General features: G+C 40.0%; 51 protein-coding genes, 1 pseudogene and 1 other annotated feature (1 of these 53 running past the window's edge). Of the genes and pseudogenes, 38 read left to right on the plus strand and 14 right to left on the minus strand.

What is annotated here, in order from left to right; genetic code table 11:
• Nucleotides 1–242 precede the first annotated feature (242 nt).
• Nucleotides 243–1,148 carry an arginase gene (gene rocF / locus A374_RS00250; RefSeq protein ID WP_007200160.1) on the plus strand — a complete coding sequence of 302 codons (906 nt, stop codon included), beginning with the start codon at nucleotides 243–245 and terminating at the stop codon, nucleotides 1,146–1,148.
• Nucleotides 1,149–1,175: 27 nt separating this feature from the next.
• Here rocF and A374_RS19735 read toward each other — a convergent pair whose 3' ends face one another.
• The gene (locus tag A374_RS19735; RefSeq protein WP_007200161.1) at nucleotides 1,176–1,343 is read right to left on the minus strand and encodes an aspartyl-phosphate phosphatase Spo0E family protein; all 168 of its coding nucleotides are present in this window, start codon (nucleotides 1,341–1,343) and stop codon (nucleotides 1,176–1,178) included.
• 199 nt (nucleotides 1,344–1,542) lie between these two features.
• Here A374_RS19735 and sigW point away from each other — a divergent pair, with 199 nt between their 5' ends.
• The 8 genes from sigW (at nucleotide 1,543) to A374_RS00290 (ending at nucleotide 10,055) form a co-directional block, all read left to right on the plus strand.
• Nucleotides 1,543–2,118 carry an RNA polymerase sigma factor SigW gene (sigW, locus tag A374_RS00255; protein ID WP_007200162.1) on the plus strand — a complete coding sequence of 192 codons (576 nt, stop codon included), beginning with the start codon at nucleotides 1,543–1,545 and terminating at the stop codon, nucleotides 2,116–2,118.
• Nucleotides 2,119–2,126: 8 nt separating this feature from the next.
• The gene (locus tag A374_RS00260) at nucleotides 2,127–2,723 is read left to right on the plus strand and encodes an anti-sigma factor family protein (protein WP_007200163.1); all 597 of its coding nucleotides are present in this window, start codon (nucleotides 2,127–2,129) and stop codon (nucleotides 2,721–2,723) included.
• A gap of 102 nt (nucleotides 2,724–2,825) precedes the next feature.
• Nucleotides 2,826–3,647, plus strand: coding sequence for a diadenylate cyclase CdaA (gene cdaA, locus A374_RS00265; RefSeq protein ID WP_007200164.1), 822 nt, complete (start codon nucleotides 2,826–2,828; stop codon nucleotides 3,645–3,647).
• Entirely contained in the window at nucleotides 3,640–5,058 is a 1,419-nt protein-coding gene (locus A374_RS00270; protein WP_007200165.1) for a CdaR family protein, read from the plus strand. Before cdaA ends, A374_RS00270 begins: the two co-directional genes overlap by 8 nt.
• A 3-nt stretch (nucleotides 5,059–5,061) precedes the next feature.
• Nucleotides 5,062–6,399 (plus strand): phosphoglucosamine mutase, encoded by a 1,338-nt coding sequence (gene glmM, locus A374_RS00275; protein ID WP_007200166.1) that lies wholly within the window; start codon nucleotides 5,062–5,064, stop codon nucleotides 6,397–6,399.
• 470 nt (nucleotides 6,400–6,869) lie between these two features.
• The gene (gene glmS / locus A374_RS00280; protein WP_007200167.1) at nucleotides 6,870–8,672 is read left to right on the plus strand and encodes a glutamine--fructose-6-phosphate transaminase (isomerizing); all 1,803 of its coding nucleotides are present in this window, start codon (nucleotides 6,870–6,872) and stop codon (nucleotides 8,670–8,672) included.
• Nucleotides 8,673–9,289: 617 nt separating this feature from the next.
• Entirely contained in the window at nucleotides 9,290–9,733 is a 444-nt protein-coding gene (locus tag A374_RS00285; RefSeq protein WP_007200168.1) for a MerR family transcriptional regulator, read from the plus strand.
• Nucleotides 9,708–10,055, plus strand: a complete 348-nt coding sequence (locus tag A374_RS00290; protein WP_007200169.1) for a DUF4260 domain-containing protein — start codon at nucleotides 9,708–9,710, stop codon at nucleotides 10,053–10,055. Before A374_RS00285 ends, A374_RS00290 begins: the two co-directional genes overlap by 26 nt.
• Nucleotides 10,056–10,165: 110 nt before the next feature.
• Here A374_RS00290 and A374_RS00295 read toward each other — a convergent pair whose 3' ends face one another.
• Both A374_RS00295 and A374_RS00300 read right to left on the minus strand, forming a co-directional pair.
• Nucleotides 10,166–11,383: an MFS transporter gene (locus A374_RS00295; RefSeq protein ID WP_040340209.1), complete on the minus strand. Its 1,218-nt coding sequence runs from the start codon at nucleotides 11,381–11,383 to the stop codon at nucleotides 10,166–10,168.
• Nucleotides 11,380–12,420, minus strand: a complete 1,041-nt coding sequence (locus tag A374_RS00300) for an ArsR/SmtB family transcription factor (RefSeq protein WP_007200171.1) — start codon at nucleotides 12,418–12,420, stop codon at nucleotides 11,380–11,382. The genes A374_RS00295 and A374_RS00300 overlap by 4 nt, the downstream gene beginning before the upstream one ends.
• A 169-nt stretch (nucleotides 12,421–12,589) precedes the next feature.
• Here A374_RS00300 and A374_RS00305 point away from each other — a divergent pair, with 169 nt between their 5' ends.
• From A374_RS00305 to A374_RS00320, 4 genes and pseudogenes are all read left to right on the plus strand, one after another.
• Nucleotides 12,590–13,150 (plus strand): isochorismatase family protein, encoded by a 561-nt coding sequence (locus A374_RS00305; RefSeq protein ID WP_007200172.1) that lies wholly within the window; start codon nucleotides 12,590–12,592, stop codon nucleotides 13,148–13,150.
• Nucleotides 13,151–13,426: 276 nt separating this feature from the next.
• Nucleotides 13,427–14,125 (plus strand): hypothetical protein, encoded by a 699-nt coding sequence (locus A374_RS00310; protein ID WP_007200173.1) that lies wholly within the window; start codon nucleotides 13,427–13,429, stop codon nucleotides 14,123–14,125.
• Between the two features lie 155 nt (nucleotides 14,126–14,280).
• Nucleotides 14,281–14,530: a binding site (T-box leader), on the plus strand.
• A 55-nt stretch (nucleotides 14,531–14,585) separates the two neighbouring features.
• Nucleotides 14,586–17,646: pseudogene (gene ileS, locus A374_RS00315) on the plus strand (isoleucine--tRNA ligase).
• Nucleotides 17,647–17,753: 107 nt separating this feature from the next.
• Complete coding sequence (locus tag A374_RS00320) at nucleotides 17,754–18,632, plus strand: radical SAM/SPASM domain-containing protein (protein WP_007200177.1); 879 nt, start codon at nucleotides 17,754–17,756, stop codon at nucleotides 18,630–18,632.
• Nucleotides 18,633–18,782: 150 nt separating this feature from the next.
• Here A374_RS00320 and A374_RS00325 read toward each other — a convergent pair whose 3' ends face one another.
• Entirely contained in the window at nucleotides 18,783–19,160 is a 378-nt protein-coding gene (locus A374_RS00325; RefSeq protein WP_007200178.1) for an iron chaperone, read from the minus strand.
• Nucleotides 19,161–19,548: 388 nt separating this feature from the next.
• Here A374_RS00325 and A374_RS00330 point away from each other — a divergent pair, with 388 nt between their 5' ends.
• On the plus strand, nucleotides 19,549–21,051 hold the full coding sequence (locus tag A374_RS00330; protein WP_007200179.1) for a malate:quinone oxidoreductase: 1,503 nt from the start codon (nucleotides 19,549–19,551) through the stop codon (nucleotides 21,049–21,051).
• 266 nt (nucleotides 21,052–21,317) lie between these two features.
• Complete coding sequence (locus A374_RS00335; protein WP_007200180.1) at nucleotides 21,318–22,706, plus strand: amino acid permease; 1,389 nt, start codon at nucleotides 21,318–21,320, stop codon at nucleotides 22,704–22,706.
• Between the two features lie 58 nt (nucleotides 22,707–22,764).
• Here A374_RS00335 and A374_RS00340 read toward each other — a convergent pair whose 3' ends face one another.
• Nucleotides 22,765–23,019, minus strand: coding sequence for a hypothetical protein (locus tag A374_RS00340; protein WP_007200181.1), 255 nt, complete (start codon nucleotides 23,017–23,019; stop codon nucleotides 22,765–22,767).
• A gap of 237 nt (nucleotides 23,020–23,256) precedes the next feature.
• Between A374_RS00340 and A374_RS00345 the strand changes: the two genes are divergently transcribed.
• The 3 genes from A374_RS00345 to A374_RS00355 are packed head-to-tail and all read left to right on the plus strand — an operon-like array spanning nucleotide 23,257 to nucleotide 26,565.
• Complete coding sequence (locus A374_RS00345) at nucleotides 23,257–23,496, plus strand: hypothetical protein (protein WP_007200182.1); 240 nt, start codon at nucleotides 23,257–23,259, stop codon at nucleotides 23,494–23,496.
• A 22-nt stretch (nucleotides 23,497–23,518) separates the two neighbouring features.
• On the plus strand, nucleotides 23,519–24,337 hold the full coding sequence (locus A374_RS00350; RefSeq protein ID WP_007200183.1) for a phosphotransferase family protein: 819 nt from the start codon (nucleotides 23,519–23,521) through the stop codon (nucleotides 24,335–24,337).
• A gap of 56 nt (nucleotides 24,338–24,393) precedes the next feature.
• The gene (locus A374_RS00355; protein ID WP_007200184.1) at nucleotides 24,394–26,565 is read left to right on the plus strand and encodes an ATP-dependent helicase; all 2,172 of its coding nucleotides are present in this window, start codon (nucleotides 24,394–24,396) and stop codon (nucleotides 26,563–26,565) included.
• Nucleotides 26,566–26,607: 42 nt separating this feature from the next.
• Here the strand turns inward: A374_RS00355 and dltD are convergent, their stop codons facing one another.
• The 5 genes from dltD to dltX are packed head-to-tail and all read right to left on the minus strand — an operon-like array spanning nucleotide 26,608 to nucleotide 30,939.
• Nucleotides 26,608–27,783 carry a D-alanyl-lipoteichoic acid biosynthesis protein DltD gene (dltD, locus tag A374_RS00360; protein ID WP_007200185.1) on the minus strand — a complete coding sequence of 392 codons (1,176 nt, stop codon included), beginning with the start codon at nucleotides 27,781–27,783 and terminating at the stop codon, nucleotides 26,608–26,610.
• Nucleotides 27,780–28,016 (minus strand): D-alanine--poly(phosphoribitol) ligase subunit DltC, encoded by a 237-nt coding sequence (gene dltC / locus A374_RS00365; protein WP_007200186.1) that lies wholly within the window; start codon nucleotides 28,014–28,016, stop codon nucleotides 27,780–27,782. The genes dltD and dltC overlap by 4 nt, the downstream gene beginning before the upstream one ends.
• Before the next feature lie 29 nt (nucleotides 28,017–28,045).
• Nucleotides 28,046–29,275 carry a D-alanyl-lipoteichoic acid biosynthesis protein DltB gene (gene dltB, locus A374_RS00370; RefSeq protein WP_007200187.1) on the minus strand — a complete coding sequence of 410 codons (1,230 nt, stop codon included), beginning with the start codon at nucleotides 29,273–29,275 and terminating at the stop codon, nucleotides 28,046–28,048.
• Nucleotides 29,272–30,789 carry a D-alanine--poly(phosphoribitol) ligase subunit DltA gene (gene dltA, locus A374_RS00375; protein ID WP_007200188.1) on the minus strand — a complete coding sequence of 506 codons (1,518 nt, stop codon included), beginning with the start codon at nucleotides 30,787–30,789 and terminating at the stop codon, nucleotides 29,272–29,274. The genes dltB and dltA overlap by 4 nt, the downstream gene beginning before the upstream one ends.
• A 21-nt stretch (nucleotides 30,790–30,810) precedes the next feature.
• On the minus strand, nucleotides 30,811–30,939 hold the full coding sequence (dltX, locus tag A374_RS00380) for a teichoic acid D-Ala incorporation-associated protein DltX (protein ID WP_007200189.1): 129 nt from the start codon (nucleotides 30,937–30,939) through the stop codon (nucleotides 30,811–30,813).
• 512 nt (nucleotides 30,940–31,451) lie between these two features.
• Between dltX and A374_RS00385 the strand changes: the two genes are divergently transcribed.
• A complete protein-coding gene (locus tag A374_RS00385; RefSeq protein WP_007200190.1) occupies nucleotides 31,452–32,015 on the plus strand; it encodes a GNAT family N-acetyltransferase in 564 nt (187 codons plus the stop codon).
• Nucleotides 32,016–32,037: 22 nt separating this feature from the next.
• Here A374_RS00385 and cyoE read toward each other — a convergent pair whose 3' ends face one another.
• Together cyoE and A374_RS00395 are read right to left on the minus strand one after the other, a co-directional pair.
• On the minus strand, nucleotides 32,038–32,955 hold the full coding sequence (cyoE, locus tag A374_RS00390) for a heme o synthase (RefSeq protein WP_007200191.1): 918 nt from the start codon (nucleotides 32,953–32,955) through the stop codon (nucleotides 32,038–32,040).
• 250 nt (nucleotides 32,956–33,205) lie between these two features.
• Complete coding sequence (locus A374_RS00395) at nucleotides 33,206–34,870, minus strand: alpha-keto acid decarboxylase family protein (RefSeq protein WP_007200192.1); 1,665 nt, start codon at nucleotides 34,868–34,870, stop codon at nucleotides 33,206–33,208.
• A gap of 186 nt (nucleotides 34,871–35,056) precedes the next feature.
• On the opposite strand from A374_RS00395, the gene A374_RS00400 reads away from it, so the two are divergent.
• The 5 genes from A374_RS00400 (at nucleotide 35,057) to A374_RS00420 (ending at nucleotide 41,666) form a co-directional block, all read left to right on the plus strand.
• Nucleotides 35,057–35,539 (plus strand): MarR family winged helix-turn-helix transcriptional regulator, encoded by a 483-nt coding sequence (locus tag A374_RS00400; RefSeq protein ID WP_007200193.1) that lies wholly within the window; start codon nucleotides 35,057–35,059, stop codon nucleotides 35,537–35,539.
• A gap of 47 nt (nucleotides 35,540–35,586) precedes the next feature.
• Nucleotides 35,587–36,753 (plus strand): hypothetical protein, encoded by a 1,167-nt coding sequence (locus A374_RS00405; protein ID WP_007200194.1) that lies wholly within the window; start codon nucleotides 35,587–35,589, stop codon nucleotides 36,751–36,753.
• A 721-nt stretch (nucleotides 36,754–37,474) separates the two neighbouring features.
• The gene (gene wecB, locus A374_RS00410) at nucleotides 37,475–38,617 is read left to right on the plus strand and encodes a non-hydrolyzing UDP-N-acetylglucosamine 2-epimerase (protein WP_007200195.1); all 1,143 of its coding nucleotides are present in this window, start codon (nucleotides 37,475–37,477) and stop codon (nucleotides 38,615–38,617) included.
• Nucleotides 38,610–39,860, plus strand: coding sequence for a glycosyltransferase family 2 protein (locus tag A374_RS00415; RefSeq protein WP_007200196.1), 1,251 nt, complete (start codon nucleotides 38,610–38,612; stop codon nucleotides 39,858–39,860). The genes wecB and A374_RS00415 overlap by 8 nt, the downstream gene beginning before the upstream one ends.
• Nucleotides 39,861–39,869: 9 nt before the next feature.
• Nucleotides 39,870–41,666: an LTA synthase family protein gene (locus tag A374_RS00420; protein ID WP_007200197.1), complete on the plus strand. Its 1,797-nt coding sequence runs from the start codon at nucleotides 39,870–39,872 to the stop codon at nucleotides 41,664–41,666.
• Between the two features lie 43 nt (nucleotides 41,667–41,709).
• On the opposite strand, the gene A374_RS00425 is transcribed toward A374_RS00420, so the two are convergent.
• Nucleotides 41,710–42,783: an FUSC family protein gene (locus A374_RS00425; RefSeq protein WP_007200198.1), complete on the minus strand. Its 1,074-nt coding sequence runs from the start codon at nucleotides 42,781–42,783 to the stop codon at nucleotides 41,710–41,712.
• 195 nt (nucleotides 42,784–42,978) lie between these two features.
• On the opposite strand from A374_RS00425, the gene A374_RS20400 reads away from it, so the two are divergent.
• The 4 genes from A374_RS20400 (at nucleotide 42,979) to A374_RS00440 (ending at nucleotide 48,726) form a co-directional block, all read left to right on the plus strand.
• Nucleotides 42,979–43,125 carry a hypothetical protein gene (locus A374_RS20400; RefSeq protein ID WP_156793085.1) on the plus strand — a complete coding sequence of 49 codons (147 nt, stop codon included), beginning with the start codon at nucleotides 42,979–42,981 and terminating at the stop codon, nucleotides 43,123–43,125.
• 315 nt (nucleotides 43,126–43,440) lie between these two features.
• Complete coding sequence (gene putP / locus A374_RS00430) at nucleotides 43,441–44,925, plus strand: sodium/proline symporter PutP (RefSeq protein WP_007200199.1); 1,485 nt, start codon at nucleotides 43,441–43,443, stop codon at nucleotides 44,923–44,925.
• A gap of 202 nt (nucleotides 44,926–45,127) precedes the next feature.
• Nucleotides 45,128–45,568: a MarR family winged helix-turn-helix transcriptional regulator gene (locus A374_RS00435; RefSeq protein ID WP_007200200.1), complete on the plus strand. Its 441-nt coding sequence runs from the start codon at nucleotides 45,128–45,130 to the stop codon at nucleotides 45,566–45,568.
• A gap of 14 nt (nucleotides 45,569–45,582) precedes the next feature.
• Nucleotides 45,583–48,726, plus strand: a complete 3,144-nt coding sequence (locus A374_RS00440) for an efflux RND transporter permease subunit (RefSeq protein WP_007200201.1) — start codon at nucleotides 45,583–45,585, stop codon at nucleotides 48,724–48,726.
• A 40-nt stretch (nucleotides 48,727–48,766) separates the two neighbouring features.
• On the opposite strand, the gene A374_RS00445 is transcribed toward A374_RS00440, so the two are convergent.
• Nucleotides 48,767–49,051, minus strand: coding sequence for a YjcZ family sporulation protein (locus A374_RS00445; RefSeq protein ID WP_007200202.1), 285 nt, complete (start codon nucleotides 49,049–49,051; stop codon nucleotides 48,767–48,769).
• A 214-nt stretch (nucleotides 49,052–49,265) separates the two neighbouring features.
• Between A374_RS00445 and A374_RS00450 the strand changes: the two genes are divergently transcribed.
• The 10 genes from A374_RS00450 to A374_RS00495 all read left to right on the plus strand — a co-directional run.
• A complete protein-coding gene (locus A374_RS00450) occupies nucleotides 49,266–49,763 on the plus strand; it encodes a general stress protein (RefSeq protein ID WP_007200203.1) in 498 nt (165 codons plus the stop codon).
• A 129-nt stretch (nucleotides 49,764–49,892) separates the two neighbouring features.
• Nucleotides 49,893–50,747, plus strand: a complete 855-nt coding sequence (locus A374_RS00455; protein WP_007200204.1) for a GNAT family N-acetyltransferase — start codon at nucleotides 49,893–49,895, stop codon at nucleotides 50,745–50,747.
• 10 nt (nucleotides 50,748–50,757) lie between these two features.
• Complete coding sequence (locus tag A374_RS00460; RefSeq protein ID WP_007200205.1) at nucleotides 50,758–51,366, plus strand: TetR/AcrR family transcriptional regulator; 609 nt, start codon at nucleotides 50,758–50,760, stop codon at nucleotides 51,364–51,366.
• A gap of 320 nt (nucleotides 51,367–51,686) precedes the next feature.
• Nucleotides 51,687–52,232, plus strand: coding sequence for an RNA polymerase sigma factor SigX (locus tag A374_RS00465; RefSeq protein ID WP_007200206.1), 546 nt, complete (start codon nucleotides 51,687–51,689; stop codon nucleotides 52,230–52,232).
• Nucleotides 52,219–53,499 carry a GerMN domain-containing protein gene (locus A374_RS00470; RefSeq protein WP_007200207.1) on the plus strand — a complete coding sequence of 427 codons (1,281 nt, stop codon included), beginning with the start codon at nucleotides 52,219–52,221 and terminating at the stop codon, nucleotides 53,497–53,499. Before A374_RS00465 ends, A374_RS00470 begins: the two co-directional genes overlap by 14 nt.
• A gap of 88 nt (nucleotides 53,500–53,587) precedes the next feature.
• Nucleotides 53,588–54,556 (plus strand): UV DNA damage repair endonuclease UvsE, encoded by a 969-nt coding sequence (uvsE, locus tag A374_RS00475; protein ID WP_007200208.1) that lies wholly within the window; start codon nucleotides 53,588–53,590, stop codon nucleotides 54,554–54,556.
• 470 nt (nucleotides 54,557–55,026) lie between these two features.
• On the plus strand, nucleotides 55,027–55,662 hold the full coding sequence (locus A374_RS00480) for a YdcF family protein (RefSeq protein WP_007200209.1): 636 nt from the start codon (nucleotides 55,027–55,029) through the stop codon (nucleotides 55,660–55,662).
• Between the two features lie 160 nt (nucleotides 55,663–55,822).
• Nucleotides 55,823–56,542: an SDR family NAD(P)-dependent oxidoreductase gene (locus tag A374_RS00485; RefSeq protein WP_007200210.1), complete on the plus strand. Its 720-nt coding sequence runs from the start codon at nucleotides 55,823–55,825 to the stop codon at nucleotides 56,540–56,542.
• Nucleotides 56,539–57,549, plus strand: a complete 1,011-nt coding sequence (locus tag A374_RS00490; RefSeq protein ID WP_007200211.1) for an S-adenosylmethionine:tRNA ribosyltransferase-isomerase — start codon at nucleotides 56,539–56,541, stop codon at nucleotides 57,547–57,549. The genes A374_RS00485 and A374_RS00490 overlap by 4 nt, the downstream gene beginning before the upstream one ends.
• A protein-coding gene (locus A374_RS00495; RefSeq protein WP_007200212.1) for a VOC family protein crosses the window boundary here: on the plus strand, nucleotides 57,546–57,671 show its beginning. 213 nt of this gene lie beyond the right edge of the window; only the first 126 of its 339 coding nucleotides appear in the window; the start codon lies at nucleotides 57,546–57,548; its stop codon lies off the right edge, out of view. The genes A374_RS00490 and A374_RS00495 overlap by 4 nt, the downstream gene beginning before the upstream one ends.

Raw genomic sequence — 57,671 nt, forward strand, 5'->3', positions numbered from 1 at the left:
GAGGTCAGCGGTTCGATCCCGCTAGGCTCCACCATGTATACATATATTCTACCTTCTAGTAGCGACTAGGAGGTTTTTTTGACGTTTTTTTTAAAAGGCGCCTAATAATTATCCATGTCAGAGGTGGTAAGCGCTTTCTAAACGGTATATCTATACATCTTTCTGTCTAGTTGAACCACTGTAAAGAAAGCGTATACAATGGATATATAACTGTAATGCATCAGCAGAGGAGGCCATTGAAGATGAAGAAAGAGATTACGATTATTGGCGTACCAATGGATTTAGGACAAACTCGACGTGGAGTAGATATGGGCCCTAGTGCGATTCGATATGCGGGGATTGTTGAACGCTTAGAAGATATTCAACATGAGGTGCAAGATTTCGGTGATATTCACATTGGACGTCCCGATGGATTCCAAGCACAAGATCCTACACATAATCTGAAAAATTTAAAAGAGGTCGCAGAAGCAAGTGAAAAACTTGCCGATGCTGTTTCTAGTGTTATAGCGAAAGAACGCTTCCCACTTGTTTTAGGTGGCGATCATAGTATAGCGATTGGTTCATTAGCCGGCATTGCGAAACACTATAGTAACTTAGGTGTTATTTGGTATGACGCACACGGTGACTTAAATACGGCAGAAACATCACCTAGTGGAAATATTCACGGCATGCCGCTAGCTGCAAGCTTAGGAATTGGCCATGAGTCACTGACTTCGATCGGAGGCTATATGCCAAAGGTGAAGCCTGAGAATATCGTTATCATTGGGGCGCGCTCGTTAGATGAGGGTGAACGAGAGCTCATTAAGGAAAAGGGTATTAAAGTGTATACGATGCACGAAATTGATCGTGTCGGCATGACAGCGGTAATGGAAGAAACCATTGCCTATTTGAAAGATAAAACGGATGGTGTTCACTTGAGTCTTGATTTAGATGGATTGGATCCAATGGATGCTCCTGGAGTAGGTACACCTGTACTAGGTGGCATTAGCTATCGTGAAAGTCATTTAGCGATGGAAATGCTTGCAGAATCACAAATGATCACATCAGCTGAATTCGTTGAAGTGAATCCAATCTTAGATGAGAGAAATAAAACAGCAACGGTTGCTGTAGCTCTCATGGGTTCTCTGTTTGGTGAAAAACTTCTATAACAAGAATAAACAGCTATTCCTCTGCATTTAGGAATAGCTGTTTTTTAATGCACTTCGCTGAAATTCATTTAGTAAATTATCGATATATTGGCTAATTTCCACAATCTCCTCAGCAATCAGTGGCATGTACTTAGACATTTCATTCATTTTCTTTCGGGATCGCTCAATTTCATTTAATAATAATTGCCGTTCCATTTCGGTACACTCTCCTCACTTGATTTCTAAGGATTTTTATAAAGTATTCCCGATTATAACCAATTGAAACAGGTAATGTATAAAAAAAGGTACTTTTTTTAAAATCGTGATAAAATATAAACTGCTTCATTTTTTATTTGAAACTTATTTTGAAGAGAATCGTAGAAAATAACAACCACTGGTGGTGGACGTAAAATACATGGAGTCATTACTAAAAAAACTTGTAAAAGCAGCTAAAAAAGGCGATCAACATGCCTTTGAAGGGCTGGTCGAACTGTATAAAGACCGTATTTATCGTCTAGCCTTTCGCATGATTGGAGACCGTCATGAGGCAGAAGACCTTGCACAAGAAGCATTTGTGAAGGCCTATATGAATTTAGACAAATACGATGACACGTATGCTTTCTCTACGTGGCTTTATCGAATTGCAACGAACCTTTGCATTGATCGGTTACGAAAGAAGAAGCCTGATTATTCAATGGATGCGCCGCTTTCAACGAGTGATGGAGGTACATTGTATCAACAAATACCTCATTCCGAAGAAGCGTTAGAGACGGTGGTAGAAAAACGAGAAGAGCGAGCCACTCTTCAAGAAGAGATTAGCAAACTGCCTGAAAAGTACAGAACAGCGATCATATTGAAATATATTGAGGATTTATCACTAGAAGAAATGAGCGCGATTATGGAGTTACCGGTACCAACTGTGAAAACAAGAATTCATCGCGGTCGAGAGCTATTAAAGAAGGTTTACAAAAAGGTTATGAAGTCGAGGTGATAAGAGGCATGTCTTGTGAACATGAACAATTGTTACAAAAAGCATTAGATGGGGAACTATCAATAAGAGAGCAAGAAGCCTTTACAGCACATTTACAACAGTGTAAGGCGTGTAAGGCTGAATATGAGCTCGTTGAACACATGATTGTTGATGTGAAAAAGTTAGCAGACATCTCTGCACCGCTTGGCTTTACAGCAAATGTGATGCGTCAACTTCCAGCTGGGCATAAGAAGAAATCTCCGATCCGTTGGATGAAGCAGCACCCAATCGTAGCGGCGGCTGCTATTTTCCTTGTGCTTATGGTTAGTTCATTATTTTCTAGTTGGTCAACAGGAGAAATGGCTATTGCGGGTAATACGAAACATTTACAAATTAACAAACAACAACATGAAGTAATTGTTCCTAAGGGTGAAACATTCAAAGGAGATCTTGTTGTAGAAAATGGGGATGTAAAAGTAGAAGGAACCGTCGAGGGAAATGTGACGATTATAAAAGGCAAAAGATACTTGGCTTCTGCAGGAAGTATTACGGGAGATAGTCAAGAAATCCATGATATTATGCATTGGACGTGGTATAAGCTAAAGTCCTTAGTATCTGCGGACTAAGTGTAGCCCCCTTCTAGTAAGAAGGAATGAATTGGGTATGCTATAATAAATAGGTTCATAATTGACAGAGAAAGAAGTACCATGAAGTGGAGTGATGTTATGTTGCCTGTAGGAAGCTTTAACTTAGGTAACTATATCAGCCAAATTGTCGATATATTGCTCGTTACGTATGTTTTCTATAAAATCATTATGCTTATTCGCGGGACGAAGGCGGTTCAACTTTTAAAAGGCATTGTCGTCATCGTTGCCGCCTGGCTTGCGAGTCGATTTTTTGAATTGCGCACGATGAGCTGGCTGATGGATAAAGCCATTACATATGGTTTGTTAGCAATTATTATTATTTTCCAGCCCGAGTTGCGGCGCGCGCTTGAACAGCTTGGACGCGGCAAGCTCTTCTCTAGAGGAGCAGGCGCCTCAGATGAAGAGATGCAAAGTTCAATCGAGGCGATTGTCAAATCCACAGCCTATATGGCAAAACGTCGCATTGGAGCAATTATTTCTTTTGAACGGGAGACGGGACTCACAGAATATGTGGAAACAGGTATTCCTATTCGTGCTAAAATGACGTCGGAGCTACTTACGAATATCTTTGTACCGAATACGCCATTGCACGATGGAGCAGTCATTGTAAAGCCGAATGAAATTGTAGCAGCAGGCTGTTATTTGCCTCTTTCAGAAAGTCCGTTTATTTCAAAAGAACTTGGAACACGACACCGTGCAGCAATTGGTGTTAGTGAAGTAACCGATGCAATAACCATTATTGTATCAGAGGAAACAGGTGGCATTTCCATTACGAAAAACGGTGAAATTGATCGTGACTTGGATGAGGAAAGCTTACGTACGCTCTTAACGAATGAATTAATGGTATCTGGTCGCTCCTCTTCCTCAGCGCGTTGGAATTGGAGGGGAAAAAAGAATGGATAAACTCCTCAAGAGTAATTGGTTTGTGAAGATTATTGCTTTTTTATTAGCACTGATGCTATATACGGTCGTGTCGATGGAAAACCAACAACAAGCCGACCGAAATTCATTTTTAACTTCTTTTTCAAAAAATAGTGAAACGGTAAAAGGGGTATTGTTGACACCATTTTATGATGAAAGCAAATATGTCTTATCCGATTTACCAAAGACGGTTGATGTGAAGCTATCTGGACCATCTGACCTCATTACGAAAGCATTAAAAGTGGATCGTCGTATTCAAGTGTATGTTGATTTGAATCGACTGGGTCCCGGTACAGCGAAGGTTCCTGTAAAAGTCCGGAATTTACCGGATGGTGTTGATGCGGAAGTGGAACCGAAAGAAGTGAAAGTGACACTACATCGGAAGTTAACGAAGCAATTTTCTGTTCAATTTAATACAAAGGAAAGTAAAAATCTTCCTAGTGGTATTAGCGAAAAAAATGTGACCTTCTCACCGAAAAACGTATATGTAACGGGTGCAGAAGAAAGCGTTGAAAACATCGAAAGTGTACGAGCAACGGTGGACGGTTCACAATTGTCTGGAGAAATGGCAACCAATTTGTCCTTAAAGGCATATGATAAGGAGGGTCATGAGGAAAACGTCATGATTGATCCGAAAACGGTGAATGCAACCATTCCTTTAAAGAAACAAAAAAAATCCTTACCGATTACGATCAATCAAAAAGGCAGTTTACCAAAAGGCTTAACGATTTCAGAACTGTCTGTTTCGCCAAAAGAAGTGACCATTTCAGGATCTCCTGAACAGTTAAAGAAAATAACAAAATTAAAAAGTATCGATGTTGACGTCAGTTCAATTACAAAGAATCAAACGATAAAAGTAGACGTGCCAGTACCTAAAGGAGCTGACAGCGTTGAACCTAAGCAAGTAGAGGTAAAGATTTCGGTTGATAAAGACGTAACGTCCAAAACCTTTTCTAATGTACCACTATCAATATCTGGAAAAGAAGAAGGACAAAGTGTGTCCATTCAATCGCCTTCTTCTAAAAGTGTAGATGTGACCGTAACCGGAAGTAAAGCATCGATTGATGCCCTTTCCAAAAGTGATGTGAAAGCGTCGGTTGACGTTAGTGGTCTTGATCGAGGAACGCATCGTGTAAGTATTGATGCCTCCAATCCGAAGAATCTTCCAATGAAGCTTAGTACGTCATCGGTTCAAGTGAAGGTAGATCGGAAGGAGCAAGAAGATCAATCCAATAATAGTACGCAAGAAGATGAGCGCACCGGATCACGTGAATCAAATAACGAACAGTCTCAAGAGAAAAAGAGTAAGCAACAACTGAGTCCATCGTATCGAGCGTCGAGGGGACAGGAAACAATCGACCGTGATGACTCAGAAACCGAAGGAGAGAATTAAGACATGGGTAAATATTTTGGAACAGATGGTGTTAGAGGAGTAGCCAATACAGAATTAACGCCTGAATTTGCCTTTAAACTAGGCCGTTTTGGCGGATATGTGTTAACTAAAGATTCAAATAAACCAAAAGTATTAATTGGTCGCGATACACGCATTTCAGGTCATATGCTAGAAGGTGCTCTCGTTGCAGGTCTTCTTTCTACAGGTGCAGAAGTATTGCGCCTTGGTGTCATTTCAACGCCTGGTGTTGCTTATTTAACAAAAGCCCTTGGTGCACAAGCGGGTGTCATGATTTCCGCTTCACATAATCCTGTAGCGGATAATGGCATTAAGTTTTTTGGTGCAGATGGCTTTAAATTATTGGACGAGCAAGAAGCAGAAATTGAAGCACTTCTTGATCAAGAAGATACATTACCACGTCCATCTGGAGCAGATATCGGCTCTGTTGGGGATTATTTTGAAGGTGGACAGAAGTACCTTCAATATTTAAAGCAAACGATTCAAGGCGATTTCTCAGGATTACACATTGCGCTTGATTGTGCACATGGAGCAACCTCTTCACTCGCTCCGCATTTGTTTGCGGATTTGGAAGCAGATATTTCAACAATGGGGACGAGCCCGAATGGCTTAAACATTAATGAAGGTGTCGGCTCAACGCATCCAGAAAAACTAGCAGCACTCGTAAAAGAAAAAGGCGCAAACATGGGTCTTGCTTTTGATGGCGATGGGGATCGTCTCATTGCGATTGATGAAAAGGGAAATATCGTTGATGGTGACCAAATCATGTTCATTTGCGCTACGTATTTAAAAGAACAAGGACGTTTAAACAACGATACAATCGTTTCAACGGTTATGAGTAACCTTGGTTTTTATAAAGGCTTAGAAGCGAAAGCGGTCAAGTCTGTTCAAGCGGGTGTTGGCGATCGTTACGTAATGGAAGAGATGCGTAAAGGGAATTATAATCTTGGTGGCGAGCAGTCTGGTCATATTATTTTTCTAGATCATACAACAACAGGTGACGGCATGCTGTCTGCGATTCAGCTTGCTAGTATCGTGAAGCAAAGCAATAAACCATTGTCTGAGCTTGCGAATGAAATGAAAAAGTTCCCACAAGTATTGATCAATGTTCGGGTAGCGGACAAGTCTAAGCTTGAGAACAATGCAGCGATCACAGAAGCCATTGCGGCTGTGGAAACAGAAATGGAAGGCAACGGGCGTGTGCTCGTTCGTCCATCAGGAACTGAGCCTCTCGTGCGTGTCATGGTTGAAGCACCAACAGAAGAGCTTTGTCAATCGTATGCAAATGCGATTGTTGAAGTTGTTAAAACAGAGCTTGTTTAATAGCTAATTATTAAAAATGTGCATAAGCGTATCACGGGATGATTCGCTTATGCATAGTTTATACTAATCGTTTTTTTTATTTGCAGAACGCTAGTCACAAAACGGACACGAACGAACGGATTGACGTTTTTATCCAAAACCGTTATGATGAACTTTGTATTCACTTTAAACTGAGAAAGGAGCATTAAAGCAGAACAAAGCAATACCACAAGCGCCTGAACTATTTTCGACCGGAATGAAAATAGTTGACGAGGAAGAGGATCATCGAGATTTCGGCGGATGCCTCTCGGATGACGTCACATCCGTAAGCTTTTATACAAACCAGGTAAGGTGACTTCCTGTACAAACATAAAAGTAGTGACGAATAGAGAAAATAAACATAGGTGGGGCTATGAGCCCCGCTCATAGTCCCCCATGTGGATGCTATGCTCGCAAACGAGCAAGCTACCTATAGGGAGGATATTGTTACTATGTGCGGAATTGTAGGATATGCAGGTAATCATGATGCGAAAGAAATTTTATTACACGGTCTTGAAAAGCTAGAATATCGCGGGTATGACTCAGCAGGGATTGCTGTAGCTACAGGTGAAGGTGTTCAAGTTTTTAAAGAGAAAGGTCGTATTGCAGTTCTTCGTGATCATGTAGATGCTGCGGTTGAAACAACAGTTGGAATTGGTCATACGCGTTGGGCGACTCACGGAGTGCCTAGTAAGCTAAATGCCCATCCACATCAAAGCACAACCGAACGCTTCACACTCGTTCATAACGGCGTGATTGAAAACTACGAGGGCGTAAAGAGAGAATATTTACCTCACGTAACGTTCAAAAGTGACACCGACACAGAAGTTATTGTACAGTTGATCGAAAAGTTAGTGAAGGATGGTCTTGGAGTGGAAGAAGCATTCCGCAAAGCGCTATCTACACTAAAAGGATCCTATGCAATTGCTTTGTTAGACAATCATGATAGTGACACCATCTATGTTGGTAAAAATAAAAGCCCATTGCTGATCGGAGTGGGTGAAGGCTTTAACGTCGTTGCAAGTGATGCCATGGCAATGATCGCGCAAACGAATCAATACGTGGAATTGATGGACCAAGAGATTGTCGTCTTAACACGTGATGCGTATCAAATTAAAACACTTGATGGCACAAACGTATCTCGTGCGCCATATACGGCGGAACTTGATGCAAGCGATATCGAAAAAGGTACGTACCCACACTATATGCTAAAAGAAATCGACGAGCAGCCGTTCGTTATTCGTAACATTATTAAACAATACCAAGATGCAAATGGTCAGCTGAAGCTTGATCAAAACATCCGCTCTGCAGTAAAAGAAGCGGATCGCATTTACATCGTAGCATGCGGAACGAGCTACCATGCAGGCTTAGTCGGTAAACAATTCCTTGAAGGCATCGCTTCTGTTCCTGTCGAAGTGCACATTGCAAGTGAATTTGTTTACAACATGCCACTTCTTTCACAAAAGCCGTTATTTGTCTTCATTTCACAATCTGGTGAAACAGCAGATAGCCGTGCGGTGCTCGTAGAAGTGAAACGACTTGGACATAAAGCATTAACAATTACAAACGTTCCAGGCTCTACTCTTTCTCGTGAAGCGGATCATACTTTAAACTTGTATGCTGGCCCTGAGATTGCTGTAGCGTCAACAAAAGCTTACACTGCACAAATTGCTGTTCTTGCGATCCTAGCAGTAGACACAGCGCGTGCTAAAGGAATTACGCTTGATTTTGATCCACTACAAGAGCTAGCCATCGTTGCTAACGCAATGGAAGCTTTAACCGATCAAAAAGAAAATATCGAACGCATTGCGCGTGAATATTTATCGGTTACTCGCAACTGCTTCTTCATCGGCCGTGCCGTTGACTTCTACGTAGGAATGGAAGGCGCTCTTAAGCTCAAAGAAATTTCCTACATTCAAGCAGAAGGCTTTGCTGGTGGCGAATTGAAACACGGTACCATTGCCTTGATTGAAGACGGAACACCTGTCATCGCGCTAGCAACACAAAGCCACGTGAACCTAAGCATCCGCGGAAACGTAAAAGAAGTAGCCGCTCGCGGTGCCGACGTTTGCGTCATTAGTACCGAAGTAACAAAAGAAGAAGGCGATCGCATCGTCCTTCCAGAAGTACACGAATATTTAACACCACTCGTATCTGTTGTACCATTACAATTACTAGCCTATTACGCAGCACTTCACCGCGATTGTGACGTTGATAAGCCACGTAACTTAGCGAAGAGTGTAACGGTAGAGTAGGGTTAACGAATAATAAATTTGTTTAAATATGGAAGTTCAACATCCGTTTGCTTATAATTAACATAAGTGAACGGATTTTTTTATTTTGCTGTTCAAAGGAAGAATGAGATTCAATGCAGGATGGTTATGAACGACCCATTACACGTAAGAGGAGGTGGATCCAATCGGATTCTATATAATGCTTCTATCTTTTCTACTCGGCATATTTTTGATAGTTCTCGGTGTTTCTCATAGAAACCGTAATGTATTATACAAATCTTTCATAGTGCTAGGAATCGTTCCCCTTCTTTTTGCTGTTTATTTAGCAAGGCCACATTAACATAAAGTCGCAACATGTCACCCCTTTGGTTTTCAGTAGCCAAAGGGGTGGTTTTTGTAGACGAGGATTCATTTGAGCAGTAGCTCCAGCACGAGTGACTAATGTATACGGTAACGATTCATCTGCCGTAAAACTGAAATGGTTCTGCCAAGATAGAACTGCCCGGTTTTCACTAACTAAGAATGTACATAACAAGTAGGATTTAATATGTAAATCGTTTTTTTATATTCGTATTTTTTATTTTTCTGCTTGACCTTAGATTTTACTCCGATGTTATGCTTAATTTGAGGTGGTAAATATGCAGATCAAAGATTTTGCTAAGAAATATAAGATTCAAGCTGATACCATTCGTTTTTATGAAAAAGAGCACTTATTGAAACCAAAACGAAGGGAAAATGGGTATCGAGAATATGATGAAGAGTGTGAAAAACAGCTACAACTGATCATTGTATTTAAGCAACTAGGTTTTTCGATAAAAGAGATTCAACAATTGCTTTTTTTAAGAAATACATCGATATCAACGGAATGCAATTCTTCAACGGTCACATTATTTCAGCAAAAAATGATGCAGCTTGAGGAAAAAGTTGAGTTTTATCAACAAGCATTAAACGTGATGCGAACGATCAAGACGCTTATAGATGAAGAGAAATATGAAGAAAATAAAAGCGTTATGGAAGAATTGATAGTCAAAATTTTTAAAAGAGGGGGATACAAGGATGGTTCATTCAATCATTCGTATTGAAAATGGAATGGCGTTTGCTTTATCCTTTGTTCTTTATGTGAGGATGGACTATCCCCTTTGGTTGTTTTTTGTCCTTTTATTAGCTCCTGATCTTACGATGATTGGTTATGCCATGAATCAAAAAACAGGTGCTAGGATGTATAATGTTGGGCACAGCTTCATTTTACCTTTTCTTTTCGTAGTGTGTTACGTGTTTTTTTCAAACGATTATTTACTTATAATAGCGATCATTTGGATCGCTCATATATGTATGGATAGACTATTTGGTTTTGGCTTGAAATACAAAGATTCTTTTAAAAGTACACATATACAAAAAATTTAGTGTGAAAAAAAGTGGGAGGATCTTTCCTGCCAGACGATAGCCAACGAAGATCATCCCTATGCATTCACTTAACTGAAAAATAAGGTAGTGTGATGGCGTCTTCTCTTTCATTACACTGTTTTTTTGAGTGAATCTTTCTGTGGAACGAGCAGTGATGATAGTACGGCATACATACCTGGAATAACAATGATAGTACCAATGATGAGATACGTAAAACGGGTACTGCTTCCGAAGAACGAAGTGGATGCGAACAGAATCCCTAAAGGCATCGTTACGCGCAGGAAGAGTAGGCGTACAGAACTTAGCTGTGATAATCGTTCTCTCGGCGCTTCTCGCTGAAAGAGTGCTGCGCTTTGGGCGTTAAATAGCGGAAATAAGATCCCACCGACTAATTCAGCAAGCCAAGCGAAGGGAATAGAAGCTACGAAAAATAACATGATAAAGGAACAACCGCCGCCTATTAATCCACTATACATAACGTATTTGTTATTCGGTAATTTTGTTAGTAACAGAAGGCCTAGCGTATACCCTACAGGAAAGCTACCGGAAAAAGTTGCATATTCCCATGTTTCTCCGTGTAACTCACTCAGAATAAACGGGACGCTTACGACCATCGTTGCTCCGACGGCAAATTGAACCAATGATGAGAGCAACGTTAGTTTTACTAAGCGAGGAAATTGAAAGAAGGTGTAATAACCTGCTTTCAACTCGTCCCACCAGAACTTTTTTGACCAGAGTGCTACGGATTTTGTAGCAGTAGGTGGAATGTTTGATAGTGAAAGATAACTGAAGAAGAACAGGATGCTTGATAGTATGTACATGAGGTGTAGAGGACTGACGAGAAGAAGCAGCGATGTTACACCAGGTGCTATAAAGTTCATCAAGCGCATAGTACCATCTAATAAACCATTTGCTCGGATTAATTCTTGTTCTTCACATATGTCAGGTAAGATTGAAAAGGCAAGACTACCATAGATTGGCTGCATAATTCCTAATAGGCATTGAAGAAGCACTAAGCCACTAATGGTTCCATAATCTGTGCCACAAAGAGCGCCAATGAGCGGTAACAGGTAGGCAGCGGAACGAATAGATTGTGAGTGTTTAAGCAATTTTTCTTTCTTCACATAATTTAAAAAAGGAGCGCTCATACCTTGAAGAAGGAGAGAAGGTAAGAAGTAGAGAAGCCAGAGAGCGCCCATCCATTCTTTTGAACCGGTTACTTCGTAAAGAAGTAGCCCATTGATTATGCCACCTAGTGAGCCTGCAAAACCAGAAATCATTTCACCCATCCAAAGTGCTTTAAATGACCGAGAGTAGGTCGTCCTCATGATGGTTCACTTGCATGCAGATAGTGACTTAGTTTTGTAGAGAATGCTTGAATTTCCGTAGCATTTGCAAAATAAATACCTTTATCAACTCCGATAAATTTAGCTGCTTTAAGCAAAGAGAGTTGATGATGTAAGGTCGTTTTCGATACATTGAATTGCACACTTAACTCTCCAAGCGAGAGCGGACCTTGCATCATTTGATGTAATAGTTTCAGGCGAAGTTCGTCTCCAAGTGCTTTATGACCTCTTACTAAAGCTTGCGGCGGTGTGCCAGGCGCTACTAGCGCTTCGTCATGTAAAGGATAAAAAAGTAGCTTCGTATCACACGTGCGTTGCTCTAACACCCATGGACGATAAGAAACGTGTGGAACGAGTTTAATCTGCCATATAGAAGGTTCCGGTAAATAGTTTACGCCACCTGTTATGCGTTTGATTTCCTCTGTTGGTTTCATAACATCGATTGAGCTGTATGCTTTCTTTTCAAAAGCGAGCGCTTGCATCCACTTCTCCCAATTTTCTGTTTGCTGAATCCATGCATACCATTCCGATAGTGTCTCACTACATAATTGTATGATTTCGTGTGGCTTTTTTTGACTAAGAGTGACAATGTAGCCTTCTAAATAATCATGACCGCGAAAATGAGCAGAAAATGAGATGAAAGATTGTGCATCTCTAACCGTCTCTTTTCTTAGCTTCTCTAGCGAGCGATCTTTGTAGGGTAAGAGTGTTTCATACAATTCTTGTTGAGATAAGGCTGAAATTTTATTCGAAAAATCTGGAACGCTAGTAGCGGATACTTTATTTTGCAAGAGTAGCATGCCATACCATAAATTTGTCTGCTGAATGTCTTGTAAATGAGAGGTTAATGTTGCCGACATGGTAGGAGCCTGCTCGTTCCATTTTTCATGAAATTCAAAGGTATGACGTAATTGGTGATGCGTAAACGCAGCAATACCTAGAATCATCTCCCAAACAGGTGAGCTTTCAACCGACAGCCGAATCGTTTCTTGTGGTAAAGGTGAATGAATTATTTTCATACTGTTCCTCCTTGAAATGATTTCCTATTATTATTCTAATTTATACGAATTTAAAATTCAATAAATTTAGAATATTTTCCGGAAGCACTACCGTTAAGCAGGAGATGTGCGTCCCAATACCGAATGAGACTACAGTACAACACTTACACCTTGAAAGGAACGATGGTAGTTGAACCAAGTTTTAATAGTGATAGATGCGCAGCAAGCGTTAATTGAGGGCATGGGAGAACAGCAGGCTGTATACAATAAAGAGCAGTTGCTACAAAATATCAATCTTGTAATTGCGACAGCACAAACGCTAGATGTACCAGTCATTTTCGTGCGAGATTTGGATGTGGCAGCAGGCGTAGGAGCGGGATTTGAAGTGCATGAGGCGCTTTCCATCCCAGCCGACTCAGTCTACTTTAATAAAAAAGCGACGAATGCGTTTTATGGAACGGGATTGCTTGAACACTTGCAGCAGCTAAAAATTCAGCATCTGGTCATCATGGGCTGTGCGACGCAACATTGTATTGATAGTGCGGTGAGAACGGCGACAATTTCTGGATTTGATGTAACGTTAGTGGGAGATGGTCATTCAACGACGGATCATGAGTTGTTAAGCGCAGAGCAAATCATAGCGCATCATAATAAAACGTTACACGGTCATTATAATGTTGATCACTTTGCGATTGTGAGAAAGGCAGCGGAAGATGTGTTCACACCAACGCATGATCACTATCGCGACTAATGTTTAAACGCTCGTTTAAAAAGTGAATTAGAAAAGCGGCGTAAAGTGAATTCTATTAACATAACGCATTCAGAGCTTTGCTGGCTTTCCAGCGTTAGAGGAATATGTATGATAGTACGTATGAACGCTAGAGGAAATAACTTGTCCCTAATATCATGTTAGGGGCAGTTTTTTTGATGTGAAAAAAGTAGATTAAGATACAATCAATTGCAACAACCGGGCCCATTTGTAGGGTAGTAACTTACTTATGGAACTTTGGAGGGGGATGTATAGGCTATGGAAATAAAGTTGTTGTCGTTAAAAACAAATAAATTAGAAGCACTAAAAGCATTTTATACACAACAATTAGGTTTTTCACTTTACGATGAAAGTCCAAAACATTTCAAAATTATGGTTGGTAAAGGTATTTTAGAATTCACTAATGAAAATGTGGTGGGGGAACCCTATTATCATTTTGCATTTAATATTCCTTCCAATCAATTTCAAGAAGCAAAGAAATGGTTGAAAGGAAAAACAACGCTCTTATTAGAGGACGGAGAAGATGAGGCGGATTTTTCATTTTGGCCTGCGCATGCTTGCTATTTTGAAGATCCGGCAGGGAATATTGTCGAACTCATTGCTCGATATAAAGAGAATCCAAAAAACGAATCGTCATTTTCTGTAAATAGTATTTTGAACATCAGTGAAATTGGTTTAATTGTAAAAGATGCACCAATGGTCGGTGAGAAATTTAAAGAATTTGCTATATTTGATAGTGATAATGATCCAGTTACTCATTCTTCTTTAAACTTTATGCAAGATCACAATAACGGTGTTTTTATTATTTTAACAAGTGTAGATAGAAGATGGTTGTTCTCAGAAAAGAAATCAAAAATTTTCCCATTGAAAATAACACTTGATCATCAATTACTTGTAGGTGTAGATGATGAACATGAATTTTACATTAAGAAGTTGACTAATAAAGTTGTTATTTAAAAGGATATCTAGACTATAGAACAAATCGTCGTTTGCTATGTTTTTTACATAAGGAAAAAACACTATCTCGTTCATACTATTTTGTGCGAAAAACAGTTAATTAGAAAACTTTTACATTTATAGTGTAGCGGCGTATAGTATATTCTAATAACACAACACATTCAATGACGAGAAAGAGTAAATAGACAGCCTGATCTATAGAGAGTTGACGAATGGTGAAAGTCAACGTTCAGCGTGTATTGAAAATCCTCTCCGAGAAGCAAAGCCTAATGTTAACTAAGCTTTGCCGGGATTCCGCTGTTACAAGGAACACGTATGATAGTACGTGTATGAGCGCTAGACGATCTTGCACAAGGGAGATCGCTAGAATTTGGGTGGTATCGTGGGTAATAACTCGTCCCTAACATCATGTTAGGGGCGGGTTTTTTTGTGTTTACTTCATAATAAAGGTGTGGTGAAAATGAAAAAGGCACAAGGAAACGAACAGGCACTAGAACGAGAGCAACGTATTCAAGAGTATTGGCGTAGTCAGAACATTTTCAAACGCTCGGTAGAACAGCGAAAAGGAGGTCCTTCGTTTGTTTTTTATGATGGGCCACCAACAGCGAACGGCTTGCCACATACAGGGCACGTGCTCGGTCGCGTTATGAAAGATTTTATCGCACGTTACCAGACGATGAAAGGGTATCACGTTATTCGTAAGGCGGGTTGGGATACGCATGGCTTACCGGTAGAGCTTGGCGTGGAAAAGAAGCTCGGACTTTCAGGCAAACAAGAAATTGAAGCGTATGGAGTCAAAGCATTTATTAACGAGTGTAAAAAGAGTGTTTTTTATTATGAAGGAGAGTGGCGGAAGTTTACCGAGGCAATTGGTTATTGGGTCGATCTAGATCATCCGTATGTCACGCTTCATAACGATTATATTGAAAGTGTGTGGCATATTCTTGTCTCGTGGTCATCGGGTCATGCCGTATTGTCCGAGTTGCCAGACGTCGCTTAGCTCTCATGAGGTTGCACAAGGCTATAAAGATGTAAAAGATTTAGCGGCAACGGTTAAATTTGCGGTGCAAGGAGAGGCGCGTACGTATTTCTTAGGCTGGACGACGACGCCTTGGACGTTACCAGCAAACGTCGCCCTAGCGGTCAATGAACAGCTGTCGTATGTCAAAGTGTTGCATGAAGGAGACGTGTATATCGTTTCAAAGGCACGCGTACCGTTTTTATTTCCTGAGACGGCACAAATCGTAAGTGAGCACCAAGGCTCACAGTTCGTCGGCATGAATTATGAGGCACCGTTTCCGCTCGCGACGCTAACGCGTGGCTATGAGGTGATTGCAGCTGACTTTGTTACAGAAGATGCGGGAACTGGTGTTGTGCATATTGCGCCGGCGCACGGCGAGGATGATTACCGAGCGGTGAAAGAACGTAACCTTAGCTTTGTCGTGATTGTGGATGAAAAGGGCTGTTATACGGAGGAATTTCCGGCGTTAGCGGGTGACTTTGCGAAAGACTGTGATGTGGAAATCATTAAGCACCTGGCAGATCGAAAGTTACTGTTTGCTAAAGAAAAATATGAGCATAGCTATCCGCACTGTTGGCGCTGTGATTCGCCGTTGCTCTATTATGCGATGGAAGGCTGGTTCATTGAAACCACAAGGATTAAGGATCAGTTGCAGCGTAATAACGAGCAGGTTACGTGGTATCCTCATCATATTAAAGACGGACGCTTTGGTAACTTTTTAGACAAGATCGTGGATTGGAATATCGGGCGCAATCGTTATTGGGGGACGCCGTTAAATGCATGGATTTGCAAAGGCTGTCAGCATCAATTTGTGCCAGGAAGCATCGAGGAGCTTCGCCAACATGCGAAAAGTGGAATGGGTGAGGCGTTAGAGTTACATCGCCCCTATGTGGATGATGTCATCGTGACGTGCGCAGCTTGTGGCTGTGATATGAAACGAACAAAGGAAGTAATTGACGTTTGGTTTGATAGCGGCGCGATGCCGTTTGCGCAATATCATGTGCCTTTTGAAAATAAGGAGCTATTTCAAACACAGTTTCCGGCCGATGTAATTGCTGAAGGCATCGATCAGACGCGTGGCTGGTTTTATAGCTTGCTGGCTGTATCAACGTTATACAAAGGGGTAGCTCCTTACAAACGAGTGTTATCACTTGGGCATATTTTAGATGAACATGGACGGAAAATGTCTAAAAGTAAAGGCAATGTAATCAATCCGCTCGACTTAGTGAAAACGTATGGCGCAGATGCGCTCCGGTGGGCACTATTAGCAGATAGTGCACCGTGGAATAATAAGCGGTTTTCCGTAAACATTGTTAGTCAAGCGAAGTCTAAAGTCATTGATACGCTACAAAATGTATATAGCTTTTATACGTTATATCAAGAAATTGATGGCTTCGTGCCGACAGATCCTGCAGGAAAACAGACGTTGCTTGATCGCTGGCTGCTCTCTCGCTTACAGACGGTAACAGAAGCTGTTACGAAGCATTTAGATCAGTACGATTTTACTGGAGGAGCGCGCGAACTTGCGCTATTTATTGATGACCTAAGCAATTGGTATGTAAGGCGATCGCGTGAGCGTTTTTGGGGAACAGGATTAACAGAAGATAAGTTCGCAGCTTATCATACTTTGTATACCGTGCTAGTAACAACGAGTCAGTTACTTGCACCGTATACGCCTTTTTTAGCCGAAGATCTTCATTTTCATCTGACAGGTACGAGTGTTCATCTTGCTGATTTTCCCGTCGCCAATAAGCAGGAGTAACATCGCGAGCTAGAAGCGGAAATGGATGCCGTCCGAAACGTGATTGAGCTGGCTCGATCGGCACGGAATGCGGCAGCTATTAAAACGAAGCAACCGCTGTCGGTGCTAACGGTTGTTGGTGAGGAACATGAAGTAACGCATCTGAAAAAATACGAACATATCGTAAAAGAAGAAATCAACGTGAAACAGGTTGTATGGCAATCAGAAATGAGCCATGATGTGCAGTATGAGATGAGTGTAAACTTCCGTGTTGTTGGGCCGAAATTCGGCAGTGATAGTGCAGTCATCAAAGCGCTCGTTGCAGCTTTATCACAAGCAACCATTGTTAAGGCCAAGACAGAAGGCTTCTGTATCGTAACTACGAAAGAGGGGAAAGCATTTACGCTTGAAAAAGAAGATTTCGATGTACGTACTTCTACGAAACCAGGACTTGAAATGGCGAGTAATCTACGGTTTAGTGTTCTACTTAACACGGTACTTACCGATGAATTGCGAGATGAAGGAGTAGTACGGGAGCTCATCCGTGCGGTGCAACAATACCGCAAAGCATTACAATTGCCGGTGGAAGAGCGGATTCACTTAGTTCTTGATCTGAATCCTGCAATGCAACGAATGCTAGAAGAACATAAGGCGTTGTTCTTAAGCAATCTGGTGCTTACTCACTATGAATATGGTACGACGCCTGATATGAAGCATACCGTCATTGATGGTGTAACAGTAGGAATTTCCGTTAAGTAAGCAAACATGACCACTTCGAACATACGAGGTGGTTTATTTATGGTAGAACGGTTTTCTGTTAACGTGTAAAATGAGGGTAAGAGGCAAGCAATAGAAATGAGGAAACAATGAAAAAGTTTAAAAAGTTTTATGTAGAGGTTACAAGTGTTTGTAATCTAGCGTGTAGTTTCTGCCCACCAACGGAACGACAGAAGCAGTTCCTATCGTTAGCAGATTTCGAAAAACGGCTTGATCAAATTAAGCCGCATACAGATTATATATATCTTCATGTTAAAGGGGAGCCGCTATTGCACCCTAAGATTGATCAGCTACTAGATATGAGCCATGAAAAGGGCTTTAAAGTTAACATTACCACGAATGGAACGCTTATTAATAAGAAGCGCGAGAAATTATTAAATAAACCGGCGCTGCGGCAAATGAATTTTTCATTGCATAGCTTTGATGGTCATGAAGGCTCTGAAGATAAGGAAGGCTATGTGCGCAGCATCCTATCCTTTATTCGCGAGGCAACAAGCCAGTCTTCGCTTATTGTTTCTCTGCGCTTATGGAACCTAACACCCGATAATGCCACAAATGAAGACCGTAAACGCAATCGCGAATTGCTCTCCATTATTGAAAAAGAATTCGATTTGCCGTACGAGATTCAAGAGCGCGTGACGCCAGGTAAGGGCCTGAAAATTGCGGATCGTATTTATATTAATCAAGATTATGAGTTTCAATGGCCGGCACTTCATGAGGAAGAAGATGATGGCAAAGGCTTTTGTTATGGTTTGCGTAATCAGGCTGGAATCTTAGCGAATGGAACGGTCATTCCTTGCTGTCTAGACGGTGAAGGGGTTATTGATCTTGGCAATATTAATTCTGATACGTTCTCCAATATTATTGAAGGTGAGCGGGCACAAAACATTGTCGATGGCTTTTCACGTCGTGAAGCGGTTGAAGAGCTCTGTCGGAAGTGCGGTTATCGCAAGCGGTTTGGAAAGTAACGCGACCAATAGATGAAGTGAAGCAAGTGATGTTCGCTAGTAAAGTAAAGCTTAGGCATTTTGGTGCTGTCTTACCAATCATGCTGTGTAAGTCATTGCGCCGCTTATTTTTTTGGTTGCGTTTTTTCCCTGATTCTTTGTGAAAAAGCATTAAGTATGACTGCGCCAAAAGCTTGTACACTGTGCTTTATCTTTTATATTAAAGGCGATGATCGCTTGCACTAACTCATACGGAATCGCAGTACCCCACGGAATTTGCATGAGATTTTTGGTCTTGGTGCAGCCTGCTTGTGTAATCTCGTTTGCGAATTTTTGTAACGTCAATTGCTCAGGTGAAATACTAATATGACGAGAAGCGTGTGCGAACCCGATTATAAATGTATCATGATCTGTAAATATAGGAGTATTCCATTTTAGTGTTGCTTGTAATGAGGGAAACGTCGTGGCAACCCACTTTAACAAATCTTCCATAATGCGACGCTCGTCTGTACTTTTTATTTCTTTTAGGTACGATGAAAATACAGTCATTATATTCACCTCTACTTATAGTTATCATAATCATAGCATGTTCAAAAAAAGGAAAGTAGTGCGCAAGGTTACATTTATTTCGTCCTGTAGGGTGGGCTTGTATGAATGTTACGAGCGCTTTTACAGCATATAGGATAAATAATAAAAGCAAAATCTTTGAAAAAGACGAACAAAAAGGTAGCATAGAAGGGTGAAGTGTATATTTTCACCCTTTTTTACTAACGTTTTATGCGATATAATTATCAGATAATAGTGTATATTTTAAAATTGTGAAGTGTTTGGGTTATAATGGAGGTAGAAAGGTTGTTCCTAGGTAGCCCTTGCTTTTGTAAGCGAGAGTGCCTACTCTTTTTTTTGTAAAAATAGGGAATAAGGAAGGTTATCTATCATGAGCAGCATGCAGAAACAAACTGATGTTATTTTAATTGGTGCCGGTGTTATGAGTGCAACATTGGGAGCCATTCTTAAAGAATTAGCACCTTCATGGGAAATTAAAGTATTTGAAAAGCTTACTAAAGCAGGTGAGGAAAGTTCTAACGAATGGAACAATGCAGGCACAGGACATGCGGCGTTATGTGAGTTGAACTATACAACAGAGAAGCCTGATGGCACAGTGGACGTTTCAAAAGCCATTAAGATCAATGAACAGTTCCAGCTATCAAGACAGTTCTGGTCGTATCTCGTAAAAAGCAACTTGATTTCTAATCCAAAAGAATTTATTATGCCGATTCCCCACATGAGTTTAGTAGAAGGGGAAAGCAATGTGAACTTCTTGAAAAATAGATTTCAAGCGCTTTCAAACCATCCGCTGTTTGAGGGAATGGAATTTTCTGACCAACAAGACAAGCTAAAACAATGGATTCCGTTAATTATGGAAGGCCGTACGAGCAAGGAACCAATTGCCGCAACGAAGATTGATTCTGGAACGGATGTGAACTTCGGTGCATTAACGCGTATGTTATTTGAACATTTAACGAAGCAAGATGTTGAGATTAACTATCGTCATAGTGTAAAAGACATTAAGCGCACGAAAGACGGCAAATGGGAAGTAAAGGTTCATAATTTAAGTGATGGCAGAATTGAACATCATACAGCGAAGTTCGTCTTTATTGGCGGTGGTGGAGGTAGCCTACCGTTATTACAAAAAACAGGAATTCCAGAATCGAAGCAAATCGGTGGATTCCCAGTAAGTGGTCTTTTCTTAGTATGTAAAAATCAAGAAATCGCGGATCGTCATCATGCGAAAGTGTATGGAAAAGCTAAAGTTGGTGCGCCACCGATGTCGGTTCCTCACCTTGATACACGCTATATTGATAATAAAAAGTCACTGCTATTTGGACCGTTTGCAGGCTTTTCTCCAAAATTCTTAAAAACAGGCTCAAACATGGATTTAATCGGTTCTGTGAAACCGAATAACCTCTTTACGATGCTTGCTGCTGGAATGAAGGAAATGTCGCTAACGAAATATTTAATTCAACAAGTGTTGTTATCAAATGAAAAGCGGATGGAAGAACTTCGTGAATTTATCCCAAATGCAAAAAGTGAAGATTGGGAAGTTGTTGTAGCAGGTCAACGTGTTCAAGTTATTAAGGATACAGAGGCTGGTGGCAAAGGGACGCTACAGTTTGGAACAGAAGTTGTGAGTGCGTCAGATGGATCAATCGCAGCCTTACTTGGGGCTTCTCCAGGTGCTTCTACTGCCGTTCACGTAATGTTAGAAGTGCTAGAGAAATGTTTCCCACAACATTTAAAGAATTGGGAACCAAAGATTAAAGAAATGATTCCGTCATATGGCGTATCACTTTCTGAACACCCAGATTTATTCCGTAAAATTTTTGCTTCAACAGCAGATACGCTCGGATTGAGTGATAAAGAGAAGGTGCGTCGTTAATTTTCTAGCATCGTTCAGTTTGAAGTTTTACTAATAGAAAACTTTATAATGTGAAATAATTGGACTCCTTTAGTGTAGTCAGCTAGAGGAGTTTTATTATTTACCTTTATGTAAGCGTTATCACAAAATGTCCTCCTGAAAAAAACATTTGTATTTATAATGAGGATTGTTTATGATGGAAAAGTATATTTTTTTAACGTAGTGAAGGGTTGAAGCGTGCTACTTCAAACAACAACGTAGAGAGATTTGCAGAGGAGGAAGTTAAAGTGGCAAATGAACAGTTAAAACGGGGCCTGAGTGCCCGTCATATACAAATGATTGCATTGGGTGGAACAATCGGTGTTGGCTTGTTTATGGGTTCGTCAAGTACGATTAGTTGGACAGGTCCATCCGTGTTGCTAGCGTATGGTATTGCGGGTATGTTTCTCTTTTTTATTATGAGAGCAATGGGTGAAATGTTATATGTGGAGCCGAGTACAGGTTCCTTTGCAACATTTGGTCATCGTTATATTCATCCACTTGCAGGGTACTTAACAGGCTGGAGTAACTGGTTTCAATGGGTGATGGTAGGAATGTCAGAAATCATTGCTGTTGGGGCGTATATGAAGTTTTGGTTTCCAGATTTATCACCGTGGATTCCAGGTATTATTGTGATGGTCATTCTTGGCGCAGCGAACTTAATATCTGTAAAATCATTTGGTGAATTTGAATTTTGGTTTGCGATGATTAAAGTAGTGACGATCTTACTAATGATCGTTGCCGGCTTTGGGATTATCTTTTTTGGTTTTGGAAATGGCGGACATGCGATTGGACTATCTAATCTATGGAGTCATGGCGGCTTTTTCACAGGTGGTTTTTCTGGCTTTTTCTTTGCACTCTCACTTGTTATTGGTGCTTATCAAGGTGTTGAATTAATTGGGATTACAGCGGGTGAAGCTCAAGATCCACAGAAAACATTGCGAAACGCCATTCAAAGCATTGTTTGGCGCATTTTAATCTTTTATATTGGCGCTATCTTTGTTATTGTGACGGTCTATCCGTGGAATGAGTTGCAATCATTAGGCAGTCCATTCGTTTCAACCTTTACGAAAGTTGGGATTACAGCAGCTGCTGGTATTATTAACTTTGTCGTTATTACAGCGGCGATGTCTGGTTGTAACAGTGGAATCTTCAGTGCGGGGCGTATGTTATATACGCTTGGTGTGAATGGTCAAGCTCCGAAATTCTTTACGAAAGTTACACGTAATGGTGTACCGTTGTTTAGTACGCTAGCCGTGCTAGTTGGCCTCGTACTTGGCGTCATTTTAAACTACGTGGCACCTAAGGGGCTGTTTGTTTCCGTATATAGCTCAAGTGTCTTACCTGGTATGATTCCATGGTTTGTTATTTTAATTAGTCATATTGGCTTCCGTAAAGCGAAAGCGGCAGAGCTTGGGAGTCATCCATTTAAGATGCCGCTTGCCCCGTTTTCTAATTATGTAACGATCCTGTTCTTGCTCATGGTATTAGTAGGAATGTGGTTTAATCCTGCGACGAGAGTCTCGCTCTATATCGGGCTTGTGTTCTTAGCAGTTGTAACGATTAGCTATTATGCTCTTGGTATTCATAAACGTGATCGTGAATATTCAATAGAATCAGAAGAGGCTGGGGCATAAACAGCCTTAGCACATAAAAAATGGCTTCATCATCCGTTTCGGTGATCAAGCCATTTTTTCATGTTGTTCGTTCATTTGATGCTAGATTGTCTTGCATATAAGCAGCCATGGCAAGCTCTTCTGTAAACGCGCGCAGACCAGGTCCGTTCGCGCGCAGGAGCCCCAGATTCGCGCGCAGACCAGGTAATTTGCTTCCAACAACGTAGGTAAGGGATAAAAAAAGAGAAAATGAAGAGATCATCTCATAAATACGCTCAAAAATGAGAAGAAATAGCGTAAAAGCTCTTCGATGATGGCGAAAAGAGTAAAGCACACAAGAGTCCTCATTGGCGCACAGACCAGGTCCACTCGCGCGCAAAAATCCTCGATTCGCCGCGCACAGACCAGCTCCACTCGCACACAAAAATCCTCGATTCGCGCACAGACCAGGTCCACTCGCACACAACCAAGTCTATTCCCCGCATTGCGTCACGAAACAGAGGAAGTATTGTGTCCCTTTGTTCACGCAGAAGTGCCACACGACGTATAGTAAAAGAAGGTGGTGTGGTATATGCGAACTACATGGAGTTTATGTTCGTTAGCATTTGTCGTTATTAATGCTGTGCTTTTTCGAATTTTTATGAAAGAAGACCTTGAAACGACTACAGCGGTGTTCCTTTTAATGATTGTTAGTACTCTTGGCATTTTTTCAGCCATTCTTGCTCGGACATTAACTGCCGTGCTACTTGGTGTGACGTTAAACGGTTGTTTTTTCATTATAGGTGGCTTGTTAGTATGGAGCACACAATAATTACAGGAAAGGAATGAATAACGTGAGCCCTCAACAAATCGTATCAGATTGGATCAAAGGTGAAGTAAAGCTTGTCCCTCATTCTTCCCCTCATACCCATTACACGGGTTATAGTGAACGTTATAATCAGCAAGTTTTTATTAAAGTGCTTTACAATAAGAGCAAGTATGAAGCAGAAGTTGAAACCGGTCAAAGTTACGTACAATCGCCTTTTATTCATGGATTAGAGGTACAGAGAACAAGATCGGAAACACCGCTATATATGATCATTTCACAACACCTACCATTGGTGGAAGTGACGGCAATGAATGAGAGTGTTATGAAAGAAGCAGCTCAGTTAGTAAAGACCTTTCACCATAGTGCGCAACGCTCATTAGACAATGATGATTTGAGTATTATAAAACGGTTAGAAAAAGAAGTAACTAAGCATTCTTACGAAGAAAAGGTAATACAATTATATTCATTGTTTACCCCTCATATAGCAAAAATTGATCATGAATATCGTCGTCTGCCTAAAGTAACCATTCATGGAGATCTTGGTTTTCGAAACATGTATAGTGTGAATAAAAAGCTTGTATTAATTGATTACGAACAAGCACGACCAGGTATTACCTGGGAAGACTTTACTAAATTTTTTCATCGCGAATTGAGAAATGGAACGCTTGAAGACGCTTTTTTAACGGAATATGGCCGGGAGCATGAACCTAGCGATGCCTTAAAGCATCTTCTTTATTACATAGAAGCACTTGGGATTATTCGCTATACAGCATCTTTTTATGATGAGGCGTTTGCTAATTTAGGAGAAGAGTTATTACATAAAGTAAAGATATTTCTAACGTGAAGAAATGAAGATGTTATAATGGTCACAACAATGACTATTGAGGGGACATGTTAGGCATGCACGACTATTTTAAAAGACAGAAACAGACTTTAGGTGTCACGTTAAATGATGTTCAACAAGAAGCCGTTCTTCATACAGAAGGACCGTTGTTGCTTTTAGCTTCTCCTGGGTCTGGGAAGACGACGACCGTTATTATGCGCATTGGCTATCTTATTCAAGAAAAGCACGTTCAGCCTTATCGTATTAAAGCTGTTACCTTTAGTAAAGCAGCGGCAGAAGATATGAAAGAGCGTTACGCTACTTTTTTTCCAGGGCTGCCTCCTGTAGACTTCTCGACCATTCATAGTCTTGCTTTTGAAATGGTGCGCAAGCAATTTGCGAAAGAAGGTGTAGCCTTTCAGATTATTGAAGGCCATCTAGATGGCGAAGCTACGCAAGAAGGCCACCGCGCCCTACACAAGAAAATGATTCTCCGCGAGTTGTTTCAGCGCTATGCGGGTGAGAACATTACCGATGATCAGTTAGATGAACTGACAACACATATTAGTTATTTAAAAAATAAAATGATTCCAGAAAGCGAGTGGGCAGCTGTAAAAACGGATGTGCCACATGCCGCGAAAATCGTTTCAGAATATGAACATATAAAGCGAACGGGGTACGGTGAGCGCTTGCTAGATTTCGATGATATGCTCGTTTTAGCTGAAGAGATTCTTGCAGTAAACGAAACGGTACAAAAAGACTATCAGAGCCGCTATGATTATGTCTTAACCGATGAGAGTCAAGATACGTCACTCGTTCAACATAAAATCATTGAAAAGCTCGTAAGTCATCATCAGAATTTATGTGTGGTTGCCGACGATGACCAGTCGATCTATAGCTGGCGAGGTGCGGAACCTCACTATTTATTACGCTTTAAAGACGTATATCCAACAGCAAAAATTCTCTACATGGAACAAAATTATCGCTCTTCTGCCGATATTGTGTCGGTAGCGAATACGTTTATTAAGCAAAATAAACAACGCTATGAGAAAAATATGTTCACTGAAAATCCCCCACATGAACCGATTGCTATCAAACACCTTTCGTCTTTACAAGGGCAAACCACGTATATAGTAAAGCAATTAAAACAACAGTCTAACTTGAAAAATATCGCACTATTGTATCGTAACAATGCATCCTCAACAGCACTTATGAATGTTTTTGATCAAGCGGGTATTCCATTTTATATGAAAGATGCCGATCATCGCTTTTTCTCACATTGGGTTGTCCAAGATCTGTTAAATATTATGCGCATGACGTATACGGATAAGCGGTTGGATTTATATGAAGGCGTCTATTCAAAATTAAAAGGCTATGTATCCAAAAAACAGTTCATCGAACTAACGAGGGTGCATTCACGCAATGTGTCCGTGTTTGATACGCTGCTGTCTCATGTGACGCTCCACGAGTATCAGCACAAGCATCTTCTTGAATGTAGAGATACACTTAGGGAAATGAAGGGAATGCCACCAAAACAAGCGATTTCGGTTATTCGCTATCGCCTTCATTACGAGAAAAGTGTGCTGAAAATGTGTGAACGCCTCGGCTTTCGCAAAGACTATATCCTGAGCATTTTAGATACGCTTGCAGAGATTGCGACGGATTTACGGAGCATGGAAGAGTTTGCGCAGCGCTTAAAGCATTTAGAGCGGGTTATGAAGCAGGCTAAGTTCCGTAAAGGGGAAAACGTTGTAACACTATCGACGTTTCATAGCGCCAAAGGCTTAGAATTTGACCATGTGTATATGATTGATTTAGTAGATGGTGTCATTCCGTCGGCTGAAGATAAAAAATCAAGAGAAGGGTTAGAAGAAGCCACACGCTTATTTTATGTAGGTATGACCCGGGCAAAAAAACATCTAGAGCTTCTTAGCTATCAAGAGCAAGGAGGAGAATCCTCTTTCGTTACCTATGTGAAAGAGCTAACGATGCCTGCGCCAAAGAAAACACGATTGCAGGGTAAGCAAGAAAAACGGATCATTCCACCACGTAAAAGCTATAATCCCAATGCCATTAAAAGCCGCAATCATCTAGTCCCAGGAACCATCGTTCATCATCGAACCTTTGGTCAAGGACAAATAAAAGATTTAACCATTGATAAGCTAATTGTAAGGTTCTCTGCTGGCGTTAAAACATTAGCAGTGGATACGGTGTTAGAAATGGGTATTTTAGAGCCTGTTCCAAATTAAAAAAGCAAGGTCTCCTTTACAAGAGGCCTTGCTTTTTTTGAATTAATTATTGTTATAAAACTTAAGTAAAGAGCGGTCGAAGTGAACCCAACCTTTCCAACCGAGGTGAATACCATCTTTCATAAAGTAAGGATCGTATTCATGTTTTGAAAAGTCAGCTACTTTAAAGCCTTGTTTCTTCACTTGTTTTTTCACTTTGTTATAGAAAGCATAACGACCCGATTTCGGGAAGCCCATATAGTCATACCATAGTCCATTTACTGGAACGATGACAAACAATGGTTTTGCTTTTGCTTCTTTCAAAACATCTAGAACAAGTTGGAAATCTTTATACTCTGGAGATTTTCCAAAGCTATCATTCATACGCGTCATATGCAATGACGGTACTTTTGCTTTCATTTTGCGGTAGGCACGATCATCAATTCGGAAAGGATTGCTTTTAGAATGTTTCTTTCCTTCTTTGGCAGCCATTTGATCGAGTTGTTTCCAGCTCTTATCTTTAACAGACTGACTGATTGTACGTGAACGTGGAGAACCACCAACAAGGGTATAGTATAAGTCTTTCTTATCTAAACTTTTCTTGTAAAATGAAGCAAATGGGCGAAGCAATGAGGCTTTACGTTTATCCCATGGATCATGGGAAACGTCACCTTTGTATAATGTTGTGAGCATATCATCATTTTTAATAGAATCAAACTTTAACAATCGCTTCATGGCACGCTTCTTTAAAGCTGGACTTATTTGTTTATTAAACGCTAAGTCATAGCCTTGTAGCGATGAATAGTTTGGAGAAAAGTGAGCTGCATCAGATCCTTCAGGAATAAACCATTGAGCGGATAGGATGAAGACCATCTTTTTATTTTTTAACTGATCTTTATGTGCTGCAAAGTTCAAGAAATGAACGAGAGACTGACTTCCTCCACGCCCTACTAGAAAAGGGGTAAACCCAGCTGGATTTACTTTAAAGTAGTTGGAAGGATGATAGCGGTCGAGACGACTTAACTCAGATGATCCGTAAATCGGTAAGTATTTATCGTCTTGCAGCATCTTATCTTGAACGTAAAGCCCCTGAAACACTAGCGGATTTAGTTCTGTTGCTGCTGATGAAACTCGTTTGTCAGGGATGATGCTTGCCACCCACGTACTAGGAACGAGGACTAGCCCCAGCAACAGAACAACCGCTAATATGACAGGGCCGAAAACCGGCTTCTTCTTCATTTTAATTTAGCCAGTTGCTCAGCGATATGATTTGGTGTATTCCATACATCACGATCGAATTCAGAAATTGGAACTGAAATACCAAAGCGGCTTTCAACTTCTACAAGCATTTCAACCGTTCCGAAAGAGTCTAGAAGTCCTGCTTCAAATAAATCGATATCTGGGTTTGCTTTTACCTCGTCTTCTTGGCAAATCTCTGCAAGCAATTCAATAACTTCATTTTTAAATTCCATTTGTTATACGCTCCTTTTAGTTAAATGTATTAAGAGTGAAGAAAGTTTCCACTCTGCCAGTAATTTGTTAAGTGACCTGAGAAAATGTAAAAACCAAAACAAATAAAGTTAAACGTTAAGAAAATAGAAAAGACGTGTACGAATTTATTCTTTTGTGGCCATTTTTTATGCTTTTTGTTCCACTTTTCGAAGTAATTGTATAACACCATAATGAGCGCATGATACAAACCGTACACAATGTATTGAAGCGCAGCCCCACCGGCGACGTGCCATATTCCCATAAGCATGAACAATACGACATAACCGATATTGGAAATGGCAATGCGATCTTTAATCCATTTCTTTTTTGTAATCCAAAACACGAGACGCATGTAAACATAATCACGGAACCAGAAGGATAAAGTCATATGCCAACGATTCCAGAAGTCTTTAATGTTGCGACTGATGAATGGTTTGTTAAAGTTTTCAGGTGTGCGAACACCCATAATATAACTGACACCAATTGCAAAGGCACTGTAACCAGCAAAGTCAAAAAATAGATAAAGGCTGTAACCGTACATATAAATAATTTCACGCTGGAAGGTGCTAATCCAAGATATATCATTTAACTTTAACAGTAATTCATTGTTGATTAAATAGCCGATAATGAATTTATAGAGAAAACCTTGGAAAATACGGTTAATACCAATGTAAAGCATTTCTTGATATTGTTCAGACGTTGGTACGGTAGAGATGTCTTTATCGAAACGACGATACCGATCAATCGGCCCAGATGAAACCGCTGGGAAGTACAAGATAAAGTAAATTAAACGATCGAGTGGTAACTGTTCTTTAATTAAGCCATCTCTTGTTTCCATTACGATTTGAACACCTTTAAAGGTTAAGTACGATATACCTAAGAAACCAATGAAAGAAAGGTGTTTATCGATAAATGGCATGCTTTTTGAAATAACAAGCGGTAGTATAGACAAAATCACAACAATATAAAACGTACTTGTCTTGTTTTCCCGTTTGCGATAAGCGATATATCCTTTAATAATCATCATCTGCCAAATTGTAAAGATCACAAGGCAAATGGCTGCATAAATGGTTTTGTTTACATTACCATTTGATACGTTGGAAAAGATAATAATCAAAAACAAAAGGTTCATGATCATGTTGTACGTTTTATTGCTTTTTCCCTGCAGGCCAAGAATGACCGTTGGGATGAGAAATGCAGCTAGGATGAAGAAGAAAGAAAAGGAACCAAAAACCGTCATACTGTTACCTCTTCTTTAAGCTGCTTGCGGTCAATCTTACCATTCGGTGTAATCGCTAATTCTTCCATATACACAAATTTTCTAGGAATCATATAGGCAGGAAGAACGTCGCTTAAATCTTTTTTAATCGCACTTGAAAGTTGATATTCTTTTTCAAAGGAATGCGCTTCTGGAACGATTGCAGCGATTAAGTATTCTGCTTTTCCATTTTGATCTTCTTTAGGAACAATCACCGCATGCTTAACGTAACTTGACTTTGCTAATTGATGCTCAATTTCTTCAAGCTCCATGCGATAACCGTGAAGTTTAATTTGGAAATCTAAGCGTCCTTTATAGAAAAGTTGGCCATTTTTCAAGTAACCAGCATCACCTGTTTTGTAGGCAGGAACACCGTCATACATAAAGAATGCTTTTTCTGTTAGAGCAGGTTCACCAAGGTACCCTTTGCTGACGCTAGGACCAGCAATAATGATTTCTCCATGCTCACCTTCTGGAACTTCATTGCGATCTTCATCAACAATAATGATGCGCGAATCGCCTTTGCTTTTTCCGACTGGAAGCGCTGTGTACTCATCTAATACAGCATGAGTAACTTCGATTTCTGTTACTGCAACCGTTGCTTCTGTTGGTCCATACGTATTAAAGACTGTTGCTTTAGGGAAACGAGTTAATAGCTCGCGAGCTGTTTCGCTAGGAAGAATTTCACCACAGAAAAGAAAAACCTCCACGTTTGGCAATAATTCATGATTGAAAGACGGATCCATTAAACAAACTTGTACGAATGAAGGAGTGGAAGTCCATACTTGGATATCTAATTTCTTTAGCTCTTCAAAAAGAACTTTTGGACGTGCAATCATTTCTTTTGTAATCGCGCTTAACGTTCCGCCCGTTGCTAAACTTGGATATAGATCCATTACGGATAAGTCAAAAGAAAATGGTGCTTGGTTCAGGAAGCGTTGGCCCGATGTAAGTGGAAAGTCTTTAACCATCCAATCCACAAAGCTTTGAAGATTGTTTGCTGTAATCTGAACACCTTTCGGATTACCCGTACTACCTGACGTATAAATAATATAAAAATTGTCGTCTTCTTGTACCCAATGCTCCGCTGATAAGGATGTTCCTTGTTGTAATACTGAAGGAAAATCTGCTTTTTCCAGAATAGGTAAAGCTACCTCTCCAAGATCAACTGCTTTGCCTGAATTGTTAATTAGAAGTTCTGCTTGTGAGCTTGCAATAATTTTAACAATTCGTTCAGTTGGAATCGATGTATCTACAGGAATATATGGATGTCCAGCTTTTACACAACCAAGGAAAGAAATCATCATTTCCGTTTCCATGTGACCATATACGAGAATCGGTGATCCTTTAACAAGCTTGCGCTCATGTAACTCATAAGCAAGTTGATCTGACTTCTCCCATAATTCACGATACGTTAATACATGATCTTCTGAAACAAAAGCTGAAGCATCCGGATTCGTTAGTGCTTGGTCTTGAATTGTACGTAGTAACTTCATTTTTAAAAAAGACCTCCCGGATTAAAATTCGTTATAAATATAAGTGCCTGAGTTGGCATCTTGAAAACCGTATAAGAAAAACAAGGCAAGTAAAATTAGAAAATAATAGAGAAACCGCAATGTCCAGCTTCTTTTTAATTTATCTTCCATAATAGCAACTCCATCGTAATGTATTTGGATTGGTATTCGCTTTAGTTGGTAATTAATACCGAAAAAATATCAAAAATTTACCTAGAAAAGCATACCAAATTTGCGTTTAAAAGAGAAGGACTATTTGGCTTAAATAGCGTATTTTTGGAAAAATTTTTCTGTAAGGGAAAGATCTCTAACGATAAACGCAAGACAGTGTACTAGTAACATAATACACTCATACTTAAATTGTTGTCAATGTGAATTTAATACGTGAAAATACTCTATAGAAAAAGCGTACTAAAGATTTGTAAAAAGTAAACGTTTTTTGAGAAAAATTACTTAATTTTAAGGTTAATTTAAGTTTGCGAGCCCTTTCATATCAAGGTTTCTGAAAGTTTTGTCTTAAAGCCATTAAACCTCTTTATAGTATGCTTCATTATTTATAATTTGCCCCCTTCACTTTTTGGGGGAAATGGGATTGTAGACTTTGGATGAATATGGTATTGTTCTTTGAAAAGGAGTTCTAAACGATGAAAGAACTACTCACTCATAGGCTTCGTTTACGACAATGGGAGCTTGGGGATGCGCCAGCTCTGTATGATTATGCAAAAAGAGCCGAAGTGGGTCCAAGAGCCGGATGGGCCCCACACCAATCACTACAAGAAAGTGAAGAAGTTGTTGCGCTTTTTATTGCTGAACAAGACTGTTACGCAATCGAGCATCTAGAAAGCGGCATTGTGATCGGCAGTATAGGTTTGCATTTGCGCAAACCTGATGAAACGATTACCCATGATCGTCAACGGGAAATTGGCTATGTTCTTCATCCGGATTATTGGGGTCAAGGCTATGTACCAGAGGCTGTTAAGGAAGTGATTCGCTATAGCTTCCAAGAGCTTTTTCTTGAAACGATATGGTGTGGTCACTTTGACTTTAATGATCAATCACGCCGCGTGAATGAAAAATGCCATTTTCACTATCAGTTTTCAAAACAAGAACAACTAAAACGGTTAAATAATCAAGAGGTTACCGTGCTGTATTATACGATTCAACGTAATCAATATAAGTATGTAAACAAGCAAGACCAGGAAAGGTAATTTCCCGGTCTTGCTTGTTTTTTTATAGGCCAAATACTATGCCCACTAAGGAGTAAATAATAATGGTGGAAAAAAGAATAGTCATGTGTAGTAAGGAGAAAATAAACATATTCTTTGCCCACTTTTCAGAATCCATCCGTTTATAGCCAAAAATACTAAGTAAAAGCCAAGCAACGCCCAGAAGTAAAGAAACATACATAAGTCCATAACTAAGGGATCCAAGCAAGAAGCTGCTGGCAATTAAAATGATTAAATACACATTCGTTTGGATATACGTGCGTCGTGCGCCCTTCACTACAGGTAGCATTGGCACGTTTGCTGCTTTGTATTCTTTTTCTTTGCGAATCCCGATGGCGTAAAAGTGAGGCATTTGCCAAATAATCATAATAATAAACAACCCAAGAATGGCGGGGTGGCTGACATCAGGGTAGATGGCTGCCCATCCGATCAGTGGTGGCATCGCCCCAGAGATACTTCCCACTTCCGTATTATAAATCGTTCGACGTTTCGTCCACATTGTATAGGGAACCAAATAAAAAAATAAGCCTAAGAAGCCCATTAAACCAGCAAGAGGTGTTGCGAGTGATAAAATGCCAATGCCCGCGACAGTTAGAATACTTGCAAGCCATAGGACGGTCTTTACTTGAATGGCGCCTGTTACTGTTGGACGATTTTTCGTTCGTTCCATAATGGCATCAATATCGCGATCATATACGTTATTAAAGGCGCCTGCAGCTCCCATTACACAAATCGAGCCGATCAATGCATACACAATTTCTGGCCATTTATCTGCGATGCTGTAATGATATTTATACATAGCCAACGTTAACCCGGCAAACATGGGGAATAAGTTGGACTTAATGATGCCTGTTTTTACCGTTTGCGCCAAAATGTCAGGCAATGACTGTTTTGGTGCTTGTTCAATATTTTCCCTATCCATTTTGCTCCTCTTTCCTTTACGTAAGATCTATTATCAGTGTACTACATTCGCTAAGCAATAGATATTGCGCGTACTAAATACTTTGTACGAATTAGCAGAGTAACATACTAACATTTCCACACCTTTTCTATTTTACTAAAAAGACGGGATAGAAGGAAAGAATGTTGTTTAGGAATGTTTAAAGCGGCTTATTACTAATGAAGAAATACGCAAAAGAAGCTGAATCAACTGATTCAGCTTCAAAAAAACGTTAATTATTTTGATTCGCAAATCGTTTAGATAAAGCTGTAAGTAGCTCTGGTGTGTCATTTTTCTCCATCATCACTTCAATGAAAACGAGCTGTGATGAATTCTGTGCGCTATGGAGAGCTGCTTCTAACTCTTCTTCTGTGCGCACTTTGTACGTAACGGAAGCATCAGCAGCACCGAATACGGCTGGCAACTTACTATAATCCCACATTTGAATGTCGTTATACACTTGGTTTTCACCGTGAATGGCTCGTTCTACTGTATAGCCATCATTATTAATTAAAAAGATAATAGGAGCAATGCGCTGACGAAGCATCGTCGATAGTTCTTGAGCAGTTAGTTGGAAAGAACCGTCTCCAATCAGTAATAGGTTGCGGCGACTTTCATCTGCTAATTGTGAGCCTAACAAGGCTGGTAGCGTATAGCCGATAGAGCCCCATAAAGGTTGCCCGATAAACGTTGCTCCTTTTGGAAGTGGCATAGTAGCTGCGCCAAAGAAAGACGTACCTTGTTCGGCTAATATGACATCTCCCTCTTGTAAAAAGTGAGACACTTGATCGAAAAAGCGTTCTTGTGTAAGCGTAGTATTTGTTGCTGTAAAAGATGATTCGTTGCTGTAAGCAGCCAATCTAGCTGTGGTTGCTGGCGTTGGCTTTTGCTCAAGTGCATCTGTGATCGCACCTAACGCGTCTAGCATCGTAATGGGTGCCCATTTCAGTGCTTTTTTTGAAACACTATATGGCGAAATATCAATCACTTGCTCTTCTGTAAACTCATGAGAAAAACCGCCCGTAATCGAATCGGTAAGTTTAACACCGATAGATAGAATGCAATCGGCGTGATCGACCATATTTTTAACATAATCAGAGCTAAGATCTCCGTTATAAACACCGATAAACTGAGGATGCGTTTCATTAAACACACCTTTACCCATGCTGAGTGTAGCAACAGGGAAGCCTGTTTTTTCAGCAAGTAACATAAGCGCCTCTTGGGCTTGATAGCGATACACCTCGTAATCCGCTAAAATGACGGGCGAAGTTGCTTCTTTAATGGTAGGAATAACGGTTGTGAGCATTTGCTCAAGCGCTGTTGCATTCGATGAAATCCCACGTTCTAATAAGGAATGTTCCGGTGGATTTACAGGTTTGTTATACACATCAATCGGTAGATTAATATGCACAGGGCGTTTTTCATGCCAGCACGCTAATAAGACACGATCAATTTCTTGTGCCGCATTTTCCTGCGTGAGCATCGTTTGAGCAGCGGTTACTTCTTGAAACATGTTACCAAAGTGCTGAAAGTTGCCATCTCCTAGCGTGTGATGAACGTATAAATTTTGATTCATTACGTTTGTAGTAGGCATACCTGTTATTTTTACAACAGGAACTTTTTCAGCATAAGAGCCTGCAATCCCATTAATGGCACTTAGCTCTCCGACACCAAACGTCGTAACGAGCGCTGCCATTCCGTTAATGCGAGCATAGCCATCTGCTGCATAAGCGGCATTTAGCTCATTGCAATTACCGATCCACTCCATTCCCTCAAAATCAATCACGTCGTCAAGAAAGGTTAAGTTATAGTCACCAGGTACACCAAACATATGGCGAACACCGAGTTCAGATAAACGATGAAGTAAGTACGTACCGACAGTATAATGGTTATTCATTAAAATCACCTCGAAAAAATATGTCAATAACATTGACTTATTTGTAGTGTATGCCTCTTTTGTTATTATGTCAATATAATTGACCTTTATCTTTGGGTAAGATAGAGAAGTTTTTTTCATCAAGGGACCGTTGTAGTATAGTTAAGGAAGAGAAAGGTTTAGTGAGCAGAAAGGGGCAGTTGTAAGTTGAAGAAACGTATGGAGAACGACATGAATGATGTATTAGCTCTTTTTTATTTTGCTTATAAAACATTTACAGAGGAACCGGACTTGATTATTGAAAAGTACGGTATTCAGCGGGTGCATCATCGAATTTTATTTTTTATTGCTCGCTTTCCGGGCTTGAGTGTGAATAAGTTACTCTCTTTACTCGAAGTAAGCAAGCAAGCTCTTCATGGACCGATGAAAAAGCTAATGGAAAAAAATTTAATCATCAGCACAGAATCGGAACGTGATCGGCGTGTGAAGCAACTTTTTTTAACAGAAGAAGGAGAGAAGTTAGAACGAGAATTAAGCAGTCGTCAGCGCAAGCAGTTAGCGACAATTTTTAAAGAAGCTGGCAGTCAACACCAAGAGGCTTGGATGGAAATAATGACGAAGCTTTCTCAACCTCGAAGTGGCTATGATGCGTGGAATCAAAGTTTAGAGGATGAAGACAAAGGTAGGTAGTCTGGAGATGATCGGTAAAAATCTGGACGAGGGAGATAGTGTTACATATGAAGAAACGTGTTATCACCAGTTTGGCCATTGTAGGGCTTGTATTGGCAGGATGTAGTACGGCTGAGGATCATCGCTCCTTTTCTAGTAAAGAAAAGCCGCCGGTTCATGGAAAAAGCAAGCAGAATAAAGAACCGTCAAAAGCTACATATGAAGAGATTTATCATGAAGCGTTAGCCGATCTCAGTGAAAAGAAAGTAGATTATAAAAAAATACTGTCGTTGTATACAGATAATTTACAGAAACTCGTACAGCAGCGTGACGAAGACAATGAGACAAAAGTGGATGAAAAGATTTATGCTACGCTTGAAGCAGGTGGGGAAGGCAAAATGGAACAACCCATTGCCAAGCAAGTGTTTGATAAATTAATGCAAAATGTGTTTTATACAACGTTACAAGCGGCGTTTCAAAGCATGGAAGAAAATTGGAGCGATGCAGCAAAAACACAGAAAAGCTTACAAGAAGTTCAAAGCATCTACACGATTTTAAAACCGACTGTTCAAAAGCGCGATGCAGCTTATAAAACGAAGTTGGAACATGCTGTTCAATCAGGCTTTAGACAAATTGAAAAAGGCGTTAAAACTAGAGATGAGCAAGCATTCTTGCTTGGTAAACAACAAGTGGAAATTACGTTAATGAAAACCTTCTATTACGCTTCAGGTGCTTTGCCTAATGGATACGCTACACAGGCATATAAAAATGCGAAAACGAATCCTGAAGCGGCAAAGATAAAACAGGCTGCGGGTTGGGGCTATTTTCAATCGCTCTTTCCTTACATTAATCGCTATGCTTCCAGTGAAGCCAGTTTTATTGAAACACAGTTTAATCTTGAAAATGATGCAGCCGATTTGAACACAGTGGATGTAAATAAAGCATTTGTTCGCAGTTTCTTAAAGATCGGATTAAGTAAGTATAAAGAAAGTGAACAACAATGGGGAGAGGAACAATCGCCAGTTACAGCGCTAGAAGGAGCACTGTTCATTGATCTAGTTAGCCGGGACTTAACAGCAATGTTAGGAACAGAGGCATACAAAAAACTAGCAACAGATGCGCAACAATATGTACAAGCGGCTAAGAAAAATGATACAAAAGCTGGCAATCTTTTAATGCTCCGTATTAAACGAACGTTGAATGAGGCCATGGACAAGACAAAATTAAAGCACTAAAAGCAATGTGAAAAAGCAGAGGAGCTACACCTTCCTTTGCTTTTTTAGTGTTTACTAATTTTATAAGATAGGGTCTTGTAGATCATACCCTAATAAAAAAGTAAAGCCGATATTGTTACATGATTTTGGGTCTATGCCAGAAATTAAATCATACATAAAAGGAAATAATTCCGCTGCAATTGTTAGACCAGCCCCGAATAAAGAAGGTAGAACGATCAAGGCATAATAAAGGGTTTAACAGACCTAGGTCTCATCCACATTTGATAACCTTGAAAATACTAATGGACGTAAGCTTTTGCAAATAGAAGCGCAGCCACAAGAAAGAAGAAATCCGCCCGATTGCCAATATAGTTGGAATTGGGCGGATTTTTTGCGTTTATACGGTTTCTCAATCGTTAATTAATTCTTAACTTATTGCATTAAAAGACTATATTCATTAAACATTTCTTAAATTTTATAATAATTACAATTAAGTTTTAGAGAGGGAAAAGGACGCCAATCCTTCTGCTCGTTAGAAGAAAGGTGAAACTATCTATTATTTTCGATTTAAAACTTTTGGTAAATACTATTAAAATTACTAACATTTAAGCTATTGACCAGATGGAAAGATTAAGTGTAATATCCAAAAAGGACTAGGACAAAGGTTACGATTATAAATTTTTTTAGAGTGAATGACACTACTTATACATATAAAGATGATAGGTTGAAGGAGTTTTGTACTATGAATCCCCCTCGTTTAAAGGTGATGACCGTCTTTGGTACTCGCCCGGAAGCTATTAAAATGGCTCCGCTTGTTTTAATGCTAGAAAAGTATTCTGAGAAAATAGAATCGGTTGTTACCGTAACGGCTCAGCATCGACAAATGCTCGATCAAGTGCTGGAGGTTTTTCGTATTACCCCTGATTATGATTTGAACATTATGAAAGAGCGCCAAACGCTTGTAGATATTACGTCCAATGCTTTGCTTGCCCTAAACGAAGTCATATCTGAGTGTAAACCAGACTTAATTCTCGTTCATGGAGATACGACGACAACATTTGTTGCCAGTCTTGCCGCCTTCTATAACCGAATAGCTATTGGTCATGTGGAAGCAGGCTTGCGGACGAACGATAAATATTCACCTTTTCCTGAAGAAATGAACCGTCAACTCACAGGTGTAATGGCAGATCTTCATTTTGCACCAACAGAAGCGTCCGCTAGAAATCTACTTCAAGAAAATAAAGCATCATCAACCATTACTGTAACCGGCAATACAGCCATCGATGCATTGCAAACGACGGTTGATGAAACGTATACCCATCCTCTGTTGTCTGAAATCGGACAACACCCTTTCATTTTATTAACAGCTCATCGTCGTGAAAACCTGGGAACACCGATGAGAAATATATTTCAAAGCATTATGAGATTAATTGAAGAATACCCAAATTTACACGTTATTTACCCGATTCATTTAAACCCCGTTATTCGTGAGTTAGCTCAAGAAGTATTCGTTGGCACGTCTCGTATTCACTTAATTGAGCCGTTATCTGTTATTGATTTTCATAATTTTGCAGCTCGTTCAATGTTCATTATGACGGATTCGGGTGGTGTTCAAGAGGAAGCGCCTTCGCTCGGGAAACCAGTGCTCGTTTTACGTGATACGACGGAGCGTCCAGAAGGAATTGAGGCAGGTACGCTAAAGCTTGTCGGTACGGATGCGCAAGTGATTTATGAAGCGGCTAAGACCCTTTTAAGCGATTCGGAAGCTTACAATCAAATGGCACAAGCTGCTAACCCCTATGGTGATGGACACGCATCCAAACGAATTGTAGAAGCCATCTTGCAATGGCAACAGGCACGGGAGAAGGAGTGCACACATGGATAAAATAAATGCATGGAACGTTTTGATTATTCTTATTCAGTTGTTTATTATATCCATCACGTGCTATCAAACGGTGATTAGTACAGCAGGCATGCTGAAAAGACGAAAGAAAAAGCCTGTTATAACAACGAAAGATCATACCTTTGCTGTACTTGTATGTGCGCATAATGAAGAAACTGTGGTTGGTCAGATCGTTAATAATCTAAAATCGCTAGCGTACGACAAACAACACTACGATGTGTATGTTATCGCTGATAATTGTACGGACAAAACAGCGCAAATTGCTAGAGAACAAGGTGCTATTGCGATGGAACGTCATGATCCACATAACAAAGGTAAAGGGTTTGGCTTAGAATGGATGTTTGCGCGCCTAAATGAAATGGAGATGAAAGGAAAGGCATATGATGCCGTGGTCGTTTTAGATGCGGATAATTTAGTGTCCCGCAATTTTCTAGATGTACTAAATGAAAAGCTGCAAGCAGGCTATGAAATTGCACAAGCCTATTTGGATACGAAAAATCCAAAAGATTCTTGGGTAACAAAAAGTATTGCCTATGCCTACTGGTCCACTAATCATATTTATCAGCTGTCGCGGTTTAAACTTGGTCTTTCTGCACAGCTAGGTGGCACAGGTATGATGATTTCGCGTTCGATTTTAAAGAAGATCGGTTGGGGAACGGAGTCCTTAACAGAGGACTTAGAATTTACCGCAAAATACATACTGGAAACAGGAAAACCAATCGCTTGGGCGCATGAGGCGAAAATATTCGATGAAAAACCACTTGGATTAAAAGCATCCTTAAAACAACGTCTACGCTGGATGATTGGGCATATTAATTGTTTTCATCGCTTTTTCTTTCCAACCTTACGTGCGGCCATTAAAAAGGAAAGCTTGCTTCACTTGGATAACGCTATTTATTTAATTCAACCAACGCGTTCGTTATTAGCTGTTACGCAACTTTTGTTTATTACCCTTTCTTATCTAAATGTAAACTCAGTTTATTTCTTAAATCATTGGATTTGGTTAGCAATCTTATTGTTCAGTTATGTTGTCATCCCGACAATTGGTATGATTCGTGAGCAAAAAGCGCGTTATATGCACTGGATGCTACATGCTTACGTATTCGGCACGACGTGGATACCGGTTATTTTTATGGCCTACATTAAACGAAATGAAAAAGTATGGTCCCATACGCAACATAACCGTACTCTTTCCGAAGATGAGATGGCGAAAATTCAATCGTAGGAGTGTATGATGCATTACTTTATCTTTTTGTTGGTAGCTAGTATAAAGATTTACCTGTTCCGCGGCATCTATTTAGGTGATTTTAATTTTCAAAATACATTATTATTAGAAATTGGCTATATTGCTGTTCTATGGATGGTAGTAGAATGGATGATTCCGGCGAAAGGAAAAGCGCTCTATTATATGGTTGCTAATCTGTTGCTGTCGCTCGTATTAGTCGGTATTGCTTTGTACGATACTGCTTTTAACAGGATACCTACTGCCAAATTACTTATTATTCTTGGTCAATTACGTACGATGCAAGATAGTTTGCTTAGTTTATTTGACGGGAGATTGTTATTTTTCTTTATTGATTTACCAATTATTCTCGTGTTGATTCTGCTGAAAGTGTATCCTATTCACGCGCAAAAGCCATTTAAGATGTCATGGGGACTGATCATTATTGTTGTAGCCGCTGGCATGACGGGTTGGAATATTAAGCAAACGGGAAACAAAGAGATCGATGATACACTTGTTGCCGCCAAGGAAGAAGGTCTTTTTACGTATGAAACGGTTCAAGCCTTTTCACAACCTATGCTTCATGGTGGACCGTATCGCACGGATCAGATGCAAGCGCAAATTGATCAACATCGCTATAAAAAAGATAAGCCTACTGTACAGAAAAAGAAACGAAATCTGATTGCAATTCAAGTAGAATCGTTGCAAAACTTTGTCCTTGGTAAAAAAGTAAACGGCCAGATGATTACGCCTCATCTTAATCAACTGTTGAAAGAAAGCTATTATTTCAAAAATGTCTTTCATCAAGTAGGACCGGGTAATACATCTGATGCTGAATTTCTTTTTAATACGTCATTATATACAAGTGACTTATTGCCAATGTCTTCGCTGTATGCAAATAAGCAAATTCCAAGCCTGCCTCGTTTGTTACAGAAACACGGTTATAAGACGAGCACAATGCACGCAGGTGATATTACGTATTGGAATCGTCATAAACTCTATGCCTCTTTAGGATTTCAGCATTATTATGACCGTGCCTATTTTGGTAGTAGCGACCCTATCGGCATTGGTGCATCAGATCAAGTGTTTTTTGATCAAGCGAGTGTATTGCTAAAAGAGCAAGTGAAGAAAAAAACACCGTTTTACTCACAACTTATAACGTTATCAAGCCATTCTCCCTATGAACTGCCTGAGAGTAAACAGAAGTTAGACCTGCCATCTTCATGGAAAGATACAGAGTTTGGCCGCTATTTACAAGCCATTCATTATACCGATCAGCAAATAGGGCGCTTTATGGAGCAATTAAAAAAAGAAGGGCTACTGAAGTCGTCCCTACTCGTCATTTATGGTGACCATAATGCACCGATGAAAGATGTAAAACCAGTATCGACTTTTCTAGGTCATACGTACGATGAAATTGATAAGTTCACGGTTCCTTTCATTATTCATGATCCTGCGCAGAAAAAAGGAAAAGTGATTGCTCAAGTAGGCGGTCAAGTGGATATGATGCCAACTGTAAGTCATTTGTTAGGGATCTCACTGAAAAAGAACGTTCATTTTGGTCATAACTTGTTAACGGTAAGAAAGAATACCGTTGGCTTTCGTTACTATTTACCAAACGGGAGCTTTGTCAATCAACAAATTTTATTTGTTCCAGGAGCCGGCTTTAAAGATGGAAGGGCTCTTGATTTACGCTCTCATCGGACGGGAGCTGGATTTACGCCGTTTTATCGTGATTATCTTTATGTAAAAGAAATGGGACAACTGTCAGATCAGTATGTAGACTCGTTACCGCAACGAACAGAATAATGTGAAGAACCCCCGAGGAACCATGTTCTCGGGGGTTCTTGCGCTAATAGACTCTACCTGTTCGCACAATCGTTTCGCCACCTGTTTCTTTAAGAATACGATTTAAGTCTGTTAAGATGGCTCCTACATCACGAAGAATCGTTAGTGATTCATATTTCTTTAAAAGCGTTAGACAATGAGCTTGCACTTTTTGCGCAGATTTAATACTTTCAATCAGCGTTAATAAGTGCTCTGTTGTTGGATGAATGACGGTTTCGCCATATTGAAGAACACATTGAGCGGTTTCTTCAATCGCCTGATTTAGCATCTCTATTTCTCCGTTAGATTCATTAAAATGAAGGGTGTTCTTTAAATCACGAATACCGCGAGCGATGCCGCGAATTTGGAGCGTAATATGATTTAAATGTTTCATGCCTGTCTCCAAATGGGCAAGGCGAACACGCCGTTTCGTAAAAAAGGGTGTATAACGTAAGTTTTGCCGCGCTAACGCAACGGCTTCAATGCCTGCTTCATTTTGGTCGGTTAATTCTCGCACTTCCTCTTGTATATGACGCCGCTCTGGCAGTGTGGAATTCCATAACTGAGTAAGATCTTTTAATGTTAGTGTTGCTTGATTGGCAAGCTTTAAACAAAGCTCTTCAGCTGCAGGAATCGTATTGGGTGGCACTAGTAATGCATTCACAATCACAGCAATAATCGAGCCAATCATCGTCTCACCAATACGGCTTAGCGCATACCCTTGACCGAAAGCAAGAACGAGAATAGAACTAACAGCTACTTGTGAAGTCACTTGAGCTGGTAGCTTAAAGGCCGTAGATACAGCCATGCCAATGAGTACAACAAGCATGATTGAACCAGCATTTAGTGATAAAAAGTGACCAATGAGCATGGATATAATTACGCCGCCAATGACCCCACTTATACGATAAAAGCCTTTTTGGACAGATCCTGCAATCGTCACTTGCATCGTTAATACAGCAGCTAATGGCGCAAAAAAAGGATAGTGATTTTCAGAGAGCATGGAAGATAGTTCCCACGAAATAGCTCCAGCGATGGCCGTTTTTATAACTTGTAATGTTAATCCGAGGCGAATTAAAATAGCAATTCCTTTTTCCACGGTGAATCTCCTTCCGTTTGTACTGAGGTGTTAAGAATGATTTTACAATATAGATTTTGTTAAGCAAATTGTTTCCCTTCTCATGCGTGGGGGTATATACTAGAAATCATTATTTAGAATATTAGCCTCTTTTGCTGAATATTTTGACAAATAAGAAGTGCTATATTATATTTATATTAAAAGGATGTGGAAGCCATGAAAAATGTACCAAAAGCAATGTTCCGATTTGTTGAATCCAATCTAATCGTACTCCTTGCTATTGCGCTTCTGCCGGTTTTTTTACTGACAGACAACGTAGACATGTTCCAAAGCTTAGTCGATCATGTATTTAAAGCTGATTAATCTTTAACATACAAGCACTGCCCAACAGGGTAGTGCTTTTTTATATGAAAAGCAAGGCGCTTTAATCTTGTGATCTTATTATTTGTTTTCAGTCCTATTTTCCCTCATGAAGGCGTTTTGAAAACTCTTTTAGTACATATAGTAAAGCATATTTTTTCAATAAAAATGTTGTTTAATTCATAGGGCTGTGATACGTTTTTAAAAGGAACCATTATAAAAGATTCATTACAGAAAATCAATAAAAACGAACCATTTTCAACCACATAAATGAAAGCGTTAACATGGTGGTTTTTATTGGGAAAAGGGGGAGAAATAATGGAGACGGGTGTTTTTATTTCAATTGGTATTTATATGTTGGGGATGCTCTTAATTGGTTATTTAGCGTATCGCAGAACCGCCAATTTAACCGATTATATGTTAGGTGGGCGTGATCTTGGACCAGCGGTAACAGCATTAAGTGCCGGTGCTTCTGATATGAGTGGTTGGCTGCTCATGGGCTTACCTGGTGCTATGTATGTAAGCGGTTTAAGTGCCGGCTGGATTGTAGTAGGTCTTTGCGCGGGTGCTTATTTAAACTGGTTATTCGTTGCGCCGAAATTGCGTGTATATTCAGAGGTTGCCAATAATTCGATTACCATTCCAGACTTTTTAGAAAACCGTTTTAAAGATAAATCGCGCGTGCTGCGCATCACATCAGCACTTGTTATACTCATTTTCTTTACGTTATATGCTTCTTCCGGTATGGTAGCTGGCGGTCAATTATTTGAGACAGCCTTCCACCTTGATTATTTATGGGGAATTTGGTTAACAGTTGGTGTGGTTGTTCTTTACACACTATTTGGTGGATTCCTTGCTGTTAGTTGGACAGATTTTGTACAAGGTACAATCATGTTCGTCGCGCTGATTCTCGTTCCGATCGTAACCATCTGGAACATCGGAGGTACATCAGAAGCGTTTACGACTATTCACTCTATTAATCCATCATTGCTTAATGCATTTAAAGGGCAAAGCATCATTGGTATTATTTCATTAATTGCGTGGGGGCTAGGCTATTTTGGTCAGCCACACATTATCGTGCGCTTTATGGCCATTAAATCAGTTAAACAAATGAAAAGTGCGCGCCGCATTGGTATGGGTTGGATGTTGTTTTCCATCGTAGGTGCAATGTTTACTGGATTATTAGGCATCGCTTATTTTAACATCCATGGACAAACCATTAAACCTGAGACAGTCTTTATCGTCTTATCGGATGTATTGTTCCATCCACTTATTACTGGTTTCTTATTAGCAGCTATATTGGCAGCGGTTATGAGTACTATTTCATCACAGCTGCTCGTAACGGCTAGTGCGGTAACAGAAGATTTTTATAAAGGGTTCTTCAAGCGTTCGGCTTCAGATAAAGAACTTGTTTTTGTAGGTCGTTTAGCGGTGCTTGTTGTCGCTTTAATTGCGCTGGTCATGGCGCTAAATCCAAATGATACGATTTTAACGCTAGTAGGGTATGCGTGGGCTGGATTTGGTGCAGCGTTTGGACCGATCATTCTCTTTAGCTTGTATTGGAAGCGTATGACGAAATGGGCGGCTCTATCAGGCATGATTTCAGGAACGCTCGTCGTTATCCTTTGGAAAATGTCTATCGTTGCTAATCCACAGAAGTTTGGTACTCTTTCGCAAGTGTATGAGATTATTCCAGGATTTATCATTTGCACGCTCTTTGTGATCGGCGTCAGTTTCCTATCAAGTCCACCATCAGCTGATCTTGATGCAGATTTTGAAAAAGCGAAGAAAGCGTTACTATAAAGAGATTAAAACACTCGTTTCGAACGTCGAAATGGGTGTTTTTTTGTATGTGAAAAAGGAGTATTTTTTTTGGAAAGAGGGTAAAGAAAAAAAGTTCCAATTTAATGTTGACCAGAGCTCACTTCTGTTTTATAGTTATCAACGTGAACAGTTCAATTCTTGAACTAAAAAGTATGATTTAAAAAGAAACTAGGTGAATACAATGGATGTTGGTAAATGGCAAAGCATCCTAGAGCGTTATGAGGCAGCTTCGTTTACAGTAAACAAAAGGTTTGGTGCACAAATACGTGAGCAGATTCAAGACGTTCTAACAAATGATCAATATTTAACCTTAACGCACATAAGACGTGTAGCATCATGTACTACGACAGAGCTCGCGGAGATTTTTTGTGTGAATAAAAGTGCGATTACAGCTATTGTGACGCGTTTAGCGGAAAAGGGTTATATTGATCGCATCCGTGATCAGCGGGATCGGCGAATCGTATATCTTACGTTAACCGAGGAAGGGCAAAGCGTATTTGAGTGGGCAGATAAGAAAGTATTTGAAGTGGTATCGCCTTACTTAAAAGTGTTTAGCGAACAAGAAATTGAGACGTTTTTAACACTTTTTGAAAAACTAGCTGCCATCTTGAATGACGAATAGGAGGGTAAAGGAGAATGAGGACGGTATTAAAGGGGAAATGGTTCATCTTAGGCATTTGGATCGCAGCGGTTGTTGTGCTGGCGCTCCTCGCTCCCAACATGGAAAACCTTGTCCGTGAAAAAGGTCAAGTCAGTGTTCCAAAAGGGTATTCATCGAGCTATGCTAAAACATTGTTAGATGAGTTATCGAAAAAAGGCAATTCCGATAATGACAATCAAGTAGCCCTTGTTTTTCATAGTAAAAACAAGTTAACAGATGGGCAGCTTGATGATATTAAAGCAGGAATTGATAAGCTTGAAAATAACAAAGATCAGCTTGGCATTACCGATGTAAGAACGCACTTTAAGAACAAAGAATTAAAAAGCCAGCTTGTATCTAAAGATGGTAATACAGTCTTAGCCTCCGTAGCTGTTAAAAAGAAAGGGCGAGAGCCAGCACAAATTTCTAAAGCGCTTTATAAGGAATTAGAAAGCGTTAAAGTGGATCATTATTATACGAGTAACTGGATGATCAATGAAGATGTTGTTGCGAGCTCACAAGAAGGCTTAAAGAAAACAGAATACATTACAATTATTTTTATTTTAGCCGTTCTTTTTATTGTGTTTCGCTCGTTCACCGCACCGCTCGTTCCGCTCATTACAGTAGGAATTAGTTATGTAGCGGCACAATCGATTGTAGCCTTCCTCGTCGATCGTTTTAATTTTCCGTTGTCGACATTTACTCAAATATTCCTTGTCGCCGTTCTATTCGGTATAGGAACAGACTATTGTATACTACTACTCAGTCGCTATAAAGAAGAGATTAACAATCATGAAACGTTATCTGAAGCGATTATTACGACGTATAAAACGGCAGGTCGTACGGTGTTTTATAGTGGTGTAGCTGTAATGATTGGGTTCGCGGCTATTGGTTTTTCAACCTTTAAGCTTTATCAATCAGCAGCAGCCGTAGCGATTGGTGTTGCCGTATTACTGTTAGCTCTGTTAACAATTGTGCCTGTTTTTATGGCATTGCTCGGAAATAAACTTTTTTGGCCGTCGAAAGCAAGTGCAGAACATAAGCAAAGCCGCTTATGGGGATTGGCGGGTTCATTTTCCTTTAAGCGCCCAATCATTAGTTTATTGCTTGTCGCGGTCATTGTTACTCCGTTTTTAGCTTTTTATAAAGGTACGTTATCTTTTAACTCATTAGATGAGATTGGCGATAAATACAACTCTGTAAAAGCCTTTAACGTTATTTCCGATAACTTCGGACCTGGAGAGTCACTCCCAGCTACAGTTGTTTTGAAAAATGACATAGCTATGGATACACCAGCGTACTTAGCTACCATTGAAAAATTAAGTCGTGAAATTGAAAAAGTACCAGGTGTAGATAAAGTTCGTAGTGCGACACGACCTGCAGGGAAAGAATTAAAACAACTGCAAGTCGCTCATCAAGTAGGTAAAGTAAGCGATGGGCTAGATAAAGGGAATAAAGGATTAAATAAGATCAGTGGAGGATTACAGCAAGCAAGTGGGAAGCTGAGTGAATCATCTCCGCAACTAAAGAAAACTCAAAAAGGAATTGGTGGCCTCGTCGATGGCACGAATGGTATTAAAAACGGGGTCGGCAAACTTTCGGGCGGCCTTGGCAAAATTGAAAATGGTATTCGCAGTGGTTCGCAAGGCGCGGGCGATTTAAAAGAGGCTGTTGATCAAGCACAAAGCGCAGCGAACCAGCTTTATAAAGGAAATCTACAACTAGCAAACAGTTTAAAGAAACTCAAGCCAGGCTTAGTGAAGCTACACAGTGGCTATGAGAAAATTAACGAAGGCTTACAAAAGTCAACAGGTGGTTTATCAAACCTAACCTCGCAAAATGCTTTTGGTAAGCTAGAAAAAAGTCATCCGGAGCTTCAAGGTGACCGAAACTATTTAACCATTAAAGGGACGGTAACCCAAGTACAACAAGGATTAACAAAGCTTTCGGGCGCTTTAACACAAGTCAATGGTCAGTTCCAATCGCAAGTCATTGATCAGTTAGATTTAAAAAATGTGGATCAGCTATCTAACGGACAGCAAAAGCTAGCCGCTGGTTTAGGTAAGATTTCACAAGGGCTAGGTCAACTGCAAACAGGCTTAAGTAAAGCGGCGAATGGTCAATCGCAAGTCGTGAGCAAGCTCCCTGAAGTCCAAGGTGGACTGGAGAAAATTGCAAACGGTCAAGAAAAATTAAAAGATGGTTTTTCACAAATGGATGGTCAGCTCTCGCAATTGAGTAACGGCTTAAATAAAAGTGCCAAAGGCATTAAAAAAGTGTCCGGCGGGATTGATTCAGCTGGAAACTATTTAAATGACATTTCGAAAGCGTCAGATAAACAAATGACCGGTTTCTATTTACCAGAAAAGGTTATTAATAATAAAGACTTTAGAAAAGTTTTCGATAATTATATGCCAGCAGATCGTAAAATTACAACGTTAGATGTTGTTTTTAAGAAGAATCCTTATTCTGCAGCAGCTATTGATAAAGTTGATGAGATTAAAGGTGCCATTAAACGTAGTGTGCGAGATACGAATTTAGAAAACGTAAACTACGCTGTAAGTGGTGTAACGAGTATGAACTCTGACTTAAGCGAGATGTCAGCTAAGGATTATTCACGCACGGTCGTGCTAATGCTCGTTGGGATCTCTATTATTCTCATCATCATGCTTCGTTCGTTCATTATGCCGCTGTATATTATAGGTTCACTAATATTAACGTATTATACGGCGATGGCTTTCTCGGAAATGATTTTCGTTCGCATCTTAGGTTATAGCGGAATTAACTGGGCGGTTCCATTCTTCGCTTTCGTTATTCTCGTAGCGCTCGGAGTGGACTATAGTATTTTCCTCATGGATCGCTTTAATGAGTACAAAACATTAACTGTGCGAGAAGCGATGACGTTAGCGATGAAAAACATGGGAACCGTTATTATATCAGCGGTTGTCATTCTAGGTGGTACGTTTGCAGCCATGCTACCAGCAGGTGTCCTATCTTTATTACAAATAGCGACGATTATTCTAAGTGGGCTATTACTCTATGCCTTTGTTGTCTTACCACTCTTCGTACCAGTGATGGTTCGTACGTTTGGTAAAGCAAACTGGTGGCCATTTATGGATAAGAAACAACACGAGGAATAAAAAAAAGACCCGCATGAAGTATTCATACGGGTCTTTCATATTAACATCCACAAGAAGAACCGCAGCCATCACAGCCTTTTGCGTAACCACCACCACAGCCCCAAGAACAGCCGATAATGATAAGAAGGATAAACAAGACAACGATAATCGCGAAACCACGTCCGCCACCGCCACATCCGAAGCCTGGATATCCGTAGCCATAGCTGTAACCGCCTACTGCGCCACCGCCACCATAACCATAACCAACGCCTGGGCCTGCACCTGCACCATATCCGTAACCATATCCGAAGTTCCGGTTTGTACCACCTGGTTGTTTATTAAACATAGAATCATCTCCTTTCTCTCTCTTTTAACCTGCTTGCCTTATAAATTATGCAAGCCTTTAAAAAACGGTTTGGACGAATAACAATTTGTACGTTTGTTTAGATTCAATTCCAGCGGCGTTTTTGATTAGGAAATAACGGGTAATAAATGAACATACTTACTAAATAAGAACGGGTTTAATGGTACATGCTATAGGTAACGGAGGCGGATGTAGAATGGAAGAAAGAACGAGAAGAGTCATACGCGTATATGAGACAGATGATGAAGTAGTTGATGCTGTTAATGTGTTGCGTGATTTAGGATTTGATGATGATCATATATCGGTCGTTAGCTTAGATCGCAACCAGTCAATAGAGGGAGAAAGTGAACGAGATAAAAAAACAAGTGAAGGCGTGGCAACTGGAGCGGCAGCTGGTGGTCTTATTGGTGGATTTGGTGGCTTAGTAGCGGGTTTAAGTGCGCTCGCCATCCCGGGGATTGGACTTGTCATTGCTTCAGGGCCAATCGCGGCGGCAATAAGTGGTGCAGTTGTAGGCGCAAGTGCTGGTGGGTTAGCAGGCACACTAGCAGGCATGGGTGTTACAGAAGAAGAGGGAAGGAAGTATGAAGCACTTCTCCGAGAAGGAAAGCAGTTAGTGATTGCAGAAACAGACGAAGACCGTATGCAACAAATACAAGAAGTATTAGCTGTGAACTCACAAAACAATGAATAAGTGTAGTGTTAAAGCTGAAGACTGTCTTCGGCTTTTTTTAGTTGCTTGCATCTTGTTGAAGGATATTTTTTGAGACTCATCGAATATAATAAAATAAAATGACTAGTCGTTTTTTAAGGAGGTAAGGAGATGTATCGATTGCAACCGTTTAGTAGGTTATCATTTGAACAAGCGGCCCAACTATTTACAGAAGGATTTAAATACTATTTCACAGACATTCAAATGACCGTTGATGCCTTATTGTTGAAAATAGTAAATGAGCAGTTATCTCCTGAAAAATCACTTGTATTACTAGATCAGGACAAACCAGTTGGCTTCTTATTAAACGGATTTATGACGATAAATGGTAAAAAAATCGCTTGGAATGGTGGGACAGGAATCATCCCTAGTCATCGTGGGAAAGGTGGAGGGAAAGTTCTGCTACAAGGGTGTATGGCGTTGTATCAACAAGAAGGAATAACGGAAGCTTATTTAGAAGCTATTTCTGAAAATGAGCCAGCAATCGCTCTGTATAAACAATTTGGCTATACACCATGTGAACAACTAACCTACTACGTGCGTAACGGAATCCTGTCATGTGAAACATATAACGACCTTTCATATGACAGTCAGTACGGATTTCCTCATGAGATTACACATCATTTTCCTCTACTTGACCATATGCCCTGGCAAACGATGCCTCAGCATGTAAAAGGTGGGCAAGTCCTTTTTGTATATGAAAAGGAGCAACCGGTTGGGTATGCGTTATATACAAAACGTCCAAATGAGAGTATTACGCTTTATCACTGTTATGTCGCGCCAGCTAATCCTCATCGTACGCAACTTGTTGCTTATATGCTTTCTAACATATTTGAACCACAATTATCCTATCGCCGTCTAGCCTTTAACATTCAGGAACGATGCTATGAGGTCAAGGAATGGTTACATACACATCAATTTGAGGTTCTCGTTACGCAACTACATATGTCAAAAAAGATAGACTAGGAAGTGTCCTATGCCGAAAGTAACAGAGAAATATAAAGAAGAAAAACGGATGGAAATTGTCAGGAGCGCGATGCAATGCTTCGGACAAAAAGGTTATGAGGCAACCACAATCGATGATATTGTACGAACGTCTAAAGTAAGTAAAGGGGCCATCTATAACTATTTTAGTAGTAAAGAGGAAATTTATTTGCAAATATTGCATCATCAGTCTGTGCAGTTCTTTAAAGAAGTTGAAGAAGCCTTTGCTTCTCGACATTCAGCGAAAGAGAAGCTTGCTTATTTATTTGAACGTTTTGAAAAAGAGTCACTAACAGAAGAACGGAGAACGTTAATGCGTCTTTACACAGAGTTTTGGCTATATAGTGCACGACAAGATGCTTTAAAGAAGCTCATGCAAGAACGCTATGATCAGTTCACCTCTTTTGTAACATCAATTATTGACGAGGGCAAGCGGTCAGGAGAGTTTAAAGAAGCGTGTCAAAGTGAGCGCGTTGCCCAACTTTTTTGGGCGTTACGTGATGGCAATGTTCTTCATTTTTCGCTGATTGGTGAAGAAAAGGGTTATAAACAAATGACACGTTTTATGGAACAATGGTTTACAACGTACATTTATAAATGATAGAAGGTAAGCTGTTATGTTAAGAATGGCAGCTTATCTTCTTTTTTTATGGCATTTCTAAGTAACGCTAAGAAGTACTTGGTCGTATAAATGAGAAAATAATGTCGATATTTCCCGGGTAATCACGAACGGAATAGCAGAAAAAAGAAGCATGTGTCTTTCGAGTACTATACTAAGAAATTGTTTCCATCCGTCACGAAGGTTTACAAATTTCCCTTTTTTTATTAAGTGAAGTAGCGTACACTTAACAGTGAATTTTTGTGAAACGTTTAAAGAAGTGATGACGTCTAAATAAATTAGAAAGATAGGAGGCATCTCAAGTGAAAGACGTGTTTGAGCGGCTGTATGAAGAATATCATCAGCCTTTATTTCAATTCATCTTTTATATGGTGAGAAATAAAGAAGCAGCTGAAGATATTGTGCAAGAAGTATATATTAAAGTAATGAAAGCTTACAGTAGCTTTGCTGGCAAAAGTTCAGAGAAAACATGGTTGTTCTCTATTGCGCGGCATGTCACGATCGACTGGCTCCGTAAACAAAATCGTCGTAAAAAAAGAGTTTTGTTTTTTAGTATTGGAGAAAGTGAAGACCGGCTCGTTCAAAATGACCCACTACCCGATGAGTTTTTAACACAAAAGGAATCAGTGAAAGAGTTGTATCATGCCCTATATAAATGCACGTTGCCTCAGCAACAAGTCATTGTGTTACGGTATATTCAATCTCTATCGATTGCAGAAACAGCTGCGGTACTTGGTTGGACAGAAAGCAAAGTAAAGACTACCCAACATAGAGCCATTAAGGGATTAAAGTCTTTTTTGGATGAAACCCCAGGATTGAAGGAGGAGTGGAAGGATGGCGTCATCTAAATGGACAGAAGATAAGATAGAAAATGAACTTGAAAAGATGCCCGTTATTCAAGATCTGCGCTCAAAAGAAGTCGTCTATCAAGAAATAGAGAAGCGCCTTCAGGAAAAGAACGTGCGCCGTCTGAAGAAAACATGGATTTTTCCAGGTGTCATTGCTGCTTGTGCAGTAGGTATTTTACTGTACATTACCCCTGATTTATTAAATGAATCAAATGGAGCTTCAGAACAAAAATCACCAGCCGTTCATGAGCAAAAAGATCATCCTAAAAAGACAGCTTCAACAGACCATACAAAAACGCATAGCCAAGGAAATGATGGAACAAAGGCAACAGCTAAAAAAGGAACAGACGGAAAAAATAATCAAGAAACACCTGCAACTCGGGAAGCTTCACGTGCAAAGGAAAGAGAAGTGGCAACAGCAGCGGTTCTTCCACCTGTAACAGAGCGTAAATATAGCTCTCCATTAACCGAAGAGGAAATGCAAAAGCAAAGAGCTGCTGGTCGTTCCCTCGTAACAGTTGCTTATACGAATGATGCAGAAGATGTGGTTATTCCTATTTCCTTCCTAGTAAAAGGAGATCGTCCTTATGCGGATAAAGTGGATCAAGTGCTGCAAACCTTTCAACCTGAAAAAGTTGGGCTAAAGCCAACGATATTAAATAAAGCAATCGTTAAAGATGATGATGGCAAAGCAGTCCTTGATTTCCCAAAAGGGGCGATTACATCTTCTGAATCTAAATTATTACCAAAACTATTAGGATACACATTCGCCTACGATTATAAATATTCTACGGTCAATTTTTTAACAGATGGGCAACCAGGTGTAACAACAGATGAACAAGGAACATTAGAAAATATGAACGTACAAGATGTGAAAGGTGGACCTGCTTACGTATACACCTCTTCTACGGGAAACCAGTTTCTTGTTGATAGCTTCGGAGCTGGAAAAGGAACACCACCAGCCTCTTTTACGAATGCACTACAGGAACTAAGTAAAGAGGATGAGAGTCAAGCATTATCGTCCCCAATACCTGAGGGAACAGATCTTGAAACGACGGTGGCAAGCGGCATTGCGAAAGTAAATGTAGAAGACTATACATTAAAGAATGAAGAGAAAAAGCAACAGATGATTGATGCAATTCTTGTTACAGCCAAAAATTATCATCAATCAGAAGTAGCCATTGATTATGATGAACAAGAGGCAGGTATGAAAGAAGTGAAAAAACCGTATCCTGCAATTGTTGGTGTGAATGTCATTAATAAATAAGGAGAACACGCAGATTGTTTCAAGCAATCTGTGTGTTTTTTTATGTTTTTATTAGGTCATACTAAGAAGAGAAAGAGGTGCTTCTTACATGACGTTCGTTCGCCTTGGTTATGTAGCCATGAGCATGGAATTAAAAAATGCTTCGCCATCCCAAACGATGACCTATGCTCGATTTTCACAAATAGAAGATCAAGCAGCTGCGATTCGCAAGTTAGAGCGAATTGCACTCTCCAATATTGAAAATATGTACCGTCTTTTACGCCATAATGCCGCGCATGATATTCATTTTTATCGAATGACATCACGGCTCATTCCATTAGCAAATCACCCAGATTTACTAGGCTGGCAGTATTTGAAGCCTTTGCGACCACTTTTACAAGAGGTTGGAGAGTTTGCACGAAAGCACAAGATGCGCCTAGATTTCCATCCTGATCATTTCGTTTTATTAAATTCTCCAAAACATGAAGTATTTCGCAATGCAGTTGAGACACTAAAATTACATTATCGTCTGTTAAAAGCAATGAAAATTCCTACTGCACATCGCTGTGTATTGCATGTGGGAGGTCAGTATAAAGAAACAGAAGCCGCTTTAGAACGATTTGTAGAAAATTGGATGGATGTTCCTGCTCCCATTCAGCAAATGATTATGCTAGAAAATGATGATACATCCTTTACACTAGAAGATACTCTTTTTTTATGCGAAAAGCTTGGTATTCCTTGTGTATTTGATTATCACCATCACCTTGCGTACCATAAAGACAGCAATTGGCAACAGCACTGGGAACGCGTAGTAACATCATGGAAATACGCATCCTTACCTTTAAAAATACATATTTCAAGTCCAAAGAGTGAACAAGCCTTTCGTCATCATGCCGATTTTGTAGACTGTCGGATGTTTTTTGATTTTTTGCGTGAAGTAAAAGGCACTGTTTCACAAATCGATTGTATGATTGAGGCAAAACAAAAGGACCGTGCCTTGTTTAAATTGATGAAAGAAATTCGGAGTCGTAAGGATATTGAAATGGTGGATGGCTCCTCTTTTTATGTGCGAGATTAACAGACGGTAACAGAAAAGAAGCTGGGACATAAACAGCCCTAACTCATAAAAATGGCTTCATCATCGGTTTTTGATGCTGAAGTCATTTTTTTGATGTCGCTAGTAATTTCATTTTAGATTGTCTTACGTTCAAGTTTTGCAGGAGCACCTGATTCGCGCGCAAACCAGACAAATCCCCCTCAGAGCAAGAGCAGGAGGTCAAAAAGAGAGCAAATCAAGCGCTAAGCTCACGAATGCGTCACAAAACAGAGAAAATAGTGTGTCTCAAGTCCTTTTTTCGTGTATTTTTACAAGGTTTCAAAAAAACATCACTTTTTATCCAGTATTTGCAGTGTACGTAGCCCACTATAAAGATGTAAAATAGGCAATGGAATAGATAATTGGTAAATCGATGTTTTTTGGCAAATGCGATGACTCCTTACAGAGAAAAGGAACCGTCAATGTTACTGAACAACTAAGGGGGGATCGTAATGATAAAAAGAATTAGTAAATGGATTGTTCGGCTCGCCTTATTACTCGTTTTTCTTTACGTCTTCTCAACGCTGTTTGTATACTTCTATAGCTTTAAGGATGATACGAGAAAGGCTGATGCCGTTATCGTTTTAGGAGCGGCTGTCTGGTTTAATAAACCTTCTCCTGTTTTAAAAGAGCGAATTGATCATGGAATTGATCTATATAAAAAAGGCTATGCAAAGAAAATCATCTTTACGGGGGGAAAGTATAATGCAGAAACCCCATCTGAGTCATCAATTTCTAAGAAATATGCCATCAAACAGGGTGTGCCAGCTAACGACATTTATATTGAGGAAAGCTCACGAATTACGGAACAAAATTTACAAAATGCCAAACATATTATGGATCATGAGCATTTGAAGAATGCATTAATTGTAAGCGATCCTTATCACATGAGACGAGCCATGACAATGGCCGCATTTACAGGTATTAAAGCATTTACATCACCTACAGAGCACTCAGCGTATCGAACATGGGGCAAAAAGTTACCGTTTTTAAGCCATGAAGGAATTAACTTAGCCGGCTATGTTATTACGTATCCTGCACGATGGATTAACCATAATTACATTAAAATCACATGGACCGATCTATAAGCAAAAGAATCAAATCATCATGATTTGGTTCTTTTTTTTAGTTGACGGAATAATCTTCCATAATTATAATGAAGTTACTTATTAAACTAAATTGTTTAAAAAGTATAATTCACGTTGTGGAACGTTATTTATACAACAACTTATATAGGAGGTATACGAGATGAATCAAACGGTGATGATTACAGGGGCTACAAAAGGGTTGGGGAAGGAACTAGCTTTATATTTTGCACAGAAAGGATTTCAGTTGGCACTTTGTGCACGATCTCAGCAAGCCATTGAAGAAGTAGCAAGTGAATTACGAGCATTAGGAGCAAATGTGTTAGCACTGGAAGCAGATATTTCTAATGTTAAAGATGTAGAACGTTTCGTTGCTGTTACAGAAGCAACCTTTCAAACAATTGATGTGCTCATCAATAATGCATCGATTGTAGGACCGAGTCCGATGCCTTATTTACTTGATTATCCTGAGGATGACTTTGAGAAAGTCATGCGGGTAAACGCATTTGGACCGTTTTTTGTGACGAGACGCGTGTTACCACTTATGCTAAAAAGAAATAAAGGAAGCATCATTAATGTAACCTCAGAAGCGGGACATACGGGATTTCCTGGCTGGGGTGCCTATGGCATTTCAAAATTTGCATTGGAAGGGCTTACAAAAACGTGGGCTGAAGAAGTAGCGCATAGTAAGGTAACGGTAAATATGGTCGATCCGGGGGAAATGGATACCCAGATGCATGCGAAGGCAGTACCTGATTGTGACTATGAGTTAAAAAAGCCAAAAGACGTAGTACCTGTATTTGCTCATCTCGTTTCAGCTAAGTGCAACGGTCAGCGAATTGTTGCTGAAAGCTTTCTAAAAGAAAGAGGGCTAGTACGATGAGTTTTTCTTTCGCATTACCTAGTCAATTGAATGCCGCACTTCCACCTGAAAAGAGAGGTGTGCGCAGGGATTACGTGAAAATGCTCGTCATCAATACGAAAACTAAGCGCACAACGCATGATGTTTTTTTTCACCTGAGTCACTATTTAGAGCGCGGCGATGTTGTTGTTCTTAATGCTAGTCGAACATTGCCAGCTGTTCTTACGGCTACGAGTAAAGACCGACGATACGAAGTACGATTAGCGAGGCGGCTAAAAGCTCAGCAATGGGAAGTATTAGTGCCACATGTGTCGCTAGAACAAGGTGAGATCTTGCATTTTTCAAAGCATTTAACAGCTGTAGTTGAACACGTGAATGCACATTCACCTTTTATAACACTGTTTTTTCATTTGCCAGAGCCAGCTTTTTTTGACGAAGTCTATAAAATTGGCGAACCTGTTCGCTATGAATATATCGAAACACCTTGGAAACTTGACTACTATCAAACCGTTTTTGGTTCCGTCCCGGGCTCAGTTGAAATGCCGTCAGCAGGACGCGCCTTTAGCTGGGAATTGCTTTTTCAATTGCAAGCTATGGGGGTGAAAATTGCTTTTGTTGAGCTACATACAGGCTTAAGTTATTTAATGGATGACCGTTGGCACATCGGTCCCCGAGAGAACAAGGAGTTCTATAACATTTCTAAAGAAACAGCGAATGTTATTCATACAGCAAAACAAAAAGGGAAGCGAATTATTGCAGTGGGAACAACAGTTGTCAGGGCCCTTGAGAGTGCTGCAGCTTCAGGAACACTACAGCCTAAAAAAGGGTGGACGAACTTATACATTTCTGAGCAATCAAAGCTCCAAATAGTAGATGGATTAATTACCGGTCTTCATGAGCCAGAAGCGAGCCATTTGGATTTATTAACCGCATTTGTTCCTCGCGAATTTTTGCAAGCAGCCTATAGTGAGGCCGTAGAACATCGCTACTTGTGGCATGAATTTGGCGATATGAATTTAATTATATGATTCATCATTATGGCATTGAGGTAAAGGATTTGAAGGAGGCCATCGCCTTTTACGAAGCGGCGTACACTATGAACGTTTGTTTTGAAACAATTGTTGAGGGAGAAAAGATTGTATTTTTAGCG

The sequence above is a fragment of the Fictibacillus macauensis ZFHKF-1 genome, from assembly GCF_000269865.1.
GTDB lineage: Bacteria > Bacillota > Bacilli > Bacillales > Fictibacillaceae > Fictibacillus_C > Fictibacillus_C macauensis.

Coding starts and splice junctions, on each gene's coding strand:
- rocF (WP_007200160.1), top strand. CDS start 243: ATGAAGAAAGAGATTACGATTATTGGCGTACCAATGGATTTAGGACAA.
- A374_RS19735 (WP_007200161.1), bottom strand. CDS start 1,343: ATGGAACGGCAATTATTATTAAATGAAATTGAGCGATCCCGAAAGAAA.
- sigW (WP_007200162.1), top strand. CDS start 1,543: ATGGAGTCATTACTAAAAAAACTTGTAAAAGCAGCTAAAAAAGGCGAT.
- A374_RS00260 (WP_007200163.1), top strand. CDS start 2,127: ATGTCTTGTGAACATGAACAATTGTTACAAAAAGCATTAGATGGGGAA.
- A374_RS00270 (WP_007200165.1), top strand. CDS start 3,640: ATGGATAAACTCCTCAAGAGTAATTGGTTTGTGAAGATTATTGCTTTT.
- glmM (WP_007200166.1), top strand. CDS start 5,062: ATGGGTAAATATTTTGGAACAGATGGTGTTAGAGGAGTAGCCAATACA.
- glmS (WP_007200167.1), top strand. CDS start 6,870: ATGTGCGGAATTGTAGGATATGCAGGTAATCATGATGCGAAAGAAATT.
- A374_RS00285 (WP_007200168.1), top strand. CDS start 9,290: ATGCAGATCAAAGATTTTGCTAAGAAATATAAGATTCAAGCTGATACC.
- A374_RS00290 (WP_007200169.1), top strand. CDS start 9,708: ATGGTTCATTCAATCATTCGTATTGAAAATGGAATGGCGTTTGCTTTA.
- A374_RS00295 (WP_040340209.1), bottom strand. CDS start 11,383: ATGAGGACGACCTACTCTCGGTCATTTAAAGCACTTTGGATGGGTGAA.
- A374_RS00300 (WP_007200171.1), bottom strand. CDS start 12,420: ATGAAAATAATTCATTCACCTTTACCACAAGAAACGATTCGGCTGTCG.
- A374_RS00310 (WP_007200173.1), top strand. CDS start 13,427: ATGGAAATAAAGTTGTTGTCGTTAAAAACAAATAAATTAGAAGCACTA.
- A374_RS00320 (WP_007200177.1), top strand. CDS start 17,754: ATGAAAAAGTTTAAAAAGTTTTATGTAGAGGTTACAAGTGTTTGTAAT.
- A374_RS00325 (WP_007200178.1), bottom strand. CDS start 19,160: ATGACTGTATTTTCATCGTACCTAAAAGAAATAAAAAGTACAGACGAG.
- A374_RS00330 (WP_007200179.1), top strand. CDS start 19,549: ATGAGCAGCATGCAGAAACAAACTGATGTTATTTTAATTGGTGCCGGT.
- A374_RS00345 (WP_007200182.1), top strand. CDS start 23,257: ATGCGAACTACATGGAGTTTATGTTCGTTAGCATTTGTCGTTATTAAT.
- A374_RS00355 (WP_007200184.1), top strand. CDS start 24,394: ATGCACGACTATTTTAAAAGACAGAAACAGACTTTAGGTGTCACGTTA.
- dltD (WP_007200185.1), bottom strand. CDS start 27,783: ATGAAGAAGAAGCCGGTTTTCGGCCCTGTCATATTAGCGGTTGTTCTG.
- dltC (WP_007200186.1), bottom strand. CDS start 28,016: ATGGAATTTAAAAATGAAGTTATTGAATTGCTTGCAGAGATTTGCCAA.
- dltB (WP_007200187.1), bottom strand. CDS start 29,275: ATGACGGTTTTTGGTTCCTTTTCTTTCTTCTTCATCCTAGCTGCATTT.
- dltA (WP_007200188.1), bottom strand. CDS start 30,789: ATGAAGTTACTACGTACAATTCAAGACCAAGCACTAACGAATCCGGAT.
- dltX (WP_007200189.1), bottom strand. CDS start 30,939: ATGGAAGATAAATTAAAAAGAAGCTGGACATTGCGGTTTCTCTATTAT.
- A374_RS00385 (WP_007200190.1), top strand. CDS start 31,452: ATGAAAGAACTACTCACTCATAGGCTTCGTTTACGACAATGGGAGCTT.
- cyoE (WP_007200191.1), bottom strand. CDS start 32,955: ATGGATAGGGAAAATATTGAACAAGCACCAAAACAGTCATTGCCTGAC.
- A374_RS00395 (WP_007200192.1), bottom strand. CDS start 34,870: ATGAATAACCATTATACTGTCGGTACGTACTTACTTCATCGTTTATCT.
- A374_RS00405 (WP_007200194.1), top strand. CDS start 35,587: ATGAAGAAACGTGTTATCACCAGTTTGGCCATTGTAGGGCTTGTATTG.
- wecB (WP_007200195.1), top strand. CDS start 37,475: ATGAATCCCCCTCGTTTAAAGGTGATGACCGTCTTTGGTACTCGCCCG.
- A374_RS00415 (WP_007200196.1), top strand. CDS start 38,610: ATGGATAAAATAAATGCATGGAACGTTTTGATTATTCTTATTCAGTTG.
- A374_RS00420 (WP_007200197.1), top strand. CDS start 39,870: ATGCATTACTTTATCTTTTTGTTGGTAGCTAGTATAAAGATTTACCTG.
- A374_RS20400 (WP_156793085.1), top strand. CDS start 42,979: ATGAAAAATGTACCAAAAGCAATGTTCCGATTTGTTGAATCCAATCTA.
- putP (WP_007200199.1), top strand. CDS start 43,441: ATGGAGACGGGTGTTTTTATTTCAATTGGTATTTATATGTTGGGGATG.
- A374_RS00435 (WP_007200200.1), top strand. CDS start 45,128: ATGGATGTTGGTAAATGGCAAAGCATCCTAGAGCGTTATGAGGCAGCT.
- A374_RS00440 (WP_007200201.1), top strand. CDS start 45,583: ATGAGGACGGTATTAAAGGGGAAATGGTTCATCTTAGGCATTTGGATC.
- A374_RS00445 (WP_007200202.1), bottom strand. CDS start 49,051: ATGTTTAATAAACAACCAGGTGGTACAAACCGGAACTTCGGATATGGT.
- A374_RS00450 (WP_007200203.1), top strand. CDS start 49,266: ATGGAAGAAAGAACGAGAAGAGTCATACGCGTATATGAGACAGATGAT.
- A374_RS00455 (WP_007200204.1), top strand. CDS start 49,893: ATGTATCGATTGCAACCGTTTAGTAGGTTATCATTTGAACAAGCGGCC.
- A374_RS00460 (WP_007200205.1), top strand. CDS start 50,758: ATGCCGAAAGTAACAGAGAAATATAAAGAAGAAAAACGGATGGAAATT.
- A374_RS00470 (WP_007200207.1), top strand. CDS start 52,219: ATGGCGTCATCTAAATGGACAGAAGATAAGATAGAAAATGAACTTGAA.
- uvsE (WP_007200208.1), top strand. CDS start 53,588: ATGACGTTCGTTCGCCTTGGTTATGTAGCCATGAGCATGGAATTAAAA.
- A374_RS00480 (WP_007200209.1), top strand. CDS start 55,027: ATGATAAAAAGAATTAGTAAATGGATTGTTCGGCTCGCCTTATTACTC.
- A374_RS00485 (WP_007200210.1), top strand. CDS start 55,823: ATGAATCAAACGGTGATGATTACAGGGGCTACAAAAGGGTTGGGGAAG.
- A374_RS00490 (WP_007200211.1), top strand. CDS start 56,539: ATGAGTTTTTCTTTCGCATTACCTAGTCAATTGAATGCCGCACTTCCA.